The sequence below is a fragment of the Microcoleus sp. PH2017_08_TRC_O_A genome (assembly GCF_020738665.1).
In the GTDB taxonomy this organism is placed as follows: Bacteria; Cyanobacteriota; Cyanobacteriia; order Cyanobacteriales; family Microcoleaceae; genus Microcoleus.
In genome coordinates, this window is the sequence record NZ_JAEQCE010000004.1 from 115,344 (window position 1) to 173,014 (window position 57,671).

General features: G+C 44.9%; 46 protein-coding genes, 1 tRNA gene and 3 pseudogenes (2 of these 50 cut by a window edge). 28 read left to right on the plus strand and 22 right to left on the minus strand.

Features of this window, described 5'->3' with window-relative positions; translation table 11 throughout:
* Together JGK22_RS02185 and JGK22_RS02190 are read right to left on the minus strand one after the other, a co-directional pair.
* A protein-coding gene (locus tag JGK22_RS02185; RefSeq protein ID WP_293181715.1) for a hypothetical protein crosses the window boundary here: on the minus strand, positions 1-325 show its 5' portion. 176 nt of this gene lie to the left of the window's left edge; only the first 325 of its 501 coding nucleotides appear in the window; its start codon is at positions 323-325; its stop codon lies beyond the left edge, outside the window.
* 251 nt (positions 326-576) lie between these two features.
* The gene (locus tag JGK22_RS02190) at positions 577-1,395 is read right to left on the minus strand and encodes a hypothetical protein (protein ID WP_293190862.1); all 819 of its coding nucleotides are present in this window, start codon (positions 1,393-1,395) and stop codon (positions 577-579) included.
* Positions 1,396-1,686: 291 nt separating this feature from the next.
* Here JGK22_RS02190 and JGK22_RS02195 point away from each other — a divergent pair, with 291 nt between their 5' ends.
* A complete protein-coding gene (locus tag JGK22_RS02195; protein WP_293218793.1) occupies positions 1,687-5,343 on the plus strand; it encodes an AAA-like domain-containing protein in 3,657 nt (1,218 codons plus the stop codon).
* A 161-nt stretch (positions 5,344-5,504) separates the two neighbouring features.
* Here the strand turns inward: JGK22_RS02195 and JGK22_RS02200 are convergent, their stop codons facing one another.
* Positions 5,505-11,009 carry an ATP-binding sensor histidine kinase gene (locus tag JGK22_RS02200; RefSeq protein WP_293204329.1) on the minus strand — a complete coding sequence of 1,835 codons (5,505 nt, stop codon included), beginning with the start codon at positions 11,007-11,009 and terminating at the stop codon, positions 5,505-5,507.
* 226 nt (positions 11,010-11,235) lie between these two features.
* Complete coding sequence (locus JGK22_RS02205; RefSeq protein ID WP_293181719.1) at positions 11,236-13,629, minus strand: GAF domain-containing protein; 2,394 nt, start codon at positions 13,627-13,629, stop codon at positions 11,236-11,238.
* A gap of 707 nt (positions 13,630-14,336) precedes the next feature.
* Between JGK22_RS02205 and JGK22_RS02210 the strand changes: the two genes are divergently transcribed.
* The 3 genes from JGK22_RS02210 (at position 14,337) to JGK22_RS02220 (ending at position 17,595) form a co-directional block, all read left to right on the plus strand.
* Positions 14,337-15,116 carry a calcium-binding protein gene (locus JGK22_RS02210; RefSeq protein WP_293181720.1) on the plus strand — a complete coding sequence of 260 codons (780 nt, stop codon included), beginning with the start codon at positions 14,337-14,339 and terminating at the stop codon, positions 15,114-15,116.
* A gap of 215 nt (positions 15,117-15,331) precedes the next feature.
* Complete coding sequence (locus JGK22_RS02215; protein ID WP_293181721.1) at positions 15,332-15,937, plus strand: Uma2 family endonuclease; 606 nt, start codon at positions 15,332-15,334, stop codon at positions 15,935-15,937.
* Between the two features lie 164 nt (positions 15,938-16,101).
* Positions 16,102-17,595, plus strand: coding sequence for a tetratricopeptide repeat-containing serine protease family protein (locus JGK22_RS02220; protein ID WP_293312240.1), 1,494 nt, complete (start codon positions 16,102-16,104; stop codon positions 17,593-17,595).
* Positions 17,596-17,634: 39 nt separating this feature from the next.
* Here JGK22_RS02220 and JGK22_RS02225 read toward each other — a convergent pair whose 3' ends face one another.
* The 4 genes from JGK22_RS02225 to JGK22_RS02240 form a co-directional block, all read right to left on the minus strand.
* A complete protein-coding gene (locus tag JGK22_RS02225) occupies positions 17,635-18,063 on the minus strand; it encodes a hypothetical protein (protein WP_293181725.1) in 429 nt (142 codons plus the stop codon).
* A 15-nt stretch (positions 18,064-18,078) separates the two neighbouring features.
* The gene (locus JGK22_RS02230; RefSeq protein WP_293181727.1) at positions 18,079-18,387 is read right to left on the minus strand and encodes a hypothetical protein; all 309 of its coding nucleotides are present in this window, start codon (positions 18,385-18,387) and stop codon (positions 18,079-18,081) included.
* A gap of 83 nt (positions 18,388-18,470) precedes the next feature.
* Positions 18,471-19,250, minus strand: coding sequence for a Tat pathway signal protein (locus JGK22_RS02235; protein WP_293312242.1), 780 nt, complete (start codon positions 19,248-19,250; stop codon positions 18,471-18,473).
* Positions 19,251-19,253: 3 nt separating this feature from the next.
* Positions 19,254-19,763 (minus strand): hypothetical protein, encoded by a 510-nt coding sequence (locus tag JGK22_RS02240; RefSeq protein WP_293181731.1) that lies wholly within the window; start codon positions 19,761-19,763, stop codon positions 19,254-19,256.
* A 155-nt stretch (positions 19,764-19,918) separates the two neighbouring features.
* Here JGK22_RS02240 and JGK22_RS02245 point away from each other — a divergent pair, with 155 nt between their 5' ends.
* A complete protein-coding gene (locus JGK22_RS02245; RefSeq protein ID WP_293312244.1) occupies positions 19,919-21,337 on the plus strand; it encodes an NB-ARC domain-containing protein in 1,419 nt (472 codons plus the stop codon).
* Positions 21,338-21,579: 242 nt separating this feature from the next.
* On the opposite strand, the gene JGK22_RS02250 is transcribed toward JGK22_RS02245, so the two are convergent.
* Together JGK22_RS02250 and JGK22_RS02255 are read right to left on the minus strand one after the other, a co-directional pair.
* Positions 21,580-21,807 carry a type II toxin-antitoxin system HicB family antitoxin gene (locus JGK22_RS02250; RefSeq protein ID WP_293181735.1) on the minus strand — a complete coding sequence of 76 codons (228 nt, stop codon included), beginning with the start codon at positions 21,805-21,807 and terminating at the stop codon, positions 21,580-21,582.
* A complete protein-coding gene (locus JGK22_RS02255) occupies positions 21,804-22,028 on the minus strand; it encodes a type II toxin-antitoxin system HicA family toxin (RefSeq protein ID WP_293181737.1) in 225 nt (74 codons plus the stop codon). Before JGK22_RS02255 ends, JGK22_RS02250 begins: the two co-directional genes overlap by 4 nt.
* 225 nt (positions 22,029-22,253) lie before the next feature.
* Between JGK22_RS02255 and ffh the strand changes: the two genes are divergently transcribed.
* The 5 genes and pseudogenes from ffh to JGK22_RS02280 all read left to right on the plus strand — a co-directional run bounded on the left by ffh (position 22,254) and on the right by JGK22_RS02280 (position 27,226).
* On the plus strand, positions 22,254-23,675 hold the full coding sequence (ffh, locus tag JGK22_RS02260; RefSeq protein ID WP_293181739.1) for a signal recognition particle protein: 1,422 nt from the start codon (positions 22,254-22,256) through the stop codon (positions 23,673-23,675).
* A gap of 190 nt (positions 23,676-23,865) precedes the next feature.
* Positions 23,866-24,443 (plus strand): annotated as a pseudogene (locus JGK22_RS02265) (Uma2 family endonuclease).
* Between the two features lie 18 nt (positions 24,444-24,461).
* A pseudogene (locus tag JGK22_RS02270) lies at positions 24,462-25,027 on the plus strand (Uma2 family endonuclease).
* Between the two features lie 282 nt (positions 25,028-25,309).
* Positions 25,310-26,293 carry a porphobilinogen synthase gene (gene hemB, locus JGK22_RS02275; RefSeq protein WP_293181743.1) on the plus strand — a complete coding sequence of 328 codons (984 nt, stop codon included), beginning with the start codon at positions 25,310-25,312 and terminating at the stop codon, positions 26,291-26,293.
* Between the two features lie 444 nt (positions 26,294-26,737).
* A complete protein-coding gene (locus JGK22_RS02280) occupies positions 26,738-27,226 on the plus strand; it encodes a GNAT family N-acetyltransferase (protein WP_293181745.1) in 489 nt (162 codons plus the stop codon).
* Between the two features lie 295 nt (positions 27,227-27,521).
* On the opposite strand, the gene JGK22_RS02285 is transcribed toward JGK22_RS02280, so the two are convergent.
* The 3 genes from JGK22_RS02285 to JGK22_RS02295 all read right to left on the minus strand — a co-directional run bounded on the left by JGK22_RS02285 (position 27,522) and on the right by JGK22_RS02295 (position 30,243).
* The gene (locus tag JGK22_RS02285) at positions 27,522-28,457 is read right to left on the minus strand and encodes a HAMP domain-containing sensor histidine kinase (RefSeq protein WP_293181746.1); all 936 of its coding nucleotides are present in this window, start codon (positions 28,455-28,457) and stop codon (positions 27,522-27,524) included.
* Positions 28,458-28,482: 25 nt separating this feature from the next.
* Positions 28,483-29,085: an L-threonylcarbamoyladenylate synthase gene (locus JGK22_RS02290; RefSeq protein WP_293276949.1), complete on the minus strand. Its 603-nt coding sequence runs from the start codon at positions 29,083-29,085 to the stop codon at positions 28,483-28,485.
* Between the two features lie 177 nt (positions 29,086-29,262).
* Positions 29,263-30,243, minus strand: coding sequence for a HemK/PrmC family methyltransferase (locus JGK22_RS02295; protein WP_293312246.1), 981 nt, complete (start codon positions 30,241-30,243; stop codon positions 29,263-29,265).
* Positions 30,244-30,271: 28 nt separating this feature from the next.
* Here JGK22_RS02295 and JGK22_RS02300 point away from each other — a divergent pair, with 28 nt between their 5' ends.
* Positions 30,272-30,412 carry a hypothetical protein gene (locus JGK22_RS02300; protein ID WP_293190884.1) on the plus strand — a complete coding sequence of 47 codons (141 nt, stop codon included), beginning with the start codon at positions 30,272-30,274 and terminating at the stop codon, positions 30,410-30,412.
* A gap of 275 nt (positions 30,413-30,687) precedes the next feature.
* Here the strand turns inward: JGK22_RS02300 and JGK22_RS02305 are convergent, their stop codons facing one another.
* The 3 genes from JGK22_RS02305 to JGK22_RS02315 form a co-directional block, all read right to left on the minus strand.
* A complete protein-coding gene (locus tag JGK22_RS02305; RefSeq protein WP_293196949.1) occupies positions 30,688-31,521 on the minus strand; it encodes a Tic22 family protein in 834 nt (277 codons plus the stop codon).
* 153 nt (positions 31,522-31,674) lie between these two features.
* Positions 31,675-31,748, minus strand: a tRNA-Pro gene (locus JGK22_RS02310).
* A 232-nt stretch (positions 31,749-31,980) separates the two neighbouring features.
* Positions 31,981-32,532 (minus strand): GNAT family N-acetyltransferase, encoded by a 552-nt coding sequence (locus JGK22_RS02315; protein WP_293152075.1) that lies wholly within the window; start codon positions 32,530-32,532, stop codon positions 31,981-31,983.
* 247 nt (positions 32,533-32,779) lie between these two features.
* On the opposite strand from JGK22_RS02315, the gene JGK22_RS02320 reads away from it, so the two are divergent.
* The 11 genes and pseudogenes from JGK22_RS02320 to JGK22_RS02370 all read left to right on the plus strand — a co-directional run bounded on the left by JGK22_RS02320 (position 32,780) and on the right by JGK22_RS02370 (position 44,413).
* Positions 32,780-32,956, plus strand: a complete 177-nt coding sequence (locus JGK22_RS02320) for a hypothetical protein (protein WP_293179970.1) — start codon at positions 32,780-32,782, stop codon at positions 32,954-32,956.
* Between the two features lie 120 nt (positions 32,957-33,076).
* A pseudogene (locus JGK22_RS02325) lies at positions 33,077-33,457 on the plus strand (hypothetical protein).
* The gene (locus JGK22_RS02330; protein ID WP_293190945.1) at positions 33,357-34,532 is read left to right on the plus strand and encodes a transposase; all 1,176 of its coding nucleotides are present in this window, start codon (positions 33,357-33,359) and stop codon (positions 34,530-34,532) included. Before JGK22_RS02325 ends, JGK22_RS02330 begins: the two are co-directional and overlap by 101 nt.
* A 47-nt stretch (positions 34,533-34,579) precedes the next feature.
* On the plus strand, positions 34,580-35,305 hold the full coding sequence (locus JGK22_RS02335; protein WP_006631881.1) for a hypothetical protein: 726 nt from the start codon (positions 34,580-34,582) through the stop codon (positions 35,303-35,305).
* A gap of 265 nt (positions 35,306-35,570) precedes the next feature.
* Positions 35,571-36,437: an alpha/beta hydrolase gene (locus JGK22_RS02340; RefSeq protein ID WP_293179967.1), complete on the plus strand. Its 867-nt coding sequence runs from the start codon at positions 35,571-35,573 to the stop codon at positions 36,435-36,437.
* Between the two features lie 265 nt (positions 36,438-36,702).
* Positions 36,703-37,800, plus strand: coding sequence for a heat-inducible transcriptional repressor HrcA (gene hrcA / locus JGK22_RS02345; RefSeq protein ID WP_293179964.1), 1,098 nt, complete (start codon positions 36,703-36,705; stop codon positions 37,798-37,800).
* Between the two features lie 760 nt (positions 37,801-38,560).
* Positions 38,561-40,168, plus strand: coding sequence for a methionine--tRNA ligase (gene metG / locus JGK22_RS02350; RefSeq protein WP_293179961.1), 1,608 nt, complete (start codon positions 38,561-38,563; stop codon positions 40,166-40,168).
* 91 nt (positions 40,169-40,259) lie between these two features.
* Positions 40,260-40,865 carry an NYN domain-containing protein gene (locus JGK22_RS02355; RefSeq protein ID WP_096831201.1) on the plus strand — a complete coding sequence of 202 codons (606 nt, stop codon included), beginning with the start codon at positions 40,260-40,262 and terminating at the stop codon, positions 40,863-40,865.
* Positions 40,866-41,124: 259 nt separating this feature from the next.
* Positions 41,125-42,345, plus strand: coding sequence for an LPS export ABC transporter periplasmic protein LptC (lptC, locus tag JGK22_RS02360; RefSeq protein ID WP_293179958.1), 1,221 nt, complete (start codon positions 41,125-41,127; stop codon positions 42,343-42,345).
* A gap of 190 nt (positions 42,346-42,535) precedes the next feature.
* Positions 42,536-43,522, plus strand: a complete 987-nt coding sequence (locus JGK22_RS02365) for a DUF1517 domain-containing protein (RefSeq protein WP_293179955.1) — start codon at positions 42,536-42,538, stop codon at positions 43,520-43,522.
* Between the two features lie 336 nt (positions 43,523-43,858).
* Complete coding sequence (locus JGK22_RS02370) at positions 43,859-44,413, plus strand: cyclic nucleotide-binding domain-containing protein (protein ID WP_293179952.1); 555 nt, start codon at positions 43,859-43,861, stop codon at positions 44,411-44,413.
* Between the two features lie 488 nt (positions 44,414-44,901).
* Here JGK22_RS02370 and JGK22_RS02375 read toward each other — a convergent pair whose 3' ends face one another.
* From JGK22_RS02375 to JGK22_RS02385, 3 genes are all read right to left on the minus strand, one after another.
* Positions 44,902-45,318, minus strand: coding sequence for a hypothetical protein (locus JGK22_RS02375; RefSeq protein WP_293152017.1), 417 nt, complete (start codon positions 45,316-45,318; stop codon positions 44,902-44,904).
* 367 nt (positions 45,319-45,685) lie between these two features.
* Positions 45,686-46,456, minus strand: a complete 771-nt coding sequence (locus JGK22_RS02380; RefSeq protein ID WP_293179946.1) for a hypothetical protein — start codon at positions 46,454-46,456, stop codon at positions 45,686-45,688.
* A 697-nt stretch (positions 46,457-47,153) separates the two neighbouring features.
* Complete coding sequence (locus tag JGK22_RS02385; protein WP_293179943.1) at positions 47,154-47,309, minus strand: hypothetical protein; 156 nt, start codon at positions 47,307-47,309, stop codon at positions 47,154-47,156.
* Positions 47,310-47,351: 42 nt separating this feature from the next.
* Here JGK22_RS02385 and JGK22_RS02390 point away from each other — a divergent pair, with 42 nt between their 5' ends.
* From JGK22_RS02390 to JGK22_RS02400, 3 genes are all read left to right on the plus strand, one after another.
* Positions 47,352-48,050 carry a class I SAM-dependent methyltransferase gene (locus JGK22_RS02390; protein ID WP_293204347.1) on the plus strand — a complete coding sequence of 233 codons (699 nt, stop codon included), beginning with the start codon at positions 47,352-47,354 and terminating at the stop codon, positions 48,048-48,050.
* A gap of 195 nt (positions 48,051-48,245) precedes the next feature.
* Positions 48,246-48,878, plus strand: a complete 633-nt coding sequence (locus JGK22_RS02395) for a 7-carboxy-7-deazaguanine synthase QueE (RefSeq protein ID WP_293179937.1) — start codon at positions 48,246-48,248, stop codon at positions 48,876-48,878.
* A gap of 515 nt (positions 48,879-49,393) precedes the next feature.
* On the plus strand, positions 49,394-49,813 hold the full coding sequence (locus JGK22_RS02400; RefSeq protein ID WP_293179934.1) for a hypothetical protein: 420 nt from the start codon (positions 49,394-49,396) through the stop codon (positions 49,811-49,813).
* Between the two features lie 240 nt (positions 49,814-50,053).
* Here the strand turns inward: JGK22_RS02400 and JGK22_RS02405 are convergent, their stop codons facing one another.
* The gene (locus JGK22_RS02405) at positions 50,054-50,491 is read right to left on the minus strand and encodes a DCC1-like thiol-disulfide oxidoreductase family protein (RefSeq protein WP_293312248.1); all 438 of its coding nucleotides are present in this window, start codon (positions 50,489-50,491) and stop codon (positions 50,054-50,056) included.
* A gap of 194 nt (positions 50,492-50,685) precedes the next feature.
* Positions 50,686-53,736, minus strand: coding sequence for a PAS domain S-box protein (locus JGK22_RS02410; RefSeq protein ID WP_293312250.1), 3,051 nt, complete (start codon positions 53,734-53,736; stop codon positions 50,686-50,688).
* A gap of 344 nt (positions 53,737-54,080) precedes the next feature.
* Between JGK22_RS02410 and JGK22_RS02415 the strand changes: the two genes are divergently transcribed.
* From JGK22_RS02415 to JGK22_RS02425, 3 genes are all read left to right on the plus strand, one after another.
* Positions 54,081-55,274, plus strand: coding sequence for an NAD(P)/FAD-dependent oxidoreductase (locus JGK22_RS02415; protein ID WP_293219385.1), 1,194 nt, complete (start codon positions 54,081-54,083; stop codon positions 55,272-55,274).
* 432 nt (positions 55,275-55,706) lie between these two features.
* A complete protein-coding gene (locus JGK22_RS02420; RefSeq protein WP_293204357.1) occupies positions 55,707-56,426 on the plus strand; it encodes an HAD-IA family hydrolase in 720 nt (239 codons plus the stop codon).
* A gap of 181 nt (positions 56,427-56,607) precedes the next feature.
* Positions 56,608-57,384, plus strand: coding sequence for an ABC transporter permease (locus JGK22_RS02425; RefSeq protein WP_293190902.1), 777 nt, complete (start codon positions 56,608-56,610; stop codon positions 57,382-57,384).
* A gap of 133 nt (positions 57,385-57,517) precedes the next feature.
* Here JGK22_RS02425 and JGK22_RS02430 read toward each other — a convergent pair whose 3' ends face one another.
* Positions 57,518-57,671 carry the end of a methyltransferase gene (locus tag JGK22_RS02430; protein ID WP_293204359.1) on the minus strand. 890 nt of this gene lie beyond the right edge of the window, so 154 of the gene's 1,044 nt are visible here — the last part of the coding sequence; its start codon lies beyond the right edge, outside the window; it ends in the stop codon at positions 57,518-57,520.

Consider the following 57,671-nt stretch of genomic DNA (forward strand, 5'->3'; position numbering starts at 1 on the left):
GAGTATTATTTTCTCCTATAAATTTCCATGTTCCTTGCTGGTTTGCTCCCTGTTTGATAACCATTTCAACAGAAGTTACTACATCATCACCTTGAGAATAAAGACTCCCTTTCCAGTTACCGACAATCGAAGATGGGGAAGTAATTACTTCATTGATTTGAAGGTGATTAACCTGTTGTGATTTTAAGGGGTTAGCCAAAACTTGAGAAGTCTTACCTAAAATTGCCATTGCGGACGAAAAAGATACTGCCATCAAGGTGGCAAGGATTATGGATGTTACAGGTCGTACAACTGAGAGGCTTTGGTTTTTAATGTTCTTATCCATGATGATTCTCCAAGTAATGTTGTTGGGTAATAAAATTAGGTATTAGAGCGTATTAGATGCGGAGATAAACACCTGATTTAGGTTAAGTTTGGTAATATTTTGATCTTGCATAACACCAATCAAATCACCCTTGTAGAAGATTGCCGTGTCTTGGACATTGCTACCTTATTTTCCCGATCGCTCTTCGAGGCAGAGACTCTGGATATCGGTTCCCAGACAGAACCTGCGAACCAGTTACCCTACAGATAAAATTAGACGAAGGAGAGGGTTAAATCCGCAGCCATGTTATCTGAAACCACGGCAATCATGTCACCTTGATAAAAGATTTTCGTGTCTTTGGTTGACTGATTTCCATAACCGTAGTTGCCAGACGTAAATTCGTAATCTTGCTTTTTACCCAGCATCAAAATTGCATCTCCATCTGCTTTCTTAAAGTCCCAAATAATCGCATAAGCAGTCTCGCCCAGACCATCTAAGTAAGGAAGTTTAGGGTCTGGCCCCCCGTTCATAACTAGCGAGAATTGATCGGCTCCCGAACCACCAATTAAGGTATCGACTTCATAAGAATCATATTTTCCTTGATCGTTGGTGTGACCAACGAGAATGTCATTCCCACTATTGCCTTCCAACCAATCGGAACCGCGACCGCCATAAAGCTGATCTTTACCACTACCGCCAAACAGGAAGTCGTCACCATCAAGACCTTTGAGTGTATCTGCACCGCGACCACCAAAGATGGCATCACTAACCTGATTGTCATCATTTCCTACTAGGTAATCATTTCCTGGTGTTCCATTTATGTTGTCATTGGGTAAGCCACCTATTTTATCGATGCTACCAAACAAGCTGTTAGTAAAGTGACGGTCAGAGGCGATTACTTCACGTGTTTCTAGCATTAAATTATCATCGGGGTCTGTCCGAGGAACATCGGTCAAGTCTTCAATAAAACGGGGTTTGTTAGGCTTAGGTTCGCCATCGGGGTCTGTCCAGGGAACATCGGTCAAGTCTTCAATTAAACCGAATGTAGCGGTAGAAATGTTAGCATCGGCGATCGTTCTAAGTGCTGTCATGGGAGTAGTTCCTATTTTTGACTATTGTTTAAGTTTGCGGAAGCAATCGGCGTTTGTATTTTGTTTGCTGCACCTTTTGCTTCCTGTTATCAGTTTGTTGCTAAAAATCATGAACCGCAATGGTGATATAATCAGGTGTTATAGGAACTGACAAATAGCTTTCGGTTGTGAATTTATAGGAAAAAATCAGGTACAGCCCGATCGCAAATCAGTAAAAGTCAGGTTTTTTGCTAAATCTCTACATAGTCAAGTTTGCGATCGTACAATCAAAGCTAGATTTGGGTACAAGCAATGACCAGAGAATTTCCAGTTAGTTATGAATATCAGATTGGCGGTAGTCTCCCAGCAGATGCGTCGTGTTACGTCACGCGCCAAGCAGACTTGGACTTTTACGAATGCTTGAAAGTTGGTGAGTTTTGTTATGTTTTGAACTCGCGCCAGATGGGTAAATCTAGTTTGCGGGTGCGGGCGATGCGAAGGCTGCAAGCGGTCGGTACTGTTTGTGCTTTTATCGATTTAACTGGGATTGGTAAGGAAGATGTAACTCCCGAAAAATGGTATGCGGGAATGATCAATTCTTTGGTCAGTAGCTGTCAGTTAGGTGATAAAATTAATTGGCGAAATTGGTGGCGAGAACGCCGGGATTTGTTATCGCCACTCCAGCGGTTTAGTTTGTTTATTGAAGAAGTGGTTTTACTTGAGATAGAACAAAATATAGTTATTTTCATTGACGAGATCGATCGAGTGTTAAGCATGAATTTTTCGGCAGATGAGTTTTTTGCTCTGATCCGCTGGTTTTACAATCAAAGAGTTGACAATCCTCTATACAGTAGGTTGACTTTTGCGCTGTTGGGAGTGGCGACTCCTTCGGATTTGATTGCGGATAAAACTCAAACTCCTTTTAATATTGGTAAGGCGATAAATTTGGGCGGTTTTAAAATTGATGAAGTGCAGCCTTTGATTGATGGTTGGCGGGGGCGGGTTGTAAATTCTGAAAGCGTTATTGCTGAGATATTAAATTGGACGGGCGGACAACCTTTTCTGACGCAAAAGCTGTGTAAGTTGGTGTTGGAGGAATCAGCATTGGGTAATTCGCGATCGGTTGAACAGGTGGTGCAGTTGCGGATTGTGGATAATTGGGAATCCCAGGATGAACCCGAACATTTGAAGACAATTCGCGATCGCATTCTGAGAAATCAGCAAAAAGCCGGACAGTTATTGGGGCTTTACCAGCAAGTTTTGGAATCGGCTAACCCCCCCCAACCCCCCCTTGCTAAGGGGGGGCTAAATACCGCTATATCTCCCCTAGGAATGGGTGAGCTAAATTCTGTTCTTGCTCCCCCCCTTACCAAGGGGGGGCTGGGGGGGGTTATTACTGATGGTAGCCCCGAACAAACCGAATTGCGGCTATCAGGTTTAGTCGTGCAACATCAAGGCAAATTAAAAGTTTACAACCAAATTTATGCCGAAGTTTTCAATCTGGAATGGGTGGAAAAACAGTTAGGCAAGCTGCGGCCTTATGCGGAAAGTTTTAATGCTTGGGCTGCTGCTAATTTTGAGGATAATTCGCGGCTGCTGCGGGGAAATGCGCTGCAAGAGGCTCTGGAATGGTCGATCGATAAAAATTTGAGCTATCTCGATTACCGCTTTTTAGCAACATCTCAAGATTTGGAAAAACGAGAATTTAAATTAGCTTTAGCCATTCAAGAAGAAGAAGGTCAGATATTAGCAAAGGCGAATGATACTTTAGTTTCAGCTCAACAACAAGCAAAAGTAAAATTAACTCAAGCCCAGCGGAGGGCTACCCGGATTATGGCTATCGGTTCTATAGTTCTGGCAGTTTCTATCATCACAGCAATCTCGATCCAATTACAAGTAAAAAAAGCCCAACAGGAACTAGCAGAACAACAAGTAGTGCTACAAACTTCATTCTCTAAAGTAGCTTTAGTTTCCGATCCTTTTGCAGCACTGCTGACAGCATTACAAGCAGCACAAAAGATGAAAAAATTAGAACCATCAGCTACCAAAGATACACAGATGCAGGTAATGAGAACCCTGCAACAAGCAATATATCATGTCAGAGAACGCGATCGCGCGATCGGTCATCGTGGCGCTATCAGAAGCGTAACTTTCAGTCCCGATAGCAAAATTTTTGCTTCTGCTAGCGAGGATGGTACGGTAAAACTGTGGAATGCCAAACCAGCGACATTGATATCAACCCTGACAGGACATACTGGTAGAGTTACGAGTGTGAGTTTTCATCCTAATGGCAAGATTTTGGCTTCTGGCAGTGAAGATGGTACGGTAAAGTTGTGGGATGTAACGCGCAGCACTTTAATTAAAACTATTAAGGCTCATCATAGCTGGGTAAGAACTGTTAGTTTTAGTCCTGATGGTCAAATTCTTGCTTCCTGTAGTTCCGCTGGTTTTATTAATTTGTGGAAAACAGCCGACGCTACATTATTAAAAACTCTGAAAGGACATACCAATATCGTTACTCATATTAGTTTTAGTCCCGATGGTAAAACTCTCGCTTCTGCAAGTTTCGATACAACCGTGAGGCTGTGGAATATTGGCGATGGAACTATCATAAATACTCTGAAAGATCATAAAAGTAATACCAGAAGTGTCAGTTTTAGTCCCGATGGTAAAACCTTAGCTTCTACCGATCAAGAAGGCCTAGTCAAACTGTGGAATGTATCCGATGGAACTTTGCTACAAAACCTCCCAACTCATCGCAGGGCTGTCTGGAGTGCGATTTTTAGTCCTGATGGCAAAACTCTAGCTACTATTAGTTCCGATAGTACCGTAAAGTTGTGGAATTTAGACGATATAAACGACAATAGAATTGAACCGCAACTTCTCAAAGGACATCGCGGGAGAATTGAGAGTATCGGTTTTAGTCCAGATGGCAAAACTCTGGTTTCTGGAAGTTTTGATAGTGCAATCAAGCTGTGGAATTTAGAGGTTAGGGAACCGCAAACTATTAAAGGAAATAGCACTAATGTTCAAGCTGTAAGTTTTAGTCCCGATGGTAATACGTTGGCTTCCGGTAGCGACGATTTTAAAATAAAGCTGTGGAATAGCAAAAATGGTACTTTACTCAAAACTCTTAACGGTCATCAAGGTCGGGTGTTAAGTGTTAGTTTTAGTCCCAATGGTAATATGTTAGCTTCCGGCGGTGATGACAAAACAGTAAAGTTGTGGAATGTGCAAGATGGTAGATTGCTAAAAACTCTCAACGGCCATCGTGCTTGGGTAAGGAGAGTTCGCTTTAGTCCAGATGGGAATACCGTTGTTTCTGGTAGTTCTGATAGTACGATAAAACTTTGGAATATAGCAGATGGTAGTTTGCTGCAAACTTTTAAACAACCTCGCAGTATTGTCACCGATTTAAGTTTTAGTCCAGATGGAAAAGCTCTAGCTGTGGCTTGTTCTGACGGTGATATAATGCTATTAAATTTAAAAACAGCTACTTTGATGCAGGCTTTTCCAGCCCATAGTGGTTGGGCAAATACCATTAGTTTTAGTCCCAATGGTAAAATTTTAGCTTCTGCTGGTTCGGACAGTATCGTCAAACTATGGAATGCCGAAAATGGCAGCTTATTGTTCACTCTCAAAGGACATTTATCGGGTGTAACTAATATCAGTTTCAGTCCTGATGGCAAGATTTTAGCTTCATCTAGTGAGGAGGGTACTGTGAGGCTGTGGAATATAGAAAATGGTATGGAAATTTCCACGTTAGAAGGGCATCTCGGTAGCGTTAATAGCGTTATGTTTAGTCTCGATGGTAAAACACTGGCTTCTGCTGGGCTTGACAATACTATCAAGTTGTGGAACTTAGAACTTGATTTAGATCGTTCTATTAGTCAAGGTTGCTTGTGGTTGGAAGATTACTTTGCTTCCTATCCTGAAGAGGCGATAAAATTTAGCCAAATCTGTAAATAAATAATTTATGGCTGAGCGATTATATTGCCAATTATCCTGAAGAAAGGGCGATCGCAGATTTGTGCTGTTCAAAAAATGCCATAAATTATCACATAATTCAGGGCTTGTAGATACTGTCTTGACCTTGTATCTTAAAAGAGTGAGGGCGATCGCACCGACAATCAGTCGATCGGCACTTCGATCGCAAATTCCGTACCTGCGCCCAACACAGATTCGCAAGTCAGCTTACCACCGTGGGTTTCCTCCACAATTTGGCGGCTGATAGACAGCCCCAAACCCGTACCCTTCCCGACTCCCTTCGTAGTAAACAAATGGTCAAATATTTTCGCCCTCACATCCGGCGACATCCCTCCCCCGTTATCTTTGATGCGAATCACCACGCTGTTGTTATCCGGCGAGACATGGGTGATAATGGCGATCGTATTAGGTACAGCCTCAACAGAAGCATAACTGCGACCCCGATTGAATTCGTCAAAACAGTCGATCGCATTTGCCAACAAATTCATAAACACCTGATTCAACTGTCCCAAATAACACTTAACTTTCGGAATATTTCCATACTCCTTAACCACTTGAATCAGCGGGCGGCCTGGATTAGCTTTCAAGCGATGCTGTAAAATCATTAAAGTGCTGTCAATTCCTTCATGGATATCCGCCGACACTTTTTGGCGGGTGTCCCCACGGGAGAACGTGCGGAGAGATGTGCTAATATTGCGAATGCGATCGCACCCAACTTTCATCGACCCCAACATTTTCGGCAAATCTTCTATAAGATACTCCAAATCAATATCCTCAGCATCCTGTGCAATTTTTGAGCTAGGATCGAGAACTTCTTCCTGATACAGTCGCAAGTGGCTAATTAAATCGCCCACAGCCGCAGTAGCTTCGGTAATATTCCCCGAAATAAAACCGACTGGATTGTTAATTTCGTGAGCGACACCAGCAACTAAATTGCCCAAAGAAGACATTTTTTCACCTTGAATTAATTGCAATTGCGCTTGTTGCAGTTCCGCAAAAGACTTTTCTAACTGTTGGGATTTTTCTTGCTCGCGCGCGTACAAACGAGCATTCTCGATCGCAATAGCGACTTGACTAACTAAAACCTTTAAAACTTCCACCCTGTCTGCGGTAAAAGCTGCTGCCGCTAACTTATTTTCCAGATAAATAATCCCTTGCAACTGGGATTGATAAATAACGGGCAAACACAGGATTGATTTAATTTCAAATTCTCGAATGTACGCATCCGCATTAAAAGGTGCAGTAACAGTCGCATCATCCAATACCAGAGGCTTTTGAGTGCGAAAAACATAGTTTATAGCAGAAACAGGCAAATCTTGACTATTTTCAAATGGTATAGATCGTAAAACTGTAGCCTGGGTATCAGTAGAATTTCCTACAGCTTCGATGTAGAGTTTATTATCTTTTAGCAGCAGCAGCGCAACTTTTTGAGCCGCCGCATTTTCTAAAATGATTGTGATTAATTTTGTCAGCAAGTTGTCCAGGACAATTTCACTGTTAATGGCTTGCGAAGACTTAATAAAAGTAGCCACGTCTAAAAAATCGCCTAAACTGTTGCTGGTAGTGCTTCCAGTATTAGTGCGCGTGACATCGATGGGTCGAGTTTCTGTTGCGCGCGTTTGTGCTACTAAGAAAGGATGTCTTGATTCCAAGTGTTTAACTTTCGCTAGAGCTCCCCAGCGGATATAGCCGTAATAAGCCTTAGTCAGATATGCTTGAGAAATTATCTGTTTTCCCAGAAATTGATAGAATTCTCCGGCTAATTCATAGGCTAATGCTTCCTCTTGAATATAACCATTTTTGGCAGCTCCAGCAATTGCGCGATCGTACAAATCCATTGCTTGCGTATCATACCCCAATACCCGCGCTTTCTCCGCTGCTACCAAGTCATATTTGTGTTGATAATTCATTGGAGCATCAACAGCCCATTTTTTCATTTTATTTTGGTTTTGTACCAATTTATTTAAATATTGCTTTTGCCCCTCTTTGTCAGATTGGGAATACAAAGCTAGGAGACTGAGAGAGTAGTAAAAATTATTCAAGGAAACTAGATAAAATCCAGAAACTGATTCTTCATATTTCTCAAATAACCTTGAATTTTCTGAAGCTTGTGCATAATTGCCGAAGAAGAAATTAATCATAGATTTGGCATTACAAATAAAACAAACTAAAAAAAAGTTTTTAGTTTCAATTGCAGCCGTAACAATTTGGTCTTCATTAAACTTCTTATCTACCAAGTTACATGATTCTACAGATTGACCACGCAAAATTATGGCTGTATATCTCAATATACTAATACATTGTGAAGAGCCTTCTTGTTTAAGTTTCTGCATTAATTTTAGATACTTACTTATTTCCTCTTCAACCAGTTCGAGAGGCTCTCCCATCCACAGTTTATAAGTACAATATCCATTGACAGAATAACCAACATACGGTAAATCTCCAGTTTCGATTGCAGCCTTAAACCCTTCCATCATATAACTCAAGGCTAACTTGATATCTACTTTACGGTGTTGAATTGAACAAGTAAGTATTAGATAAACTCTACTTTTGATAGAATCAGATGGAAATCTATCTAAAAGCCTAATTGCCAATTGACCAAATTGGTATCCTAAACTAATGTCTCCTATTCCACACAAAATTGCACCATAAAAAACGTAAGCGACACTAGCATAAGGCGAATTTCCATATTTAATGGACAGCTTAACCATCATAAATACTAACAATGGTAATAGTCTGGGCTTGACCGCCATCGCGGTACCCAGAATCCCTGATAAAATTCGCATGGTTGCTTGTTTTTTAGAATCTGTCATTTCTGGCAAATTAGCTAAATCCTCAATTCCTTTCAACCCCAATCTCAGTTTTGTATTAATCAATTCCACCAAGATATTCAATAATTTGGGATTTTGAGGAAAATAAATCCCTAACAATTTTAGGACTTCCAGCCCTGTATTTACTGCTTCACTAACTCTATTTTGAACAGTATAAGACTGAATTTGCAGCTCATAAACATTGAGTTTGTCCAGTAAAGTTTTAGCCCGACTTAGAATAACATCAACTAATTCTTTTGAGATTGAATAGTTCGTATTTAAGTATTCAGCTCCCGCTGTTGATTCATAAATTGCTAACGTTAATTGATACTGACTGTCCCAACTATCCTCTGGCAATAATCCCATCGCCACCCGCAAATACCTCACAGCAGCTTCATAAGCATTCGCTGATTTTGCTTTGCGTCCCGCAGTTAAATTTAATTCGGCTAACTGCGTCTTTTCTGCTGGCTGGCTAATTGTGTCAATTCCCACATTCAACTGATTGACAATATCAAAGATGTTTTCTTCTAGCTTTTCGGGTGGAGTATTCTGTAACAGTAATTCGCCAATTTTTAAATGGGTGGATTGCTTTTGATTTTCGGGAATGAGAGAATAGGCGGCTTGCTGGACGCGATCGTGCAAAAATTTGTAACTAACCCGCGAAGTATCTAATTTGAGGTCGATCGATTCAGCGCGATCGAAAACCAAAGGAATGCGATAAGCATCGCTCAACGGCAGAATCAACCCTGCTTGCAAAGCTGAATAAAGTTCAGTAGCTGTAACATTCACTGACTCTTCGCTGACAAGTGACAGTACATCTAGAGCAAATTTATCGCCCACGCAAGCTGCTAATTTTAACACTTCTTGCGTGGCTGCGGGCAACTTTTCAATGCGAGAAGCTACGAGTTCTACGACACTTTTATCGGTGATTCCAATCGCTTGAATTTCATCAATACTCCAATCCCAGCCTCCTTTACCTGCTAGATAATCGAACTCGAATTTTAAAAAGTTTTCTTGATAAAGTGCTTGTAACAGTTGCGTTAAAAAAAAAGGATTTCCTCCCGTTTTATTGCAGATTAATTCGGCTAAATCGTTGGTTTTTTCTGTGAAATTGCTAAGGGTTTCAAAGACTAATTCCGTTACATTTTCTAACTCTAGCGGTTGCAATACAATATTGTTGACAACCGTACCCGTTTTTTCAATCTCTTCTACTGTCTGAATTAACGGGTGAGTCGGACTAACTTCATTGTCTCGATAAGCACCGATTAGCAACAAATATTGCTGGTCGGGGTCAGTTATCAGTGTTTGCATTAACTTTAATGTAGCTGAATCTGACCACTGCAAATCGTCTAAAAAGATAACTAGCGGGTGTTCTTTTTGGGCGAAGACGCGAATAAATTCTTTGAATACGCGATTGAAGCGATTCTGCGATTCTACAGGGGAGAGTTCTGCTACTTCTGGCTGTTTACCGATAATCAATTCAACTTCCGGAATTACATCGGAAATTACTTTGCCGTTAGTTTCCAAAGCTGTTAAAATTTTAGTGCGCCATGTTTCTATAGCAGCAGTGCTTTCTGTGAGCAATTGGCGCAGCAGCGAGTTGAATGCTTGAATTAATGATGCGTAGGGAATGTTACGTTTGAATTGGTCGAATTTGCCGCTGATGAAGTAACCTTTTGAGCGAGTTATTGGTTTGCTAACTTCGTTGACGACTGCTGATTTGCCGATGCCAGAATAACCGGATACTAGCATTAGTTCGCTTTGGGAACGGGCGGGTTTTTCTGTATTTTGGTTGGGTGGTAAAGATTGGGGCGAAAGGGTTTCGGCGTTGGGGGGGGCGGGTTTTTCTGTATTTTGGTTGGGTGGCAAAGATTCGGGCGAACCCGCCCCTACACGTTCAAAGGCTGCTAATAGTTCGTTGACTTGGTTTTCTCTACCGTATAATTTTTGGGGTATCAACAATTGGCTGAGAATATCTAAGCGTCCGGGGATAAAATCGATTATTTCTCCTGTTGCTTCTAACTGATGCAAACAATTTTCTAAGTCTGCCAATAATCCGGCTGCACTTTGATATCTATCTTCGGCATTTTTTGACATCAATTTCATCACTATTCCTGAGATTGATGTGGGAATTTCCGAATTGATTTGAGCGGCCGAAATTGCTTGAGTTGCGATGTGGCTGTAAACTATTTCTAAAGGGTCTTTACTCGGAAATGGCAGTTCACCTGTCAGCATTTCATACAAGGTAATTCCGAGTGAATAAAAGTCGGTGCGGTAGTCGAGGGTGCGGTTCATTCTCCCGGTTTGTTCGGGAGACATATAAGCTAATGTGCCTTCGACGGAGTTGGGATTGTTAAATTGTGGGTTTTCTTTGTTTAGTTTTGTCGCAATCCCGAAGTCGGTGAGTTTAACTTGTTTTGTTTGGGAGTTGATAATGATGTTGCTGGGTTTGATGTCTTTGTGAATAATCTGATTTTGGTGCAGGTATTCTAAGGCTTTGACGATTTGGATGGCGATGTTTAAAGTTGCTAGCAAACTCAGCCTTGCTTTTTCGAGTAGTTGTCCGAGAGACTCGCCGCCAAAGTCCTCTAAAACTATGCCTAATCGGTGGTTAAAGGTTTTGAGACTGATGGCTTTGACGATTTGTTTGCTATCTAAATTTTGGCGGATTTGATATTCGTGTTTGAGGCGGGTAATGGCTTCGAGTGTGGGATATTCGGCTTTGAGAACTTTAAGAATTGTTGCGGACTCGTCGCTCGCTCTCTGTCCGCGATAAATAATTGTTTCGGCACCTTCGTGCAGAGTAGAATGTATTTGGTATTCTGAAAAAATTTGCATAGGTTTATTTTAAAAATTTATGGCATCTAATTTAGCCTAGACTAGCGCTAATTTAGGGAAAATTTATGTGATGCCGATCGCACTTTTTGACGCTACAAATCACAAGCAACGTACAAAAGCTTGATGAAAACCTTGCTGGGTCAGGCTTGCACTCATCAATAGACATTTTGTAGGGTGCGCCGCAGCGCACCTTACTCGTAGTAATTGCTGTTTAAATTAGCGATTTTCAATCTTGTACGACCGTAACTTCACTGATATGAACAATTGATTCGGGTTCCGGTAAAATACGGACGCGGGCAAATTTTAAACCGCTGACTCCTTGCAGTGATTCTACCATCCCTGTCTGCACTTTTGCTTCTACCCAACCTTCGCGAGACAAGTAGCGCAGGTATTGTTGGTACTCTTCCCATTCGTCTTCGGTTGAATAAACTACGGTTAGCATTCCTGATTGGGTAATTCGCTCTTGTGCGTCTTTGTCAACGGCTTTTTCGATGCGCTTTTTGACGAGTTCGTAGCGGATGTCGCGGGTGCCTTTGACATCAAACATTTTTTCGGTATTTTCATTATGAAAAATGTCGATGGTGGTATTTTGTACTAAGACTAAATGGGCTAGTTCCATGTTAATTTGAGACTCGGCTTGCAGGCGAAAAACTGTGCGACCGCAGTCGCAAATTGCTCGCAGTTGTTCGTACCGCAAACTGTGCAAATGAAATTGGCTGAATTTGGGATCGATCGCCTTTCCGACATATATCATGTGATCCATGCCGTCGGTGCATTCGATGTCGCAGTAGTGGGGGAGGATTTGCTGCATTTTTTCTTGCCAGCGAGTCCAGGTTTCTTGGAGTTTGGTGCTGATTAGGTTTAACATTTGATCGTAGCGGTTACGATCGCCATAAACGCAGTTGTGTTCGTTATCGCAGGCGGCTTGGTAAGCTTCAACTGCTGCCTGAACCGTGGGGCTACACTGCACAAAGTAGTCAAAATACACTTCTAAACGCTCGTTTAAATATTCGGCTGCTCGCACCTCCATATCGACTGTGACTTTTTCTTTTAAATGCTCGATGTAGTCGAGCAAGTCGAGCCGCAGTTGCTCGCCGAGGTGGGTAGTTTGTGTTTTACAAACGGCATCGGCTATGGCTAAACCCAAGCGGAATTGTTCGAGCAAATCTGTTTGAATGGCTCGGTTTCTTTCGTCGCTGGAACCGCGGATGTCGGAAATTCCGTAGAGGGGATGAACGTCTGCAAATACGATCGTCTCTTGGGGCAGTCCCCAACTGCGCCTTTCTGCTTCTTGGGCGAAGCGCCACTCGACTGCGGGATGAATGTTGTGAATGTGGGTAAACCGCTGCTGGATGGCTTGCCGCAGGGCTGCAATGAAGGCGGGAATGAGTTCTTGGGCGTGTTGGGCGTCAATGTTGTTGAAGTGGTTGGGGCGATCGCACAACAGCCCCACAACGCCCAAAATCCGCAGCCCGCAGCCCTCGCGGGTGACTGATTTGACTACCAGGGGCACCAGCAGCATCGATTGAGCGCCCATTTTCCGCAAAGTTCGCTCGCACTCGGTGCGGCACTCCCGGCGCAAGTCTGGGACGTTCCAAACTTGATTTGCTGCGGTAGCCTTGAAAAAGTGAGAAGTTTCTAGGGACTCCATTGAATAAGCAACCGGCTGCAAATGATGGCCGTCTTTAGCAACTAATAGCTGTACCTGTTCGCCGTCGGGGCGCAAAAGCAAAGTGCCGTCAGCATTAAAGAGCGATCGCAAATAGCGATCGATTCTCTCAAATTTGTCAGGGCGCAGCATGGAATCGCGATCGATCAATAACTGAGTCAGGCGGCGAATTTGCTCCTGTACCGTGACATCAAAACCTTCTAGCAGCAGCAAACCTTCGATGCGGTAATTATCTAAATTTAGTCGATCGGCTAAACTTCCCAATTGATTAGGCTGCATCAGCCAAGCTTCCCGTTCTGCAACAGGCATTAAATTTAAGGGAAGATCTGCAAATTCATCTTTTTTTGAATTAATCTGAGTAATTTTCAACTGTTCCGAACCCAGCCAAAATTCAATAAATCTAGATTCATCCTGTTGCGAATTTTTAATGCTCACCGTGACAGGTTCATCTAGCACCCGCAAACCATCGAGGCTTATTTCATAAAATTGCTTAAATACCCAGTGTAAAAGGTGGCGGCGGTACAATTGTTCTACTATTTTTGCATCACAATCCTCGAACAGTTCTAGCAAACAGATCCCAGTTTCTGTAAACCAACCGTTATGAGATTGAGTTACCAAAGGCGTTCCCTCCCAGCCCGCCAAGCGACAAAATGCCGCGTTAGCGTAACGCAGAGCAAAAGTTCCCGGTTCCATCACTGCGATTAAAACGCGGCGATCGCCCAGAAATTGAAACAGTCGCTCTAAATCTTGTTTCCAAGTTTTCAAGCGTTCAATTTCAGCAGATTGAGTCGGTACTTGAGCCGTCAAAGCTTCGAGTAGCTGTTCCACATCTGGTTCGTTGGGCAGATTCTCACTGTCTTGCTCTGTCGCAATGATATCTGGATCTGCCGTTGGCAGTGATTTTACGGAGTTGTTATTGTTTTGAGAGGAAGATGATTTAGGAGTAGGCATGAGGAAAACACCTGAAAGCAGTAGATTTTGTTAAACAATGTGAGCGATCGGCGATTTATGGATTTGTCAAGAACTTAGAGCCTGTTTGTAAAGTTTCTGTGTATGTATCCGAAACTAAGTATTTTCTCGGACGATATGTTCCTAAATTTTTACTTTTCTTCACAAACAAGCTCTGAGTCTTGACGTTATAAGTGATATTAACGTGTTTGCGACCTGGCTGGTAACACCCATTATAAGTGGTGTGCCGTAGTGGATAGTGTCAGCGACTAATGCTATAGCGGTTCTCAGAAATATCAGGTACGTTGTTGGGCTTGGGCCCTCTTTTATGTGGTTATAGAAGCCGTCAGCCATACCTCATCTTTTTGAGAAAGGCTATATTTGACTCACAGGCGAGATATATGGCAGCTTTCGGTTGAATGAAGAACAGGCCCGGTAATTGGAATTGGGCATTGATAATTGAATTGGTAATTTGTAATTGGCAAGTGGCAAGCAGGTTGCGAGCCACTAATTTAGCCAATCAAACGGGAGCATCTCAGTTTTGTAAAAAGCATTTTTTTTTATAGTGCGAGCACTTCAAGAGCTCGCGTATTCTACAAATCGCGAGCGGGGACAGCACTATTAAAAGCAAAACCAATAAAGTTGCTATTGGGCAATGGAATAATTAAAATATATAATACAGGTAGGAACACTTTTGAAAGGACATATCTATGGCTTTAACGCTTAACAATCTCATCGGCGATTTCACCGGATTTCCTGTATTTTCTGGCGGCGGGCCGCGTCTTTTGGGATTCGCTACATCAGATGACATTGACGTAGAGAATGGAAATTTGTCGTCTTTTCCCTGGGGAGTTTGGGGACTAGACGGCAACGATACGATCGCAGGTTCGTCGGATTCCAACGAGCGCCTATTAGGGAATAATGGGGACGATATTATCGGTGGTGGCGGCGGAAATGACATCATTTACGGCGGGAAAGGTAACGATGGTGTGGATGGAAATGATGGCAACGACGTAGTTAGGGGCGACAGCGGCAACGACCTAATCTTTGGGGGGGCCGGGAACGATATCCTGCGGGGAGGGCAAGGAGACGACGATTTAGAGGGCAATGACGGCAACGATTTCTTGGCGGGCGATCGGGGAATTGACGTACTCACGGGAGGCCTTGGTGCTGACATATTTATCCTCAGAAGCAACGAACAGCCTGGAGTCAATGGAGCCGATGTCATTACCGATTTTAACTTTGACGAGGGCGATCGCATTGGTTTGACTGACGGTTTAACAGAATTAGACCTCATCTTCACTGACGACAATTTGATTGCTTACGACAATGACGGAATTATCAACGACATGGTGATTGAAAACGCAATAAATGGACAGATTGTGGGGATAGTTTTAAACACGAATAACTTTGAACTTATCGGTGCATTTGAACCGGCGAGTCCGTTTGCTCTGGCAGTTAACGGTTCTCAATTTCAGTTTTTGGCTTAGCTATTGATAATTCCAGGTAGGGAAACGGCACTGCCGTGTCCTAGTTCCAGGTAGGGAAACGGCACTGCCGTGTCCTAGTTTTGGGTAGGGAAACGGCACTGCCGTGTCCCTACAGATATCGCGGATTTGGCAAGATTGATATTAAAACAGTTCTCCATTTAGATAGTTTTTAAGCTAATCTAGAAGTAGGAAACTCAAACTCGGGGAAAGTATAAATGACCGCTACAATTCACCCCCCATTGACTGCACTCCCAGAACAGCGGTTGATTTTGCCGCTATCAATGACTTGGGAGCAGTTCAAAGCTCTCGATTCCTTGCTAGAGTACACTCGCAGTGTTCGCTTGTCTTACCTCGACGGATATGTAGAAATTATGACACTTTCGCCGGAACACGAAACCATTAAATGCCTGCTGGCATTGCTGCTAGGTCAATTCTTTTTAGAAAAAGATATGAGTTTTAGACCGACGGGTAGCGCTACACTCCAAGGGGAAACAAAAGGCAGCAGCAAGGAACCAGATTTATCTTACTACTTTGGCGAAGACCGGCGGAGGCGAGAAACACCCGATTTGGCGATCGAAGTTACTTTTACTAGCGGAACAATCAACAAACTGGAATACTACCGCAGATTTAACGTAGCGGAAGTTTGGTTTTGGGAAGACGGAGTGTTTTCGATTTATCAACTGAACTCGGAGGGTTACGAGCTAGTTTCTCGGAGTATGCTGTTGCCAGATTTGGATCTAGAATTGCTGGGGAAATGTCTGCAAATGTCGGAAGAAAAAGAAGCTTTGAAAGTGTTTCGGGACGCAGTGCGAGGCTGCTAACCTAGAATATCCACAAGTAAAATATGGCAAAATTACGAAATGTACGAAATGTCATAAAAATCGCGATCGCCTAAAAATTCCCTCCAGGCTTTCTGGTTTTAAAATATTAGATTTTCATCTATACTATTCGGAGTATAAAAAATCTTAGTCTTCAGCAATCATCTATGAATAGGGATTATTCGCGGTTTGATTCCCTCGCCAGCATCCTAGCAGGAACGGCAACAGTAGCAGGAATAGTCGTCTTTGCAGCAGCACCAGTTTTCGCAAAAACTCCCCAAGAAATTGCAAAATTCGCTGAATCTGTCAGCGTTCAAATTAACGGAACAACTGGTAGCGGGACTGGATTTATTATTTCCAGACAAGGCACGACTTACACTGTGCTGACCTCTAATCATGTTGTTGCTAACATAAGGGATAACTATACGATTCGCACTTCTACCAAAAAAGATTATCAAGTAACACGTAGTGTACTATTGGAGAAAGGTCAGAATGCTCCAGATTTAGCAGTAGTAACATTTAAAAGTACAGAATCTTATCCAGTTGTAACTTTAGGCGATTCCGAACAAGCGACAGTTGCTACACCAATTTTTGTGTTTGGATATCCAGGGAATCATTTAGAAGAAAAGTACGGAAATAAACGCTTTTTTGAATTTTCATCGGGGTTTGTTACCAGTCGTCGCCCGACTCATCCACGCGGTTATACTTTGCGCTACAGTGCTATTACCAAAGGGGGCATGAGTGGAGGGCCTGTATTTGATACAGAAGGCCGTGTAATTGGGATTCACGGACAAGGAGACCTCGATTTTATAACGGATAACGAAGGAAAAATCACAGATAAATTCACTGATAAGACAGGATTTAATGCTGCAATTCCTATCAACACTTTTATAGCTAAACTGTCGGAAGCTGGGTTAAATCGATCGGCTCTTTTGATAAATACCTCTCCAACTGCTACTGCACCTCTGAAACTGAACAATCCGCAAGATGCTAAGACTTATTACGTTCGCGGTTTAACTCGGTTTGACAAGGGAGATTTGTCAGGTGCTGTTGCCGATTTTAACCAAGCGATTCAAACTCAATCGGATTATGTAGAAGCTTATTTTTATCGAGCACTGGCTTATTTTGATTTGAGACAAATGCCCAAGAGTATCGCTGATTATAGCAAAGCGATCGCCCTAAATGCCAGTTATGTCGATGCTTACTACAATCGGGGGCTGGTGTTGTCGGCATTGGGAGATAAACCGGGGGCGATCGCCGATTATACTCAAGTCATCCGCTTGGATCGAAACTTTGCAGCCGCCTACAACAACCGAGGATTGGCGCTTTCGGACTTGGGCGATCAAAAAGGGGCGATCGACGATTTCAATCAAGCGCTGCAAATCAATCCCGGTCGCGCTAACACTTATTTTAACAGAGGATTGGCGCTGTTTCGCATCAATAACGATCGCTCTGCCTTAGCTGATTATACTCAAGCAATTCAACTCAATCCCAGTTATGCAAAGGCTTTTGCTAACCGAGGAATTACGTTAGTGAGAATGGGAGATAGACAAGGGGCGATCGCCGATTTGCAGCAAGCGGCTCGTTTATTTAGGGCTCAAGGAATGAATGCAGATGCTCAAAAAGCATTAGATTTGATTGGGCAACTGCAAAGACAATAAACGTTACGATCTAATCATCGTACTTTAAGCAGAATGCTGCTAATTTGGTTGAATTTTGGCAATAACAAAAGGAGATTCTAGGTCGATCGACCAGTTTTCATCAATAACTTTGAGATTGGTATCTAAAATTAGAGTGAGTTCGCCAATTTCATCATCTTCCTCATCGTTAACTAAGTCCTTTTTGCTGGCAGATAGATCTGCTTTGAGTAAAATTTTCAGTTTAATCCAGTCAGAATTCGGGTGGTTGTTGGTGAGATTTGTGCCTATCGATCGACCGATTAGATCCGCACAGATTGGATGAATTAAAGCAATTTCTTCGTAAAATTTGTTATTGCTATCCCAGTAACCTCTTATTGTGTAATTGCAGGCTTCTAAATGTTGGGTGGCGATGCGATCTATATTAATAGGTGCTAAGAGTTTAGCAAGTTCATCCCAAATTTGGCGATCGGTCAAAGTTACTGCACTCATCAGCTTAATTCTCCGTTAATGACTTGTTTTGACACCAGGAAAGTGTAAAACTCCTTCAATAAACTTTCCATGATAGCGATAATCTCCACCCGATCCTAACACCTTAGATTTGAGATCGTATCCTTCTTGTTCCGAAGGAACAAGACCCATATTACCATCGGGCGGTACTCTACCATTTTGAATAGCTTTGAGATGTTTATTGGTTCCATCGTATCTTTGGCCGAGGCGGATTTGCTTTTTGCTAAAAGATACTAGCATATCAGCCAGCGTTTGATATACGATGTCAGGCTGAATGTCCGCCCAGTTATTGGGTAGAGATTCCATTCGGTTGTGTGCGATCGGGATTATTTTATTATACTAGACAGCGATAGGGGATATTTAACCCGGATCTAGTATTACCTTTTCCCCTAAAACCTCACCGTCACCAAAATCACCCGCCGAGGCTGATTTTCCGCTTCAATAGTATACTCAACCCGCCCAAAACCTTTCGGCCCCGGTTCAACTAAATCATAGCGAGATGTCACCGTACCGGCGGCTGTATCGTATTGAGCAAAAACAGCACCAGGATTTCTCCCAGCAGACGCATCGGCATCCCCTCCCCAAGAGCCCCAATCATCCAATCGCGATCGAGTTGGCAAGACAGAAGCGGCGATTTCTGGAGGTGTTAATCTTTGATCGGCTAAGACTCTTTGAGCGTTATGAATAGCGCACATTGTCGGCCCAGAAATTTTGGCATCGCTATATTGATCTTCCCATTTTTGTACGAAGCCAAAACCAACATTCGGGCCGACTTTATCCTGTCTTTGCCGCCCCCACAGCCGACTGGTATCTGATGCAAAATTAGAACCGCTGCCAGTTACGGCTAATTCGGTTCTTTTGCTGGTAAAATTGCGGTTTACAAATTCTTTATCTGCGGTGCGAATAGCGTTGGCGGCCGCTGGTTCTATTTTACTGCTAACATTACTATTGCCTTGTACGATCGGTGATAGAACGCCGGGGATGGGTTGTGCTCCACAATATTTTTGAATACCGTTGAAAACGCGATCGGCTGATAAAGCACTAATCGGAAATTCTAGGGAATAAGCTTCGGCGGGTTTGGGGAAAAAGATGCCGGATGTGGCGGAAGCAGCAAAAGAAGCGCCACCCCAGATGATGATACGATTAAATTGACGGCGGCTAATACTCATAATTTATCTTCTCCCTGGAGAGCTTGCCCCCGGCTCAATTTGAGCTTTCATAAAGTAGTAGGGAGTAAAACTCTGACAATTTGTGGCTCTAGCACAAAATACTTCTACTGCTAGACTTTTGCCATTGCTAATATCTACTAGCATTGTATTTACTTGACCTCCATCACCAGTGCGAGAAGCTACTTGATTTCCGTCTACATAAACATCTATTCGTGCTGGTGGGGAGTTTTCGGTGTCAGGAATCGCAAACTCCAGTCGGAGAGAAGCGGGGCCACCAGCAAGCCTACAAGTTATAGCAGTACCATTTTGAATATATAAAACAGTGGTGTAAATTTGTCTGCCTACAGAAATATCTCGTTGGTCACTCTTCCAGTAACCAGATCGCTTAACACATGGCAGGTCAGCCAAAGGAATAGGCCGCTGGGCCTGGGCCACTTGTGCCCCAACAGTCGCTAAACTAAAAGACAATACCCCAGCCGAGAACAAACCGCTGAGCCAACGAACTCGCTTCATATAAAATATCCTGCTAACACCTTAACGAACTAATATAAAGGATGAGCTGTGTAGGAAAAATCCTGACTTTAGATAGATGACAAAATCAAAAATGTCACGATTGTACGAAATGTCAGGTATAATAAATAGCGTAAACTCCAGCTTTTCCCGAATCTATGGATATTGCAGAAGTCTTAACACTGGCAGATCAGCTAATTTTTGCTAAGACGGGAAAGCATTTAGATTATGTGCAAGATGCTATTCTGCGGGGGACATTAGAAGACGCAACTTACACGCAAATTGCTCAAGAACTTTACTCAAGTCCAAGTCATGTTAGAAATGTCGGATCGAACCTTTGGAAAACACTTTCTAAAGGGTTGAAAAAAAATATTACTAAAAACAATTTTAGGGCTGTATTAGAAAAGGCAAATTTTTATAATTATCAATTAGCTATTGTTGAAAATGTAACAGCCGAGAATATAACAGTTAATCATAACGTTAATATTTGTTCTGAAAAAGTGCGATCGCCCAAAACACCCCAAAACCCAGAGCCAACAGCCAAACATCCCCGCATCGACTTAGGCGACGCACCGGAAATCTCGACATTTTTCGATCGCAAATCCGAACTCACAACCCTCGAAAACTGGATTTTAAGCCGCACCCGCCTCATCACCATCCTCGGCTTATCCGGTATTGGCAAAACCGCCCTGACACTCCAACTAATCCCACAAATTCAACACGAATTCGATTGCATCATCTGGCGAAGCCTCCACAACGCGCCACCCCTCCAAACACTCCAAACCGACATAATTCAATCCTGTAGGGGCGGTGCCCCCGTGCCCGCCCTCTCCGTGCCCGAAGAAGGGGCAACCACGGGGGGATTGCCTCAGAAAGAAAGGGCAACCACGGGGGGATTGCCCCTACAATATTTACGATCGCACCGCTGTCTCATCATCCTCGATGATGTGCAAACAATCTTCAGCAGCCAACAACTAGCAGGAAACTACCAACCAGGATATGAAAACTACGGCACTTTCTTCAAACAGATCGTAGAATCATGCCACAACAGTTGCTTAATCTTGATTAGTTGGGAAAAACCCCGAGAAATTGCAGCCTTAGAAAACCAGCAGAAAAATTGTCAAACATTGCAACTCAACGGTTTAGGCGAAGCCACGCGAGAAATATTTATAGAAAAAGGTTTACTTCAATCAGAAAAATGGTCAGAATTGATCGACCTTTACCAAGGCAATCCCTTGTGGTTAAATACAGTAGCTGCTACAATTCAAGACTTATTTAACGGCAATATTTCTGATTTCTTATCCTATGATAGCCTAGTTTTAGGAGACTTAGAATATTTATTGCACCAACATTTTCAGCGCTTGTCTGACACCGAAAAACAAGTCATGTCCTGGTTGGCAAATCAAAACAAACCAGTCGAAATCTCCAAAAAGCCAGCCCTGCTCGAATTATCTCCTTCAGAATTCCTAAAAGCCGTTGAATCCTTGAGACGGCGGTTGTTAATCGAAAAAGTCCAAAAGGGCGATCGCACCCTGTTCACGCTCCAACGGGCGATCGCAGAATACTTAAACAGTTGACAGTTGACAGTTGACAGTTGACAGTTGACCATTCGGCTACGCTCAGGGCAGGCAGTTGATAGTTGACAGTTGACAGCAAACAGTTGATAGCGAGGTTATAACTGTAAAACATCCAAACACATCAGCGTTAATCTGCGTTCATCAGCGGTTAAAAAATAAAAAAATCAATAACAACGATCGCCCTTCTACATAAAAGAGCGATCGCCTATTTTTGGGGAATGGCGATCTCTTCAAATCTATATTCAAGCAAACAGCAAATTTTCTACTAAAGTTTTAGGTTCTGGGAGAGATTTACCATCTACCTGATATTCTTCAACTAAAAGCTCTAATACCTCTACTGCATTCTGCAAAGCGGCTTCGTAGGTATCTCCATGAGTGTGGAACTGCTGAGATGGAAAATCAGGTAAGTGAACTAGATAGCAGTTATCTTCATCCGACCATTGAATAACAATTATATAAGGTAATTTCATGATTCAGGTTCCTCTTCTTCAATTGCTTTCAATATTCCAAGTTTTCGATTAACTTCTCTCTCTAAATACAGTTTCGCATCATCGCCATCATTGCCAGCAATGGTAATTGGTTCAGTAGGTAGTAAAGGATGAACCCATCTTGTATGGCTGCCTTTTGCCGAACGATAAGTAAACCCAGCTTTTAGCAGCAGGCTTTTGAGTTCTCGAATCTTTTTGGGCATAAACAGACATTAAAATTGTGGCTAGGCGACGAAAATACTTTAATCATATTCCAGAAAGTAGGGTTTGGACAAACGTACCCTACTACATGAATTTGAAGTAGTTTCAGCGTTAATCCGCGTTCATCAGCGGTTAAAAAATAAAAAATCTAACTTTTAGCAAAACATTAATCCAAAAAGCCCCATTTAGCCCTAAAATGAAAAAGACTGACTAGCCAACAATGCCCTATGTTTGAAGCCCTTGCCGATCGACTCGAATCCACCTGGAAAAAACTGCGCGGACAAAATAAAATCTCCGAGAGCAACATCCAAGACGCCATCAAAGAAGTCCGCCGCGCCCTCCTGGAAGCCGATGTCAACCTCCAAGTCGTCAAAAACTTCGTCGGAGAGGTAACAGCCAAAGCACAAGGCGCAGAAGTCGTTTCAGGCGTCCGTCCCGACCAACAATTCATCAAAATCGTCCACGACGAACTCGTCCGCGTCATGGGGGAAACCAACGTACCCCTCGCCACCGCCGAATCCGGGCCCACAGTCATCCTGATGGCCGGTTTGCAAGGAACCGGGAAAACCACAGCTACCGCCAAACTAGCGCTGCACCTCCGCAAGCAAAATCGTACCGCACTGCTAGTCGCAACTGACATTTATCGACCAGCCGCGATCGACCAATTGCTGACTCTCGGCAAACAAATCGACGTACCAGTATTTGAACTAGGCACCGATACTGACCCCGTAGAAATTGCCCGCCAAGGCATCGAACATGGCAAACAACTAGGCGTCGATACAATCATCGTCGATACAGCAGGCCGCCTGCAAATCGACCAAGACATGATGGCCGAATTGCTTCGCATCAAACAAACAGTACAACCCCACGAAACGCTGTTAGTTGTTGATGCCATGACCGGCCAAGAAGCAGCGAATTTAACCCGCACTTTTCACGACCAAATCGGCATTACCGGCGCCATCTTAACCAAATTAGACGGCGACAGTCGCGGCGGTGCAGCGCTATCAGTGCGGCAAATATCCGGCGCGCCAATTAAATTTGTCGGCGTTGGTGAAAAAGTGGAAGCATTGCAACCATTTTATCCCGATCGCATGGCATCGAGAATCCTCGGCATGGGCGATGTCTTGACGCTAGTCGAAAAAGCGCAAGAAGAATTCGACATCGCCGATGCCGAGAAAATGCAAGAGAAAATGCTCACGGCAAAGTTCGACTTTACCGACTTTCTCAAACAAACTAGATTGCTCAAAAACATGGGTTCCCTCGGCGGCATCATGAAAATGATTCCCGGGATGAACAAACTCTCCGACGAACAAATGCGGCAGGGAGAAGTGCAATTAAAACGCACCGAAGCCATGATTAATTCGATGACAACTGAAGAACGTCGCAACCCCGAACTTTTAGCAAGTTCTCCATCCCGCCGCCGTCGCATCGGAAAAGGCGCAGGCTACGCAGAAAACGACGTAACAAAACTCGTTAGCGACTTCCAGAAAATGCGTACCATGATGCAGCAAATGAGTCAAGGTAACTTTACAGGAATGGGAGGATTGCCGGGAATGCCGGGAATGCCAGGAATGCAGGGAATGCAGGGAATGGGCGGCCAGAAGAAAAAGAAAAAAAACAAGCCTAAAAAAGGTTTTGGTCAGTTGTAAAAAATGGTTCGTAGTTAGGACTTCAGTCCTCTCTTTGATGCGGACTGAAGTCCTCACTACAAACCTATGGAAACCGTAGGGTGCGTCGCTATTGATAATTTGCACATCAGCTTGAAAAGCTCATAGCGACGCACCCTACACAATAGTTTTTTTGTTACCAATTTTTACCCAAAAAAGGCTGCAATTGAATATGGTACAAACATTTACTCAACCAGAAACCATATCTCTAGAAGTGCCGAATTCGATCGCCCTGCTTGTAAGTTGCGAGCAATTCGAGGCCCTAGCATTGGCAAATCCCGACTTAAGATTAGAAAGAACCACAGAAGGAGAATTAATAGTGAATCCACCCACCGGCGGAGAATCCAGCGAAAGGAATTTCAACATTACCGGGCAACTTGCTCGCTGGTGCGATGACAACGAGGATTTAGGATCGGGTTTTGACTCTTCGGGAGGATTCATCCTTCCTAACGGTGCTAACCGTTCTCCCGACGCTTCCTGGGTGAGTCGAGAACGCCTCGAAGCCTTGACACCCAAACAGCGAAAAGGCTTCGTTCCCCTATGTCCGGACTTTGTAGTAGAATTGCGATCGGCATCTGACAGTCTCTCCACCCTCCAAACAAAGATGCGAGAATATATTGACAATGGTGCGAGATTGGGCTGGTTAACCGACAACAAGCAGAAGTAGAAATATTAATTAATCCAACCGAGTTGTCGGGAGAGGATGTATTGCCAGGATTTGTGTTGAATTTAAGGCGAGTTTGGGGTTAAATTTACGGAGAAGTTGCTATGGTACAAACATTTACTCAACTAGAAACCATATCTCTAGAAGTGCCGAATTCGATCGCCCTAACCGTCACCGGCGACCAATTCGAGGCCTTAGTATTCGCAAATCCCGACTTGAGATTAGAAAGAACCGCACAAGGAGAATTAATAGTGAATCCACCCACAGGAGGCGAATCCAGTAGCCGCAACCTCAGCATCAGCGGGCAACTCGGCAACTGGTGCGAAACACACGAAGATTTAGGAGAAGGCTTTGACTCTTCGGGAGGATTCATCCTTCCTAACGGTGCAACCCGTTCTCCCGATGCTTCTTGGGTGAGTCGAGCTCGCTGGGAAGCACTAACTGCAAAAGAACGAAAAGGCTTCGTTCCCCTATGTCCCGACTTTGTAGTAGAATTGCGATCGGCATCTGACAGTCTCTCCACCCTCCAAACAAAGATGCGAGAATATATTGACAATGGTGCGAGATTGGGCTGGTTACAGAAGTAGAAATATTGGCCAATCCAACCGAGTTATCGGGTGAAGACGTATTGCCGGGATTTGTGTTGAATTTAAGACGAGTTTGGCGTTAAATTTCCTGTACGCCCCCATACCAGAAGATGGCGCCCGAGTTCTGGCCCAGAGAGATATTTGGCTTTGTCAGGCCACGATAGATTTAGCTGTTACCTTACAGCTTTTGATGCGATGATTTTTAATGCCATTGGCCTCAAGTCCTAACTGCGAACCACGGACATCACGAGTTTTACAGAACTTTACGTAGCTTGAGAGCGATCGACCAACAATAAGCTTTAGACTTTTAAACAAATGTCGCTAATTCCAGAAATCCGGACTTTAATCTACCGTAAAAAAACATTATGTTTCCAACTCACCGCCCCCGCCGCCTCCGCAACCATCCCCAACTCCGCCGGATGGTACGCGAAAATATCTTGACAACCAGCGACTTAATTTACCCCCTATTTGCCGTACCAGGGGAAGCTTTTGCCAAAGAAGTCAGATCGATGCCCGGAGTTTACCAGCTATCGGTAGACAAAATCGTAGAAGAAGCAAAAGAAGTTTACGATCTCGGTATTCCCGCGATTATTTTATTCGGCATTCCCGCAGACAAAGATACAGACGCGACAGGTGCTTGGCACGATTGTGGCATCGTCCAAAAAGCGACGGCAGCAGTTAAAGCAGCCGTACCAGATTTAATTGTTATGGTCGATACTTGTCTGTGCGAATATACGAGTCACGGTCACTGTGGCTATTTGGAAGTCGGAGATTTAAGCGGCCGAGTTTTGAACGATCCGACGCTAGAATTGCTGAAAAAAACAGCCGTTGCTCAAGCTCAAGCTGGTGCAGATATTATTGCACCTTCGGGAATGATGGATGGTTTTGTGGGAGCAATTCGCGAAGGATTGGACTCGGCTGGATTTGAAGATCTTCCCATCATGTCCTACGCGGCAAAATATGCCTCAGCTTATTATGGCCCGTTCCGGGATGCGGCGGATTCGGCTCCGCAATTTGGCGATCGGCGCACCTATCAAATGGATCCAGGAAATGGCCGCGAAGCTCTCAAAGAAATTGCTCTGGACATTGCTGAAGGTGCGGATATGCTAATGGTTAAACCAGCTTTAGCGTACATGGACATTATCTGGCGCGTCAAGGAAGCCACTAATTTGCCAGTTGCTGCTTACAACGTTTCTGGAGAATACGCGATGGTGAAAGCCGCCGCCCTCAACGGTTGGATTGATGAAGAAAGAGTGGTGATGGAAACCTTGACAGGATTCAAGCGTGCTGGTACCGATTTGATTTTGACTTATCACGCTAAAGATGCCGCCCGCTGGCTGCAAAACTGAGACATTCGTGATGCCCGAATACCTTTGAACTCGGAATACCGGGCGGTTGAAACCGCGTCTATACAAACAAAACCCGCCTCCGCGGGTTGAAGACAAGGAGGTAAAAATTACGCGATCTTCTTTAGGAATACTGGGCGGTTGAAACCGCGTCTATACACACAAAACCCACCTCCGCGGGTTGAAGACAAGGAGGTACAAATTACGCGATCTTCTTTAGTCCGCGGAGGCGGACTTCACTTGTCTAGAAGCGGTTTCAACCGCCGTCTAATCTTTATACAAAAAAGTATTAATAATTACGGAAATTAGTTGCGTTTTGTGTATAAATAAAAATAGTTTTGTAAATCGGGAATTCAATCATCGATCGTTCCCAAGCAAAATTAACTTTCACTCCTGCAAGACAGTAAAAGTAACACAGTTTAGATAAAACTTACAGGCACATTGAGCATGACATCAACGACTAGGGATTCCAGTCAGATTCAATTTTGCACAAGTCGCGATCGCGTTGACATAGTACAAATCCAAGAACTATTTAAAGCCGCCGCCTTTTGGGCGAGGGCGCGCAAGATAGAAGATTGGGAAATTGCGATCGCCAACAGCGAACCAGTTGTGACAGTTTGGGATGGCCCGCAGGCGATCGGCTTTGCCAGAGCCACCTCAGACGGCATCTATCGAGCCACCATCTGGGATGTCGCCATTCATCCAGATTACCAAGGTGCAGGACTCGGCCGCAAATTAGTGCAAACTGTCTTGAGTCACCCTCGGATGTGCCGAGTAGAGCGAGTTTACCTGATGACAACTTACAAACAAAGCTTCTACGAGCGCATCGGTTTTCAGCATAACGCCAGCACTACAATGGTACTTGAAAATCAGCTTTTAGAAGAGAATATCGAATTAGAAATTAGCAAAGGCGAATTGCTAACTGCTATTTGCTAAACCAGCACAAAAGTCCCACCCAAATCTATAAAATGTAGGTGCGCCGCAGCGCACCTTACTACTTATTAATTATTATCCACAATCAGCCACAAGACAGTCGTTTTCCTACAATTAATTGAGCGATAGTTATCTCAAATCCGTTAGGATCGGAATGATATAAACGGAGGACACGGCAGTGTCGTTTCCCTACCATCGATCGCGGTAGGGACACGGCACTGCCGTGTCCTCTATATTATTTCGGCAAAGCCGGAATGGATATTAATCAGTTACAAAGTCAGTTGCCGAACTTCCTCGATCACAAAGTTGCCAAAGGAATAGAACATTGAGTGCGGTTAAAATTGGACTCTTCCGACTCAGAAGGCACAGCCAAAACTTCCAACTTTCCCTTCATCAAAGTTAAAAGTGTCTGATTCATCAACAACCTCATGCCAGAAGAGACGTGAGAATTATCGCTGCTCTTAGTAGCATCCGACTCCAAATCATGCTTCAGCAAATCCCAAGATTCGCTCCAAGCACTAACCGAGCGCTGATCGTCCACCCAAATATGAACGCATCCAGATTCCGGCGAAGAATGTGCAGAAACAGAAATACTTCCCTCCTCCATCTGAGCAATAGCAGTATCTATCAAATTGACTAAAACTTGCCTAAACCTCGGCAAATCTGCCAATACATAAATGCCCGGATCGGGTGGCAATATCTCCAGACGAATGCTGCGATTAGCAGCTTGTAAGTAAGTTAAATCATCAATTTCATCAAAAACCTTAGCTAACTGAATCGGCTCAATATCCATCGTGTCAGTGCCGTGTTCAGTTTTAGCAACAGAGATAATTTCATCTATCAATTTCACCAGCTTGAGTGCTGCAACGTGAGCTTGTTCGACAAACTCTCGCTCCTCAGCAGGATCGTCGCACAAATCCGACAGAATTAATTGGAGCGTACCAATCATAGTGCTCAGGGGCGATCGCAACTCGTGAGAAGTTCGAGCCAAAAAGCCCGCCTTAAATAGACTCATCTCCGATGCCATCTGATAAGCCAATTGAGTTTGCTTCAGTTGATCGGAAAGGGCATCAAACTTCTCTAAATCATTTTCTTGAGGAGTTGGAGGCACATAGGGAGCAGGTTCTGGCTGTTGCGAGCTTTTTTGCTGCCTGCGCCAAATCAAACTGCTTCCGAAACCCAGTCCGAGTCCCATACCTAAATATATCAAGTCGCTCCAGCCGATCGGCGCCATATTACTTTGCCTAGGAGTTTAGCTTTTAGCATTCTAGCTCGATCGCGCCTTGTCGCAATATTTCCCAACCGCCACCAGTCCATTTAGCCACAGTCGAAGGCAAACTCGAAGCCGTCGGTGCGGTTGGCGCTGTTGCTAATTCAGCAGTCACTAATGTCAAGACTTCGGGAAACTGGGCCTCAATTTCTGCCACCGACTCTAGAGGCGCTTGGCCGGATAAATTAGCACTGGTAGTCGCCAAAGGGCCTGTCTGCCCTAAAATCTGGAGTGCAAGGGGAAAATTAGGCACTCGTACTCCGATCGTAGTGCGATCGATCGCATTCATAGCAGCCGGCACAAGTGGCGAAGCCGGCAGCACCAAAGTTAACGCCCCAGGCCAATAGGATGCGGCCATTTGCTGCCACAAATTCAACTCTCCTGGACTCCCCTGCACGTAAGGCCACAAAGCCTCAGCCGATGCAGCCATCAAAATCAGCGGTTTGTCTTGACGGCGCCCTTTAGCTGCAAAAATCAACTCCGCGCGATCGGGCCGCGTCGCCAAAGCGGGTACAGTATCGGTAGGAAAGCTGACAATATAATCTCCTGAAATTGCCCCTTGAATCAAGGAGGCGATCGAAACTTGAGTCATCCGATTTTAGATTGTAGATTTTAGGTTTTAGATTTTAGATTTTGCATAAATCTTTGATTGATAAGTTAACCACAGATGTCAAGCAGATCAACACAGATCGACGCAGATAATTTCAAGATCGGAGAGCGAATAAATCCCATGCAAGTCTATTTTAGAATTGCAGCATATTTTTGGAATCTAAAGACGATAGGCTAAAGCAAAGCGATCGATTCCTGCCAAATCCGCAAATATCTGAACTTCACCGTAACTCCCGTGACTTTGTAGCATATCAGCCACCGCCGTTTCTTGTCCCGCCATCATCTCAACCAACCAAACTCCCCCAGATTCTAAATAATCGGGAGCCGTTTCTACCAAATGCCGGATGCAATCTAACCCGTCTAAACCGCCATCTAAAGCCAGGTGAGGTTCGTGCTTCAAAACTTCCGGTTGCAGAGTCAGCACCGTGCTGCTGGGAATGTAAGGCGGGTTAGACACCATGCCACTAACTTTACCCTTGAGAAATTCTAGCGGTTGCCACCACAAACCTTGATAAAAATTAATTCGCGATCCAAAGCCTAAATTTTCAGCATTCAGTCGAGCAACTGCCAAAGCTTCCGAACTGCAATCTACTGCATGAATCGTAGTATTTTTCAACGCACAAGCCAAGCCGATCGCGATCGCCCCACTGCCGGTTCCCAAATCCACCCAATCCGATTTGGCAAATTCTCCCCCCCCAAGCTGGGATACGTTTAAATCTTCTCCCCCCCTTGATAAGGGGGGGTTGGGGGGGGTAGATTTTTGATTGATATTTTCTGCTTCTAAACGGCTTTTCATAGCATCCACAGCCAAATCGATCAGCAATTCCGTTTCAGGACGAGGAATTAGCACCGCCGGCGTTACTTTCAGCGAAAAATCCCGCCAATGTGCAACTCCCGTTAAATACTGCACCGGCACCCGTTCCTGCAACCGTCGCTGCCAAAGTCGATCGAGTTCTGATACAGACAACTTTAATTCAATTTTTGGCAAATCTTTAAACGACTCCAAACGCAGAGCCAACTTATCCAAACCTGCCAGCTCTTGCAGCAGCCAGTCGAGTTCTACTTGGGGAATCTCAGAGGCGATCGCATCAATCTTAGCTTGATTCACCCACTGCCAAAGCTCTAAACCGGAAACAAACATAAGACTTTTTGGGAATGGGGAATGGGGAATGGGGAATGGGGAATGGGGAATTGGTAATTGGGAATTGGGAATTGGGAATTGGGAATTGGGAATTGGGAATTGGGAATTGGGAATTGGGAATTGGGAATTGGGAATTGGTAATTGGGAATTGGTAATTGGTAATTGGTAATTGGTAATTGGTAATTGGTAATTGGTAATTGGTAATTGGTAATTGGTAATTGATAAATAGTAGGTTGAGTCGAGAAATGCAACAATCCAACCTACCAACTTAGTCCCGAACGCAAAACCTAATTATGTAGCACATGAAACCAATTTTTGAGTATATCTTGTCTGTAACTAATGACTAATGACCAATGACTAATGACCAATGACCAATGACCAATGACTAATGACCAATGACCAATGACTAATGACCAATGACCAATGACTAATGACTAATGACTATTAGCGAGCCGGTCGAGCTGGAGCTGGAGATGGAGCCGATCGAGCTGGAGATGGAGCAGCCTGTGGATTTTGGCCAGCACCAGCCGGTTGGCGCGATCGCAGATATTCTAATGATTCCCGCGACGGAATTAAAATCATTTGGCTCAAAGACGGGTCATTTTCAGTACCCAAAGCCTCCAAAATCCTCTCCAAGTTCGCCACCTCAATCTTGATTGTGGCAGTCACGTTCGGCTGCTGCTGCTTAAAACGTTCGACCATTTCCTGCAAGTCCTCCTTATTAAAAAACAGAGGAAGCTCTTCTTTACCGCCCCGTTGAATCGTCAGATAACCATTTTCCGGGCCACCTCTCGCCAAAAACAGAGGTACACCGTTTAACTCGTTAACTTGTTGCCCAGTCTGCTGAAGAATAGTTTTCGCCGACTGTACCTGCTGCGCTGCTGGAATAAAAGCAAACAGCACCTGATCCGGCTTGCCTTTATTTTCTTGAGCCAGCCGATAAATTTCCCCCAGTGACACCGGTGTCACGCGCGCCGAAGCCGCCAACTGAGGATTTCCCGTTTTCAGTTGATCGACAAAAGCTTGAGCATCTTTCTGGCTGATGAAAATTCTGGCTACCGAAGCATTACCAGTTTGACCCTGACCTTGCTTGGGAACAGTAGTGATGAAGAACGCATTCTGACCGTCTGTAATCGTAAATACCGGCACCGGGCTTAACTTTTCTACAACTTGTGGCACTGGCAATGCGAGTGCAGACATCTTGGCAATGGGCGAGGGGCCGAGCAGAGTGCAGCCCACAATCCCCAATATTGCGCCTAAACGAACTAATGATTTCATGTTTTTCCACTCCCGAGCGATCCTGAAACACATTAACGCAAAGACTGGCTCCTTGACACGATCGGCAAAAACTACCTCAATCGGTTGGCATTTTCAACAAATGTAAACCTCAGCCGCAGTTTGTGCTTGAATCTATTATTTAAAATTGTGCGATCGGGATGACAGGATTTGAACCTGCGACATCCTGCTCCCAAAGCAGGCGCGCTACCAAGCTGCGCTACATCCCGGTGTATTGGCTATCTCTTAACCATTAACGCAGAAAACCACCTGCTTGTCAAGCTTTTTTTTAATTTTAGCTTTCGATGCAGCTACGTCGAAGTTTTTTTAAGGTTGTGGGGCTTGACAAGCTGCGGGGATACATAAAAGCGTAACTGACCGCAGCCCACAGGCTTGTGAGGTGTTTGACAGCTTGAATATTGGATTTATTCAACAAATCAATGCTGACCTCCACCGGACGAGCTAATCTGGATACCAAAACATACCTTTAATGCCCTCTGGATCGGACATAAAGCCCAAATTTCGGTAAAAATCCACCACCTGAGGGTCAGCAAATAAGGTAATGTTGCTGATGTCTTCACTGCGGAGTTTTTTAATGATGTATTTCATCAGTGCCTTGCCCATGCCTTTACCCTGGTAATCAGGATGAACTACCACATCCCAAAGCGTGGCATTAAAAGCATGGTCTGAAGTCGCTCTGGCGAAACCGACCAGCCGTCGCTGGCTGCCCCGTATCTCCCACATAGAGACGACTAGGAAGCTGTGCACAATAGCTTTTTTGACTTTACGCAGGGGACGGCGGGACCAACCCACTGCATTACAAAGTTCTTCGAGTTCGTAGAGGTCAATGTCCCGATCGCAACTAAAAAAGATGCGAGCGTTGCCGCTGGCGGGTTTGCGAAACATTGGGGAAAGCGGATCGCCTAACCCAAGAGCCACATCTTCCTCAAATTCCGCTGTTTGGGGTACAGAGGCAGACTCAGAACTACTAAATAAGTTTTTCCAAAAACCCATGCAGGCGCGGTTAAGGTAGTAGAAGTTGGACGACGTGAAAGAGAGCCCGATAGATAAACCCACTCCGATCGGCGTGGGATGAACTGCGGGTAGCCTCTTGAGGAACAGTTTACGGTACACTCATCTTACGCCGAAAACAGGGATTTGTCGTCCAACATTGACTCTGTGCTTTTTTGCTTCTCGTCAAGTTTGGTAGAACTGTTCTCCTAGCCTGTGCCAGGACAACCCAGTGTTAAGGTAAAATTTGTTGCCCAACCAGGACAGAGGCATTTTAGGAATTGCTTCTTTTGAGTACCGCCGATCGCGTCGGAACTCATATACTTGGTGGAAAATGCTAATGGAATGGCACAACCGTGACATTCTAGTTAGATATTCCCAGACAGATTTGATTTTTGTTTTTAGTGAGGAGACGGGCGAAATTTAAGTCGAATCGTCAAATCGAAAATCCCATTGCCATAAGGCATGGGAGGACTAACTAAATAACAAATTTGCCGGACATTACGGGACAATCTGATACAATCAAACAAGAGTTGAGGAAAAAACTATTGTCAAGTACGTCCCACTCTCACCATCATTCATCCTTGGAGTCAACGAAAGAAATCTCCGATGTTGGGAACAAAGCCAGTGAAAAATCCAAAAGCTTCTTCCCCTATTGGAACGAATTTTCTCATGAGATGTCCGAATGGTTGTCGTTGCCCACAAAAACCGATTGGCAAGAAGAGGCTTTGACCAATGCCAATGGAACAGCGAGCAAAACTGGTGTAAACTCCTGGTACCGGGTAAAACAAACCTTAGTCCAGAACAAAAAATGCTTGAAGACGTGCTTGCAGTCCTCCACCGATCGAGTAGTAGATTGTACGGACGGCGACAGTATAAAACTCAAATCTCACAAGCTCAGGATTTATCCCAGTCAGGAATTAAATAAAGTCTGGCGTAAATGGCTAGCAGCCTGTCGTTATTGTTTCAACCAAGCAATAGCAATGCAGCGCAAAAAGCCCTTAAGTAAGTTGCAGTTGCGTAACGAAGTTATGCGAGGCGATTTACCAGAATGGGTAAAAGAAACGCCTTGTCATATCAGACAGAATGCTATTTTTGATGCTCACCGAGCATTTAAGGCAAGTTCAGACGCCAAGTTCCGTAGCATCAGAGATTACTCTCAAACCATAAAGTTTAACGATTCAAACTTCAAAAAAGGCACTTGGTATCCTTCCTTAACCAAAGGATTAACCTATCATACTTCTGAGATAATTCCTGAGTGCGATCGAGGTACTCAGTTGGTATACTGCAAGGGTCGTTGGTTTGCAGTGTTTCCTCTGTCAGTTACCGCAGAGCCTACGGACGCAACAGGAATTATTGCATTAGATCCCGGCGTAAGAACATTTATGACCGGGTTTGATGGCAATAAATTCCTTGAGTTTGGAGGTGGTGACATGGGGCGAATAGCTCGTCTCTGTCAACACCTAGATAACCTAATGAGCCGAATGTCTCAAGCTACGAAACAGCGCCGAAAACGAATGAGACAAGCGGCTCACCGTATGAGAATACGCATTCGTAATTTAGTAGACGAATGCCAGAAACAAACCGCTTGCTATTTAACTAGCAACTATAGAGTCATATTTCTTCCGACTTTTGAGTCTTCCCAAATGGTCGCCAAAGCACGAAGAAAGATTCGTTCAAAAACTGCTAGAGCCATGTTGACATGGGCGCATTACAGATTCAAACAAACCATCAAACATCAGGCAAATGTTAGAAATGTCAATGTGATTGATGTCACTGAAGAATACACGTCTAAAACTTGTACCCATTGCGGTCACGTACATCAAAAGCTAGGTGGTTCTAAAGTGTTTACTTGTCCTGAATGTGGCTGTTCAATCCCACGAGATTACAATGGCGCTTTTGGTATATTACTGAAAGCTTTGCGGGATACCGCCTCTATCTCCTATGAGGGTGATAGTGCTCTCGTTACTTTGTCCGGTAATAGCCGGGCAAGTGTCGCGTAAATGTATCAGTCAATACCTAGTATATCTCCCGCACCTTCCCCTCAATTATGGCTTCGGGTTTAAAACCATCTACACTAGAACTTCTCAAGCGCTTTAACCGAGCGTTTCCACAGTTTTACGAGCAATTTGTCAGCAGCGAAATCCAACTGCAAAACCTCAAATTAGCTTACCAACTTTACAAAACTCGGCAAGCCGTCATCGAAATAAGAGCCGAAGGTAACAAAAGTGCCCTGCATTTTGCTTACCGGAACCAGTCTTTCCTACTGAGCGACATTTTCGGTGTGCTGGCTGCCTACGGGCTGACGATTCACAGTCTCAGTCTCTACGGTCAAATTTACCCGCCGATGCTGGTATTTATCAAATTGGTGGTATCTCGCGGTGGCAAGGTACTGGCAGATAAAACAGCCGAAAACGTCTGTAGGGCGGTTCGAGAGGCCTTGGCGGGGCATTTTGAGGTGGAAGAGATGTTGGCTGTGGAATTTAATTTAGACGCGGGTTTGGAGGATGTGGCTACTGAATTTTACGTCGATCCGGTTTTCCACTTGCCGGCTTTGCTGATTGAAGCAGATAACCAGCCTGGACTTTTTTACAAAGTTATGTATGCCATCTGGCAAGAGGATTTGTTGGTGGTAAATGCAAATTTATTGGTTTGGCGGGGGCGAACTCGCTTGATTCTCTACTTGTTGGGCCCCAATGAAAGTTTGATTCCTGAGTATCTGGGGCAGAAAATCGCTGAGGGGGTGCGACAAAGATTGTTGGGCGAGCGGTTTTAGGAATAGCGCCTGACGCTGGTGAAAGCCGGTTTATCACAACAACGTTTCGGAGCTATCAGATCGAGCTTAAGGACGTTCTTAATTCCTGAAACCCTTGATTTTATTACTTCTTTGTGATTTCTACTTCCGACTTCCATTTCTCTTGCGTTCAGAAACTGGGTTTTTGCTCAAAACCTGATATTCATCGAGAGAAAGTTAAACTGAGCCGATCGCCCGGAGTGTAACTGCCGATCCCTCTGTCTTGATTTCGCGATAGGATAAAATTATGGCAACCATCGACATCCTAGGGGTTCGGCACGCTTGCGATTTGACGGCTCCCACTCCAACTTCCCCGGTTCTGGTATTTGTCCACGGCTGGCTGTTAAGCCGCCGCTACTGGCAACCTCTGACCGATCGCTTGGCACCCAGCTATCAGTGCCTGACTTACGATTTGCGAGGGTTTGGCGATTCTCAATCCGACGGCGATGATAGTCGCGAGCGAGGAGAATCGCTAAGTTCCTACACTCCCGCAGCCTACGCTCGCGATTTGGAAATTTTACTCAAAAAACTGGATATTTCTAGTGCTTGGCTGGTGGGACACTCTCTCGGCGGTACGATCGCTCTTTGGGGAGCCAGCCAATTGTGCGATCGTATTAAAGGTGTTCTCTGTATTAATGCAGGCGGCGGCATCTATCTAAAGGAAGAATTCGAGCGATTTCGAGCCGTCGGCACACAGCTAGTAAAAATGCGTCCCCGCTGGCTGCCTCATTTGCCACTAGCAGATTTGGTGTTTGCCCGCGATTCTGTCGATCGCTCGATCGGGCGATCGTGGGGACGGCAGCGCTTGAGAGATTTCGTGGCAGCCCATCCAGATGCAGCTTTGGGGGCTTTGTTGGACTCCACCACAGAAGCCGAGATTCACCTGTTGCCGCAAATAGTGTCCCGACTCAAGCAGCCTGTGTATTTTATTGCCGGCACTAAAGACAAAATTATGGAACCAAAATACGTGCTGCATTTGGCTAGCTTTCACTGGATGTTCCAAGGTTGTGGCGAAAATGTGCTTCAGCTTCCCGATTGCGGCCATTTGGCAATGGTGGAACAGCCAGATGCAGTGGCTAGTTACCTACAAAATATTCTGAAAGAACACACTTAAAGGGCATGGGGCATGGGGCATGGGGCATGGGCCTTCCCAGGGCATGGGGCATGGGGCATTAGAACTTACCAATAACCAATAACCAATAACCAATAACCAATAACCAATAACCAATAACCAATAACCAATAACCAGTAACAACTGACTTCTTCCTTAACCTAAAATCTGTTATGTTTAAGTAGATAAGTCTGTCCGATCGCCCTTTTCGGACAGAGCTTTTCAATGGCTTTCAACTCTAAAATCTTACTCTGCTTAAATATTATTTGTGCGCGTTAACCTCACCGATCGGCAACAACACATCCTTTGGGCAACGGTTCGCCACTACATAGCAACAGCGGAACCCGTTGGCTCAAAAGCTTTGGTTGACGAATACAACCTCAGCGTCAGCCCAGCTACCATTCGCAATGCGATGGGGACTCTTGAAAAAGCTGGACTGCTATATCAGCCCCACACTTCTGCCGGACGAGTCCCCTCTGACTCCGGCTACAGAATTTACGTAGACCAGTTGATTCAGCCATCTGATACGCTGGCCCGTAAGGTGGAACAGGTACTGGATCAACTCAATTGGTCGGATGGGCGCATGGATGGGGCACTCCGCGGCGCTGCTAAAATTCTGGCAACGATCAGCGGTTATATTGCCATGATTACCATACCGCAAACCAATATGGCTTGCTTGCGACACTTGCAACTGGTGCAGCTAGAGGCGGGTAAGGTGATGCTGATCGTGGTGACGGATGCCTACGAAACTCATTCGGTGTTAGTACAGTTGCCGAAGGGCGCAGAAGGTAATTGGCCTGATGTTGAAATTGTCGATCGCGAATTGCAGATTTTGTCAAATTTTTTGAACAGCAAGTTACGCGGGCGATCGCTCTCGGAACTCTCCGCTGTAGACTGGAGCGAGTTAGACCGGGACTTTGAACTGTACGCGGAGTGGATGGAAACCATGCTGGCTGCATTGAGCAGCCGTCAAAGCAATCCAACCTACACGCGGATTCTGATCGGCGGTTTGGCAGAAGCGCTGCGCTTGCCAGAGTTTTCGCAGTTGCAGCAAGTTCAAACCCTGGTGCAACTGCTCGAACAAGAACAGGAACTGCTTTGGCCTTTGATTTTTGAATCGCCTGATTTGGACTCGCCTGGGAAACGGGTAACGGTGCGTATTGGTTCAGAAAATTCGTTAGAACCAATTCGCGGCTGTACTCTGATTTCTTCGACTTACCGCCGGGGATCAATGCCAGTGGGTAGTGTTGGGGTTTTGGGACCGACGCGGATGGTTTACGAAAATGCGATCGCGGTGGTGGAAGCTGCGGCGGATTATTTGTCCGAAGCTATTGGCGGAAATCGAGTGAATTTTCCCGAAGGATAACATATTGTTATATTTACCATAATTTAGATAGCCCCAAGCCTAACTGGCTTGGGGTTTAATTGTGTTTCCCGGATGTAGTGGCAACATTAAAAAAACCATTTTTTTGTCAATAAACATTTGCTTGGGTGCAGCGACCTGTGCAAGGCAAATATGTTTGTAGGGGCGAAGCATGACCGCAGTGAATATAAGATTATAACTAATAACTTATATGCGGTCATGCTTCGCCCTCTTCAAAAACCAGATTGGGGCAAGAAACCAAAGCATCGTTCAATAGAGATTTTCGCAAACAACCCGGTTGCTGCTTCTACGAGTAACTCGGAAACTGGCAGGAGTTGCGGGCGATCGGGTTTGACACAGCCAGTGAACCCCGATCGCCCATTTACAGGAAGCGCTGGCGGAGCGCCAGTCGCTCGGTTGCTTTCAGCAAGCTAAGCAAGGAGTTTTGTCGGCACTATCCAGTTGGCGATCCCGCGCACTCCAGGATAGTGCCTGCGAGAAATGAATTGAAGACCCGGGATCTGCACTTCTATGGGCCCCCAAGGCAGCAAAATATCAAAATCTTAAGACATTTTAGAGAGTTCGTCAAAAAGATCTAAAAAAGATTAGTCTTGAGAGGAAAGCTATATTTCTTTTGGGAATAGCCCGGGTTAAACAATTGCCCACAAGTTGCAGCAATTTTGGCTTGAATGCCACTCCAGAAAAGATTGAAGCGCTGAGTTAAGATCGAAATTAAATTTAGGGAATTTTCTTTTACCATTCAATGAAATCGACCGATATAACTAAGAATACCTTTGCCATAACAACGCCTCTGTATTATGTCAATGATTTGCCTCACGTTGGCAGCGCTTACACGACTATGGCAGCCGATGCCCTAGCCAGATTTGAGCGGCTGCGGGGCAAATCAGTGTTGTTGGTTACCGGAACCGACGAACACGGGCAGAAAATTCAGCGCACGGCAAGCAGTTTGGGACGATCGCCCCAAGCTCACTGCGATTTAGTAGTTCCCGGGTTTGAGGCGCTGTGGGAGCAACTCTCTATCCATTACGATCGCTTTATCCGCACAACTTCGCGACGCCACGAGTACATTGTCAAAGAATTTTTCCAGCGCGTCTGGAACTCCGGCGATATCTACTTGAACCAGCAACAAGGCTGGTACTGCGTCTCCTGCGAAGAATTCAAAGATGAACGCGATTTGCTCCCCGGAAATCGCTGTTCCGTCCACACCAGCAAAGAAGTGGAGTGGCGCGACGAAGAAAATTACTTTTTCCGCCTGTCGCGCTATCAAGACCAACTGCTGGCATTGTACGCAGAACGTCCCGACTTTATCGCGCCGGAAAGTCGGCGTAACGAAGTGCTCAGCTTCGTCAACTCCGGACTCCAAGACTTTTCGATTTCTCGGGTGAATCTGGAATGGGGCCTGCCAATACCAGTTGATCCGGGCCACACCATTTACGTCTGGTTTGACGCTTTGCTGGGATACATCACGGCTCTGCTCGATCCGGACAGCGACCCATTGTTAGAGAATGCTTTATCTAAATGGTGGCCGATTGACCTGCACTTGATCGGCAAAGATATTCTCCGCTTCCACGCAGTTTATTGGCCGGCAATGCTGATGTCCGCGGGTATGTCCGTACCTGGCCGCGTCTTCGCTCACGGTTTTTTGACCAAAGACGGCAAAAAAATGGGAAAAACGGAGGGAAATACTTTAAACCCAGTCGAATTGGTGAATAAATACGGCGCTGATGCAGTTCGTTACTATTTCCTCAAAGAAATTGAATTTGGAGAGGACGGCGATTTTAACGAAACTCGGTTTATCAATATATTGAATGCTGAGCTAGCAAATGATTTGGGAAATTTGCTTAACCGCACCTTAAACATGGCTCGCAAATATTGCGGTGGCTGCGTGCCAAATGTGTCTGGGGAAAGTATTTCCGGCGACAACCTTCTCAAGGGTATGAGCCTGGATTTGGGCGATCGAGTGGCGGGTTTTTACGAAGAGTTAGCTTTTAGCAAGGCTTGCGAAGCTGTGCTTGCATTAGTTCGAGCCGGTAACAAGTTTATTGACGTACAAGCACCTTGGAGTTTGTACAAGCAAGGACAGCTCGAAAGTGTTCAACAAGTGCTATATTCTGTTCTGGAATCTGTTAGACTAGCATCTTACCTTTTATCGCCGATTATTCCCAATATCAGCAGTGCTATCTATCAGCAGCTAGGTTTTTCAATTGACTTTAACGATCGGGTTGCAGTTAACAGTTTAGCGACTTTTGCAGTTCATGCTGCCTGGGGCGCTTTGCCTGCAAACCAAACTCTGGGGGAACCCCAACCAGTGTTTAAGCGGCTGGAACTGCTGGAAACAGTAGCGTCATAGTCGGCAGCCTGCGATCGGGGTGCTATGACAGATTATGAATTAGCACTTAATTTCCTTACCAATCTTTCATAAAATTTGAGGCATAACAATCATGTTGAATAGAATAGAAAGCAACGACCTTTTTACGCCGGAACAGGTTCTGGAAAATCGCGGTCGAGTGGCAATTTTTATTGACGGATCTAATCTTTTTTACGCGGCTTTGCAATTGGGAATTGAGATTGATTACACTAAGCTATTGTGTCGTTTAACTGCGGGATCGCGGCTGTTGCGCTCTTTTTTCTACACGGGTGTCGATCGCACGAACGAAAAACAGCAGGGGTTTTTGCTGTGGATGCGCCGCAACGGCTATCGCGTGATTTCTAAGGATTTGGTGCAGTTACCCGACGGTTCTAAGAAGGCGAATTTGGATGTAGAAATCGCTGTGGACATGATGGCGTTGGTGGGATCCTACGACACGGCTGTTTTGGTGAGCGGCGACGGCGATTTGGCCTATGCTGTGGATGCTGTGAGCTATCGCGGCGTGCGGGTGGAGGTGGTGAGTTTGCGATCGATGACCAGTGACAGTTTGATTAATGTAGCCGATCGCTATATCGATTTGGAAATGATTAAGGACGACATCCAAAAAACTTCGCGTCCTAATTATGCCTACCGCCCGTTGTCGGGTTTGAGCTTGATGGACGAACACGACGACAGATAGGGAATGGGGAATGGGGAATGGGGAATGGGGAATGGGGAATGGGGAATGGGGAATGGGGAATGGGGAATGGGGAATGGGTAATAGGGAATGGGGTAATAGCTGATGGGTTGAATAATTGAAAATTAGAAGTTAAAAATTTAGCTCAAGTATGACAGATTTTTGATTAGTGTTTTTAATTAGCCAATTACCAATTATCAATGCCCTGTTTGGCCAATTACCAATTATCAATGCCCTGTTTGGCCAATGCCCTGTTTGCCCAATGCCCAATTATCGATTACCAATGATTAATCTCAAATCCCAAATTACCAATTTCCAATCCCCAAAATCAATGTCGCTATTGTTAGCAGCAATGATTTTGGGGATTAATGCTTGTGCGGCTCCCCAAGAGACTCAAAAGAACAAATTAGCTGAGGATATCAAAACAGCTCAGCAGTCAAATAGCACTTTAACTTTGAACAAAGTAACCCTAGAACAAGCAAACGAAAAGGGTGAGACGTTCTGGAAAGTAAAATCGAAAAATGCGGTTTACAGCAAAGACCAAAAAATAGTTAACGTTCAGAAACCTGTGGGCAAATTGTTTCAGGACGGCAAAGAAATTTATGATATTCAGGGAGAAACCGGGCAGGTATTTCAGGAAGGAAATCAGGTTTTTCTCAAAGGTAACATAGTCGCTACCGATCTCAAAAATGGCGTGGTATTGCGAGGAAATGAGTTAGAGTGGCGCCCGAAGGAAGATGTTTTAGTTGTTCGCAATAATTTGACTGGACAGAACAAACAGGTGACTGTTTCAGCGAAGGAAGCGCGGATTTTCAGCAGGGCTAAGAGGATGGAGTTATTCGGATCTGTGGTGGCGAATGTTAAAGATCCAATTTTGCAATTGCGAACCGAACATTTAGTTTGGTTTGTGGAGCAACAAAAGGTACACAGCGACCAACCGACTCAACTTGACAGATATAAAGATAAAAAAGTAACAGACAGCGGTTTTGCCGACAAGGTAGATGTAGACTTAAAAACCAAAATTGCCACGCTAACCCAAAACGCTCAATTGATGCCATCAGACCCGCCGCTGCAAATAGAAAGCAGTTTGATGAGTTGGAATTTTCCGGCTCAATATGTGATATCGCCCGGGCATGTGAAGATTTTTCACCGCGTGGAAAAGGTGACGATGACCGGGGATACTGGGCGGGGAGATTTAGATAAAAAGATTTTTTATTTGACGGGAAATGTGGTAGGAATCGGGGAAAAACGTGAATCTCAATTAAATACCGATCGCGTAACGTGGTATTTAAGTAACCAGACCTTCGACGCCGAAGGAAATGTGGTTTACAAGCAATTAAATCCGGTGTTTAATTTGACTGGGCCGAGGGCGGCGGGAGAGTTAAAAAATCAAACTGTGATTGTCAAAGGTGACGGTGCCGGCGGCCAAGTGGTGACGGAATTTGTGCCGGATGAGAATAAGGGAATTTTGGACAGTAGATAGGATTGTTTTGACAATTAATTATGGGTCATCTGAGGTGGCAGGCGGTAGCTTTGGACTCTAGCCTTTCTGCTTCTCTCGGGGTGCTGGGATCGGTTGGTACGGATATCTCGCACGCTGCACACCTGCAACCGGGCTGCCCATAAGCGAGGATAGACTGTAAATTAAAAGTGTATCGAATAGTAACGGTCTTATGTACAAGCAACTAATTTCAAAGATCAAACCGCTTTTGAAATCACTATTTGCGATCGGTCTGGTACTGACGCTAGCCCTCGGTAACGCTGACGGAGCTCTGGCTGCTCGCAGCGGAGGACGGATGGGGGGCGGATCTTTTAGAGCTCCGGCGCGCAGTTACTCGTCTCCGACTAGCACTTACGCGCCGTCTGGTGGGTACGGTGGTGGCTATCGCGGCGGTTTTGGTGGCGGTTTCGGTTTCCCATTCTTGCTGCCGTTTTTTGGCTTTGGGGGCGGATTTGGCGGCCTGTTTTCGATTTTGATTTTTATTTCGATCGCCAATTTCCTCGTGCAAAGCTTCCGCCGCGCTGGGGATTCAACTGACGAACTCGGCAACAGCGCGCCTACTACCACGGTATCTGTGGCACGCTTGCAAGTTGGTTTGCTAGCAGAAGCCCGCGGTTTGCAAGCCGAACTCGACGCGCTAGCGCGCAAAGCGAATACCGATACAGCGATCGGCCGCGCTCAAGTGCTGCAAGAATCTACTCTGGCGATGCTGCGGCATCCTGAATACTGGGTTTACGCGGGCGCTGACTCTGTGCAAACTCGCTTGGAAGCAGCCGAAGCTAAATTTAACCAGTTTTCTTTGGCAGAACGCAGTAAGTTTACTGAAGAAACGCTCTCGAATTATAACAACCAGCTCCGGCAAGCAGGGAGCAGCAATAACCTGCCAGTTGTGCAGGAAAACGGCGCCCTAGTTGGTTCTGATTTGAATTCAGAGCCCGGTGAATTTATTGTGGTAACGGTGATTGTCGGTACTCAGGGCAAGTTGCAATTGCCAGCAGTGAAAAACTCTGAAGATTTGCGCCAAGCTTTGCGCCAAATTGGGGGAGTATCGAGCGAGCAGTTGCTGGCGGTTGAGGTGCTGTGGACTCCTCAAGCTAACGGCGACACTCTGACTGCTGATGATATGTTGGCTGGCTATCCTGATTTGCGATCGATTTAGCGATACAGCAGATGGGGCGCGGAGCACTGTCTCCCGCGCCCCCTGCCGCACCCATGCTGTGGGGGAGAACCGGGTTGGTTTTAAGACGGAGATGAAGCAGGATTTTTTGGAATGCCGATCGATTTAAAAAAGATTGTTCAACGAATGCTAGTATTGAGAGATTATGATTCAGCCTGGTTCATCTGTGAATATTGGGAATGTCTGCCCTAATAGGATTTTGCCAAGCAGTTAGGCAGGATAAAAAAACTGTATTCAGCGAGGAGTGACTGCTTAGGAAGAAGTTGCGACCGCGCGCCCTCTAAATTTAATATAAATAAGCGATCGGGAGCTAAAGTTATGGCCGACAGCAGTAGAAAAAAAGCGCTTTTTATTTTGAGCCAGTTAAATAATGACGATATCGACTGGATCGTTCAAAAAGGGAAAAAAGAAATTCTCGAACCGGGCGAGATTTTGATCCATGAAGGGAGACAGCACGATGCCCTCTACATTGTTTTGAAGGGGAGTATGAGCGTTTGGATCGAGGCTGAGCAGAGCAAAGAACTCGCTAAAATAGGTAGCGGAGAACTTGTGGGAGAAGTTTCTTTCATTGACGCACGCCCTCCTTTGGCCACGGTGATGGCGATCGAAGAAACTCACTTGTTGGTAATTCCCCGAAGGCAGCTAGTCGTCAAACTTCAACATGATATGGGTTTTGCTTCCAGATTTTATTATGGAATTTCGCTGTGTCTGGCAGACCGGATGCGCGGTACGATCCGACATATAGAATACGGTCGCAATATAGAATTGGAGCAGCAAGAATTAGATCGGGAGGATATTAATCCGAACGTCCTGGAAAATTTGGCGCTAGCTCAAGCAAAGTTTAATTGGCTGAGGGAGAATGTGAGGGCTTGATTAATTTTAATGCGATCGGCATTGAGGTAAATTTTCAACTCTCAAAACAGAAGCACTCCTGCTCAAGAAACCGGGTTTTTTAACCACCCGTGCGTAATATCATCTCCGAATACAATATTGGTTTGTAGTGAGGGCTTCAGCCCTCATCCATGACGCTTGACTGAAGCGATCGCGCTCGAGCTGTTTTTATTGGAGGTAATTGACGGAGGATAATATTAAGTCCTAAATTAGACCTGAATTGCAAAAGTCCTTTTAATGAAATTTTACGACGGGCGGGACGCCCATCCCACAAGAAAAAAAGTTGTGGGATGGGCGTCCCGCCCGTCGTAGGTATTTTTGCAAGAGGTATATTATCAAAACATCAGTCGAAAGCAAAATAGAGGCTGGTTTTACCGAAAAGATCGACAATTCCCGTATCTAGAAAAACCTGCCCCTTGGCTTTGCAGTTGCAGCCTCGCGCGCCAAAGCGCAACTACCAAGCAGACAACCTAGATCATTCCTGGGCCTTTGCCGCGGGTGTCTTCATCCATTGTCAGTTTTCCTTCCTCACCTTTTTTATCTTTGATTTCTGCGAGAATTTGAGCGCGTTCTGCGGCTTCGGCTTCCTCTTTTGCTCTCAAATCGCCCGGTTCGTTGATGTACATTTCGGGTTCGATCGCGTAATTGTTAACCAGACCTTCCTTGTCTACTGTATAACCATCTGTAGTGTGAATGCTTTCGTCATCGGTTTGGTCGTCGGTTTTGGCGCTTTGCTGCTTCGCTTCAGTGGTTGTGTGCATGAAGTTAGAGCCTTCGCGTTCTTGCCGCGCTGCTGTCTCAGCAGGAGTAATGCCCCTATCGTAGTGGGGGGCTTCCATATTAGCTTCGATTTGTTCGTCGGTCGGTGTTGATTTGCTAGTTGTCATGATTTATTCCTGAGTTATCTTTTCAAAAAGGTCTTTGGCTTATGTTTAAATATTAAGCCTAAGCTAACTCATTCACTAACTATCTTTGGTTATAGTTTCCTGAAACTTGCTGTAATGTAAAATACATTTATTGAGTCTTCCTCAAGACTGATAAAGTTCTCTTTTAATTAAAAGTTTCACAGTCTGCGAGGCTCTGACATCTATCTAAAGGTTGGGAATTGGGAATTGGGAATTGGGAATTGGGAATTGGGAATTGGGAATTGGGAATTGGGAATTGGGAATTGGGAATTGGGAATTGGGAATTGGGCATGGCAACTAACTAATGACTAATGACTAATGACTAATGACTACTGACTACTGACTACTTTTACGATTCTTTGAAGAAGCGGATGATTTCGCGGACGTGGTTGAGAAATTGTCCGTCATCGGTGAGTTGGGCGATCGCACTTTCGGCATCTCTTGCCAGTTTAGTGTGTTCTGCCTGATTTGTCGATCGCAAATTTTCTAGAGATGCGGCTAAATTAGTTAATTCTCTTCTAGTGGCCCGTTGTTCCCGCTGTTGGAGAGTCGCCCACGAATTAGGATCGTCTGAATTTAATTGATCGGCCAAATTTTTGACTGTAGATTCTAATTCTGCAAAGCGGTTGCGGAGTTCGAGAATATCTTCGCGGGGGTGGAAAAATTCGCTGCGGATGGTTGTCAGCCGCTGGGCTAAATACTGATAACCTCGGATAGCTGGACGCAGTATAGTTAAAAGCAGTGCTGCACCGGAACTGAGATAGCCAACAGCACTAATGCCGGTGGCGGATAGGGCATAAAGTGCGATCGCGCTAACCAGGTGAAGGGCGATCGCCACCCAGAGCGATCGGCTAGCTAATACAGTAACGTATTTGAGTTGTTCGGAATCGACAGCAATATTTTTTTTAGTAGATTCTGCGCCTTGGGCTAACACTTCCTTAGCTTCAAAATGGATATTCCAAGGAACTGTAACTATCAGCAACAGCCATTCAAAAATAGCAATGGCAATTACCCAATCTATAAAACTGCCGGCGGGGACGTGCAGCCATTGTAAAATAGCAAAAATTAACAGTAACAATAGGCCAGTACCAGCACCGAAACCTGCAAAAGTATAATACATAGCGATTGCCTTTGCGAAATGTTATTTTGATTGTGGGTAAGTTGTTTATGTGTCGAGCAATCAACTGTGACAGTTAAGAAATTGTCAGAGTGTTCCCGGTTCGTTAGTGGTTAGTAACAGTCCAGGGCAAAGGCTGCCCAAAACCGGGTTTTGTCACCAAAATACTTGTTCTGCTTCAACAGGAGAATGTTGTTTTTATTGTGGGTAGGTGGTTTAGGTGTGGATAAATATACTGTGACACTTAAAAAATTGTCCCGGTCTAGCCGACTTGTTAGTTATTAGTAATCCTCCCGGATAGAAGGATTGCCATGCGCCTGTTTGATTCCTGAAAAATACACAGGCTATAAGCCATCAACAAGACTCAAATTAAACTTTATTTGTGTGAGTTGTGGGCAAATTATAAATAATTATTTATTGGCGATTAGTTGTCAAAATTAAGTTATATTCTCCCCAGATCGTACCATTTGACATTTGAGATCATTCGACTTCATGAAAGGCTACGCTCAGAGCAAGGCGCGCTCCTACAAGTTGGAGAGTTAAGATGAGGAATGACTAATTGTATATCGGTTGGCAACTTGCCGACTGTTAGATTATTTTGTTAAGCTGGCATTACTCACAGTGTTACGCAGCGCGAGGAATGCAGCAATCTCAAAACCATCCTTTTGTTCTCTTTTCTTTTCCAGGGCGACTAAATCACCTATAGCTGAGATAAACTGATTGGGAGGTCGATCGCCCGTGAGAGCAAGTTACCAGATTCTTGCAAGCGAGACGGCGATACTCTTACCCTGAGAGAAACGACAGCAAAATAGGTGCCAAAATTCACTCTACCGTCTGCAATTTCCAATAACTGCACGTCTACCACGTAAAATCAAAAGTCAGCAGCAAGGACAAACCGATGGCGAACTCAACTCTTGGCCTAGAAAATCAACTTTACGATTATCTGTTATCTATTTCTTTGCGGGAACCAGATATTCTCGCTTCACTGCGGAAAGAAACTGCTAAGCATCCTATGGGTATGATGCAAATAGCTCCCGAACAAGGGCAGTTTATGGAGATGCTCGTGCAGCTTATGGGAGCGACAAAAACCTTAGAAATTGGAGTTTTTACTGGTTATAGCTCGCTATGTGTAGCTTTAGCACTGCCTTCTAACGGTAAAATTATTGCTTGCGATGTCAGCGAGGAATATACTTCGATCGCGCGACGGTATTGGGAAGCTGCGGGTGTGGCTAACAAAATTTCTTTGCATTTGGGCCCAGCACTAAATACTCTCGACAAACTCATAGCCGAGGGACAAGCCGGAACCTTTGATTTTGCCTTCATCGACGCGGATAAAGAAAATTATGAGGCTTATTTTGAGCGATCGCTCCAACTGGTGCGGAATGGCGGTTTAATTGTAATTGACAACGTTCTGTGGTCTGGACGAGTTGCCGATCCTGAAGTACAAGACACAAGTACCCTCGCCCTTCGTAGTTTCAACGACAAGTTGCGTAACGATCCGAGAATAACACTCAGTGTTGTCCCCATTGGTGACGGGTTGAGTTTGGCCCTGAAACGCCGCTGGGCTACGATGATGGAACCTGAAGAACAGAATTAAATAGTTCAAGTGGCTGGGAACTTCATTAAGACTCCTCGAAACCGGGTGGTTATCTGTATTAAAGGCTGCGATACAGTATTTGCATAAAAAACCCGGTTTCTGCCTACCGGTGCATCCAGGACTATATCAATTACCGATGACAAATTACAATTACTAAAAGTAATAACAAGTATTATTAATTACTTTGAGGTAAAAATGCAGGGATCGAATTTACAAATAAAATTACCGATTCATGAAACTTTTCAGTGTACGGTTCAAGGTGAAGGTTATTGGACGGGGACTTTAGTTGATTTTATCAGATTAGCTGGTTGTCCTGTGCGGTGTGCTTGGTGCGATACAGGCTACGGAAATGGTGGCAAAGGTTTGCCATCGGTGCCACAGTCGATCGCACAATTGCTAGATCAATTGCAGTCTTCGAGGGTTGTCATTAGTGGTGGCGAACCTTTTATTCACCAGAATTTGCCGGAGTTAGTGCGAGCTTTGTTAGCAACTGACAAACAGGTGAATATTGAAACTTCTGGCGCTTACTGGCAGGATATTTCGCCGCTGGCTTGGATTACTCTTTCTCCTAAAGAACACGTCAATCCTCAATATCCGGTGCAAGACCGTTTCTGGACGAGAGCTAATGAAATTAAGTTGGTGGTTAGCAGTGGCGAAGAAGTTGATTTTTACACAAAATATTTGGCTGACAATGTGAATATTCCTGTATATTTGCAGCCGGAGTGGGAAAAGCGCGATCGGGCAATTCCGATGATTTTGGAGTTATTGAAACAGCATCCGAGTTACAGGTTGTCTTTGCAAACTCACAAGTTTATTGGTGTTCAATAAACATCCCAAAATGCTGTAGTTCCTGTCTTGAAAAGTCAAGGGGTAGCGAGCAAATAAGTTGGATCGAAAGGTTTTTGGGATTTTAAAATCCCAAAAGGCAAATGTACCCATTTCCGCATGACTCGCACCAATCACCTGCATTTTCACGCCAGCCACGAGCCAATAATCGCACAGCGAGTCGCTTTCAACAAAGGATTGTGACGCATCGCCACTACATAGGGCATATCTGTGTTGGGCCCAGGTACGGAATTTGCGATCGAAGTGCCGATCGACTAAAATTCATTCAACCTGGGAAAATGTAGCAGATTGGACGCATCAATACCAAAGAAACCGGGTTTTTACTTGCATTGTCGGCTGTAACACGTTTTTTCGTAAAAAAACCCGGTTTCTGGCCACCCGTGCAATCGCGAACTGTAATCTATCAAATAGTCCACAGTTTACCGTTTAAAGCAGGCAATATGCAGTTACATTGTTAACTAAATGTGTAATAACTGTATTTGATAGGAGTATTTCGAGTGAACGCTGCCGAACAAGCCAGAAATATAGAATTAGCTAGCAAAATTGCTGCGGTTGTTAATTTATTTAAGTCAGATTTTCCGGATGTGAAAGTCGATTTGAAACCTTGGATGAATGACCAGGATACCAGAGAACTTGTCGATCCTGAGTCGATCGATATTGGCTTCCATTTTCCCGGTAGAAGTCGGTTGTTGCAAAGCCGCAGTATCTTAATCCAAATCCGATTTTACCAAGATCCGGTCGAAGGATCTCGGCGGGCGATCGGGGTTGAGGCGGCAGGTTACGATCATACTGGTCAACAGTGGCGCTTTTCTACCGTGGAAAATTGGGGTTTTGTGGGTGAAACTGAGCCCGCTGCGGAATCAGCCGAAAAGCTCAAACAATTTTGCCGCGAGATATTAGGTTTGTTTAATTGCTGAGAATAATTCCCGGTTAATGACTCATCATAAATCAGGTTTGTAGTGAGGACTTTAATCCTTCTTGAACTAAATTCTCCACAGATGGAGAGGACTGAAGTCCAGGTTTGTAGTGAGGACTTTAGTCCTTCTTGAATTAAATTCTCCACAGATGGAGAGGACTGAAGTCCTTACTACGAACCACAGATGGAGAGGACTGAAGTCCTCACTACGAACCACAGATGGAGAGGACTGAAGTCCTCACTACGAACCTGATTTTAAGTCTTGATTATCGCAATTGTCGATCGACCTACAGCCCACTGGATAAGCCGATTTGTAAGTTGTCGATCGCTTGCCAAACAAAGTATAGCGGTTATCGCGCACTTGTTCGTACACGCGATCGCCCATCCACTTCATCCCCGGCATTGCCCGGTAAGCTGCCACAAACACCTCGCCAGCAGGCAATATCCGCCCGATTTCCTCGGCTGCATCGCTACCTTGCCAGCGTTTTGCGGGATTATTCTTATCTATCAAAATCATCCCCATTTCGCAATCCTCAGCAGTTATCTCAAACTCCTTTAATCCCTCTAAATCTTGCATGGAAATATATTCAAAGTTCTCGCCTCGATCTAGATTTTCTAGTAACTGCACCAAGGTGACGCAGAGATTGCAATTGCCGTCGTAAATTACGTTGTAATTCATAAGTCAATAACCTAGAAAACTGGGCGGTTGAAACCGCTTCTATACAAGCAAAACCCGCCTCCGCGGGTTGAAGGCAATGCGGTTAAAATACATTATCTTCTTCAGTCCGCGGAGGCGGACATTGTTTGTATAGACGCGGTTTCAACCGCCGTCTGCATCTATGGAATTATAACTCATAATTTCCAATTTTACCGCTAACTTCTAGCGACAGGAATCTCGATCGCAAATTCCGTACCTTGACCCGGTGCAGAATTGCACTTCAGCCGCCCGCCGTGCTTTTCCACCACAATTTGATAACTGATAGACAGCCCCAAGCCAGTACCTTTCCCCGGTTCTTTCGTAGTAAAAAACGGATCGAACAGCCTTTCATGAACATCTATCGGAATCCCCGGCCCGTTGTCAGCAATCCGAATCACAATATGAGAAGGACGGCGAATAGAATCAGCACAAACAGCAGCCTGTTCATATTTTACCTCAGTACAAATCCGCAGCGTCGGCGAAGGACAAGAAGGAATAGGCGCCTGTTCCCCGTCGCCCCACTGTCCGGTTTCCATTGCCTCTTCCAAAGCATCAATTGCATTGCCAATAATATTCATAAATACCTGATTCAACTGTCCTGCATAACACTGTAAGCGGGGCAAATTGCCGAACTCTTTAACCAGCGTAATTTTCGGATGTCCTGCCGTTTCTTTCAGCCTGTGCTGCAAAATCAACAAAGTGCTGTCAATTCCTTCGTGAATGTCCACCTGTTTTTGTTCTGCTTCATCCAATCGCGAGAAATTCTTCAGTGACAGCACAATCTGGCGAATTCGCTCGGCTCCCATTTTCATTGAACTTAATAGCTTTGGCAAATCTTTGAGCAGAAATTTCAAATCTATATCATCTATTTCTTCTCGAATTGCCTCTGTTGGTTCCGGGTATTCGCGCTGGTAAAGTTGCAGCATTTTTAGCAAGTCTTGAAAGTAATCGTCAGCGTGCATGACGTTGCCGTAAATGAAGCTAACTGGATTGTTTATTTCGTGAGCGACGCCAGCTACTAATTGCCCCAAACTTACCATTTTTTCATTTTGAACCATCATGCTTTGAGTTTTATGCACGTCCCGCAGGGCTTTCGCTAATTCTTCATTTTTAGTCCTCAATTGACTTTCGGAAAGCCGCACAGCTTCTTCTGCTTGTTTGCGATCGGTAATATCTTTGCGAATTGCTACATATTGATGGGGTTCTCCCCGAGAATTTAAGAAAGGTACAATCGTAGTATCCAACCAGAATAATCTGCCGTCTTTAGCTTGATTTTTCATTTCTCCCCGCCAAACATTTCCCTGGCGGATTGTTGACCAAAGCTGCTTGAAAAAATCAGTTGGGTGATAGCCGGAATTTACAAGTTTGTGGGTTTTGCCGTTCAATTCTTCCCGAGAATATTTAAACAGTTCGCAGAATTGCTCGTTGACGTAGGTAATAACGCCGAATTCGTTGGTATTTGAGACAATTGCCGATTGATCTAAGGCAAATTTTTCAAATTCTAATTCTTGGAGAGTTTGGCGCAATTCTGCTTCGGCTTGTTTGCGATCGCTAATATCGGTAATCATCCGCAAAACCCCCGCAAATTCGCCGTCAGCGTCGAACATTGGTGTCGCTGAGACGATCGCCCACAAGTGAGAGCCATCTTTGCGGGTAAACTGAAAATCGTGGCGTTCGCGAATGCCTTGCCGCCTGCGCTGCACATAACTTTCGGCTATTTCCCGAGCCTCGTCATCGATAAACTCAAATAGCGATCGCCCCAGCATTTCCTCCACAGTATACCCCAGCATTTCGGCCATCCGACAGTTCGCAAAAGTCGTGCTGCTGTCGGCGTCAAACATCCAAACGCCCTCCGAAGCAGTTTCGACGATGCAGCGGTAATAACTCTCGCTTTCCCTGACAGATTCAGTAGCTTGTTTGCGATCGGTAATATCAGTTTCCACCGCAATAAAACCTTCAAGTTCCCCGGTTTCTCGATAAATCGGGGCGATCGAAAGCGCCACCCAATAACCCTTTCCATCCTTCCTGTAATTGTAAATTTCCTGATTAAACGGCTCGCCTTTATCCAAAGCCGATCGCAATTGGGCAATAGTTAATGGATCTGTTTGAGGGCCTTGCAGCACATCACCCGGTTTTTTTCCCAGCATTTCTTCTAACACGTAACCGCTAATCCGAGTAAATGCTTCATTCACCCATTCAATGCAGCCTTGAGCATCAGTAATAATCACACCATTTTGCGTTTTTTGAGCCACGATGGCCAAGCGCGACAATTCTGTTTCAGTTTTTTTGCTTTCGGTAATATCTTGAGAAATACCCAGAATGTACTTAGGCGCGCCATCAGCGTCAAACAAAGGAACTTTTTTTGTGTGCAAAATCCGTTTTCCCCGGTGCGGAAGTTGGATAATTTCTTCTGGTATATCAACCTCTTTTCCCGTGGCAAATACTTCTAAATCTTGTGCTTGCAAGTAATTTGCCTGATCTGCTTCCAACAAGTCAGCAGCATTATTTCCCAGCACTTCGTCCCTCGAATAGCCAAACAATTCTTCGCTAGCAGCATTCCAATAAATAAATCTTTGTTCCACGGCATCTTTAATAAAGACGCTAACCGGCAGATTTTGCAGTACCGCATTCAGAAAATCTTGAGTCTTTCGCAGCTTTTCCTCAGCGCGCTTGCGCTCAGTAATATCCAAAATCACTCCGTCGAGATAGACAACCTGACACAGAGAATTTGCGATCGGCGAAACCGACGAAACTACACCCGACAAAAATTCCTCTATTTCCCCTTGTCCCTCTTTTCTTTCTCTAGCCTCATCCCCCTCGCAGCAGACAGCTTGACCTTTTTCGTAAACCCAGCTAATTTCGCCGTCAGCCCGGAGAATGCGGTATTCCAGGATATACGGAGTTCTAGTTGCTACACTTTTTATGAGAGCCTCCTCCATATTTTTGCGGTCTTGAGGATGGATGATGCTCGCAAAAGAACGGACGCGATCGTTGATAAAATCAGATGATGGATAGCCAGATATTTCTTGAACAGCCTCGCTCAAAAACGCCATTGTCCGTATTAATTCGCCGTCGGGCCCCGTCCAGTCGCAGTTGCAGCGGTATACAGCACCGGGAATATTAGCTACTAAATTTTTATATCGTTCTTCGCTGCTTAACAAAGATGAGCTGTCTTCGTTATGGCGATCGCCATTCTTAACTTTAGAAGAATTCGAGGAAATTTGCATGATTTTTTCACTTGTGACTGCGGGGGCAAGTGTTAGAGTAGATGGCTGTATAAAAAGTGAATTTAATTGGCGAAATAATACGCTATCAACTAATATAGTACAAAATTACTTGTCCGAACATTCAAAAAATTTGAGGGTGGATAATAGCAAGAAGGAAGAGGGAAGAAGGAAGAGGGAAGAAGGAAGTCGGAAGAAGGAAGATTTTGCGACTCTCCCCATCTCCCCATCTCCCCATCTCCCCCTCTCCCCCTCTCCCCCTCTCCCCATCTCCCGCTCCCCCAATCCTCCACTCTCGTTACAATAAGATAAGTTGCCTTGCTACCGATCGCCCTCAAACAAAAACCATGACTCAACAACAACCCCGGATTTGCATTCTCGGCGGAGGCTTCGGCGGACTCCACACAGCCCTCCGCTTGAGTCAGTTACCCTTCTCCAAAACCGAAAAACCCGAAATAGTCCTAGTTGACCGTCGCGATCGCTTCCTGTTCGTTCCCCTACTGTACGAGCTCCTCACCGGCGAACTCCAAACCTGGGAAATCGCGCCGCCCTTTGCGGAACTCTTGCAAAACACAGGCGTGCGCTTTTGTCAAGGCACTGTCTCCGGCATCGATGTGGAGTCCAAGCGAGTGCAGTTGCACGACGGGCCAGAAATTCCGTGCGATCGCCTAGTATTAGCTTTAGGTGGCGAAACACCCCTAGATATGGTCAAAGGAGCCGTTGAATACGCTTATTCCTTCCGCAGCCTCGACGACGCCTACCGCTTGGAAGAAAGACTGCGGTTTCTCGAAGCTAGCAACCCCGACAAAATTCGGATTGCGATCGTCGGCGCCGGTTATTCGGGAGTAGAATTAGCTTGTAAATTAGCCGATCGACTCGGAGACAAAGGTCGCGTCCGATTAATCGAGCAAGGCGACACGATTTTGCGGACATCACCCGAGTTCAACCGCGAAGCCGCCAACAAAGCATTAGAAAAACGCAAAGTCTGGATCGACTTAGAAACAGCAGTAGAGGCGATCGAATCCGACACCATATCCTTACTCTACAAAGGACAATTAGATGTTCTTCCCGTAGACATAGTATTGTGGACAGTAGGAACCCAAGTTAGTCAAGCAGTGCGATCGCTCCCCCTCAAACAAAACCACCGCGGTCAACTAATAGTTAACTCCCAGATGCAAATCATCGACCATCCAGACATATTTGCCTTGGGAGACTTAGCCGAATGTCACGACGCAACAGGTCAAAAAGTCCCCGGAACAGCCCAAACAGCATTCCAGCAAGCTGACTACACGGCATGGAACATATGGGCATCCCTGAGCGATCGACCATTACTACCTTTCCGGTATCAGCCGCTAGGAGAAATGATGACATTAGGAATAGACGAAGCCACCCTGACAGGTTTAGGAATCAAACTCGACGGACAACTAGCACACATTGCACGCCGCCTAGCCTATCTCTATCGAATGCCAACATTTGACCACCAACTAAAAGTTGGTTTCAACTGGATTAGCAAGCCGATTCAGGAGTTGCTGAAAAAGTAATATAGCGGTTATCAGAAAGATTCGCGGACGTTGTTGGGCTTGGGCCCTCTTGGTTTAAACGGTTATGTAAGCTGTCAGTTATACCTCATCTTTTTGAGATAAGACGTACGAATAGAATTCGCGTCTACACAAACGATGTCCGCCTCCGCGGACTGAAAAAAATAACTTAATGACCTTCGCCCGGTATTATTCTGATTCTTGAACCTGCGGAGGCACGTGAGTGTTTGTGTAGACGCGAATGACCTTCGCCCGGTATTATTCTGATTCTTCAACCTGCGGAGGCAGGTGAGTGTTTGTGTAGACGCGAATGACCTTCGCACGGTATTATTCTGATTCTGATTCTTGAACCTGCGGAGGCACGTGAGTGTTTGTGTAGACGCGAATGACCTTCGCCCGGTATTATATTACTCGTTTTCAAATTCATTCTAACCAATGACAAAAACTATCTTTTTAGATGCAGCAGGCACACTATTTTACGTTCGCGGTAGCGTCGGCGAAGTCTACGCAAAACTAGCCAAAAACTTCGGAGTAACAGTTAATAGTAAAGACTTAAATACAGCATTTTACCAAAGCTTCGCCTCAGCAAATCCGATGACATTTCCAGGAATCGAAGCAGCAAAAATTCCCCAACTAGAATTTGAGTGGTGGCTAGCAGTTTCGGCAAAAGCTTTTCAAATAGCAGGCGTTTTCAATCAATTTTCAGACTTTCCCAAATTTTTTGCCGAACTCTACGCTCATTTTGCCACCCCCGAACCTTGGTTCGTCTATCCCGACGTATTCCCAGCCTTAAATAAATGGCAGCAACAAGGAATCGAATTAGCAGTAGTCTCGAATTTCGACTCGCGACTTTATCCAGTATTAAAAGCACTCAATTTAGCAGAATATTTCACATCAGTGACAATTTCCACCGAAGTAGGTGCAGCAAAACCCCAGCCGGAAATTTTCACCGCAGCTTTGCAAAAGCACAACTGCACAGCCGAGAATGTCTGGCATATCGGCGACAGCTTCAAAGCCGATTATTGCGGCGCCAAATCCGCAGGCTTAAAAGCAATTTGGTTGAACCGAGAACAGGAAAAAGTAGCAGCAGACAAATTGCCTGTAACTGAAACTAAATTAGAACAGTGCAGCAGCCTTGATTATTTAACCTTTTAACCGGATAATGAGCAAGATGTAAAATCATGTCCGGTCAATTACCCGCCATCCAAAAGGTTTGTAGTGAGGACTTTAGTCCTTTTTGATGCGGACTAAAGTCCTCACTACAAACCAATTTTACTACGGTCATTAGTCCCGTTAATTAACAGAACTTGATATCTATTATGCAAATCACCTCGCCATGAAACAAAACTCAATTCAAACTATACTAACAGACACAATGACCGTGTTTTGGGGAGAATGGCTAGATTTGCGAGTCCGAATCCTGCCAATTGCCGCCGCTGGTTTAACATCCCCATTAATTTACATTCTAGCTTTTGGTTTCGGGTTGGGCAGTTCCATGCCTAAACCGGCAATTGGTGGCAATTATCTAGAATTCATGCTGCCGGGAATGGTTGCACTTTCATCGATGACAGTAAGTTTTACAGGCGCAGTATTTTCTATTTGTGGCGAACGCCTTTTTAGTAAAACATTTGAGGAATTGCTACTGCTGCCGGTACACCCCCTAGCTTTGCACGCAGGCAAAATGCTAGCCGGAATACTGCGGGGACTGCTAACTTCGGTTTCCGTGATTTTAGTAGCAGTTGTGTTTACTCAAAAGCTAGTATTTTTGCATCCGCTATTTTTGTTAGTGATAATTCTCAACTCCGCTGTATTTGCGGGCCTGGGAGTGATAGTGGGTTTAAACGTAAAATCTCTCGAATCAGTCGGATTGTACAACAATTTTCTGATAACTCCGATGTCATTTTTGGGCGCGACATTTTTCGACCCCGCGTCGCTACCAGTAGCCCTGAAAGGGATAGTTTATCTGTTACCGCTGACTTATGCCAGCATTGGATTGAGGGCTGCTGCTTACGATATCGCCAAGTTTCCTTGGTACAGCATACCTGTTTTGTTGGTGGCTGCGATCGCCTTTTCTGCGATCGGCGCCCGCCAGTTTTCTACCCAACAAGACTGAAGGAAGTCCGCACTCATTAGTCCGCGTCGGCTGACTTCGCTGAGAGTATCTCAGTTTTGCTTTGTACAAAGTGAGATGCACCCATTTCATTTGTCCGCAAGCGGTCTCAACCGCTCAATCATAACAGGAGTGGCTAACTAGGATTGGTTATTACCGCCTCGATCGCACTTGCAGGCCCTTTTGTGGCGATCGTATCAGTCACTTTAAAGCCAGCAGAGGAAAGCAAATGATAAAATTCATCTTCCCTCCGCATAAAAGTACCGCCTATCACAAACAAAGTTAGGCTA

Coding starts and splice junctions, on each gene's coding strand:
- JGK22_RS02190 (WP_293190862.1), bottom strand. CDS start 1,395: ATGACAGCACTTAGAACGATCGCCGATGCTAACATTTCTACCGCTACA.
- JGK22_RS02195 (WP_293218793.1), top strand. CDS start 1,687: ATGACCAGAGAATTTCCAGTTAGTTATGAATATCAGATTGGCGGTAGT.
- JGK22_RS02200 (WP_293204329.1), bottom strand. CDS start 11,009: ATGCAAATTTTTTCAGAATACCAAATACATTCTACTCTGCACGAAGGT.
- JGK22_RS02205 (WP_293181719.1), bottom strand. CDS start 13,629: ATGCCTACTCCTAAATCATCTTCCTCTCAAAACAATAACAACTCCGTA.
- JGK22_RS02210 (WP_293181720.1), top strand. CDS start 14,337: ATGGCTTTAACGCTTAACAATCTCATCGGCGATTTCACCGGATTTCCT.
- JGK22_RS02215 (WP_293181721.1), top strand. CDS start 15,332: ATGACCGCTACAATTCACCCCCCATTGACTGCACTCCCAGAACAGCGG.
- JGK22_RS02220 (WP_293312240.1), top strand. CDS start 16,102: ATGAATAGGGATTATTCGCGGTTTGATTCCCTCGCCAGCATCCTAGCA.
- JGK22_RS02225 (WP_293181725.1), bottom strand. CDS start 18,063: ATGAGTGCAGTAACTTTGACCGATCGCCAAATTTGGGATGAACTTGCT.
- JGK22_RS02230 (WP_293181727.1), bottom strand. CDS start 18,387: ATGGAATCTCTACCCAATAACTGGGCGGACATTCAGCCTGACATCGTA.
- JGK22_RS02235 (WP_293312242.1), bottom strand. CDS start 19,250: ATGAGTATTAGCCGCCGTCAATTTAATCGTATCATCATCTGGGGTGGC.
- JGK22_RS02240 (WP_293181731.1), bottom strand. CDS start 19,763: ATGAAGCGAGTTCGTTGGCTCAGCGGTTTGTTCTCGGCTGGGGTATTG.
- JGK22_RS02245 (WP_293312244.1), top strand. CDS start 19,919: ATGGATATTGCAGAAGTCTTAACACTGGCAGATCAGCTAATTTTTGCT.
- JGK22_RS02250 (WP_293181735.1), bottom strand. CDS start 21,807: ATGAAATTACCTTATATAATTGTTATTCAATGGTCGGATGAAGATAAC.
- JGK22_RS02255 (WP_293181737.1), bottom strand. CDS start 22,028: ATGCCCAAAAAGATTCGAGAACTCAAAAGCCTGCTGCTAAAAGCTGGG.
- ffh (WP_293181739.1), top strand. CDS start 22,254: ATGTTTGAAGCCCTTGCCGATCGACTCGAATCCACCTGGAAAAAACTG.
- hemB (WP_293181743.1), top strand. CDS start 25,310: ATGTTTCCAACTCACCGCCCCCGCCGCCTCCGCAACCATCCCCAACTC.
- JGK22_RS02280 (WP_293181745.1), top strand. CDS start 26,738: ATGACATCAACGACTAGGGATTCCAGTCAGATTCAATTTTGCACAAGT.
- JGK22_RS02285 (WP_293181746.1), bottom strand. CDS start 28,457: ATGGCGCCGATCGGCTGGAGCGACTTGATATATTTAGGTATGGGACTC.
- JGK22_RS02290 (WP_293276949.1), bottom strand. CDS start 29,085: ATGACTCAAGTTTCGATCGCCTCCTTGATTCAAGGGGCAATTTCAGGA.
- JGK22_RS02295 (WP_293312246.1), bottom strand. CDS start 30,243: ATGTTTGTTTCCGGTTTAGAGCTTTGGCAGTGGGTGAATCAAGCTAAG.
- JGK22_RS02300 (WP_293190884.1), top strand. CDS start 30,272: ATGGGGAATGGGGAATGGGGAATTGGTAATTGGGAATTGGGAATTGGG.
- JGK22_RS02305 (WP_293196949.1), bottom strand. CDS start 31,521: ATGAAATCATTAGTTCGTTTAGGCGCAATATTGGGGATTGTGGGCTGC.
- JGK22_RS02315 (WP_293152075.1), bottom strand. CDS start 32,532: ATGGGTTTTTGGAAAAACTTATTTAGTAGTTCTGAGTCTGCCTCTGTA.
- JGK22_RS02335 (WP_006631881.1), top strand. CDS start 34,580: ATGGCTTCGGGTTTAAAACCATCTACACTAGAACTTCTCAAGCGCTTT.
- JGK22_RS02340 (WP_293179967.1), top strand. CDS start 35,571: ATGGCAACCATCGACATCCTAGGGGTTCGGCACGCTTGCGATTTGACG.
- metG (WP_293179961.1), top strand. CDS start 38,561: ATGAAATCGACCGATATAACTAAGAATACCTTTGCCATAACAACGCCT.
- JGK22_RS02355 (WP_096831201.1), top strand. CDS start 40,260: ATGTTGAATAGAATAGAAAGCAACGACCTTTTTACGCCGGAACAGGTT.
- lptC (WP_293179958.1), top strand. CDS start 41,125: ATGCCCAATTATCGATTACCAATGATTAATCTCAAATCCCAAATTACC.
- JGK22_RS02365 (WP_293179955.1), top strand. CDS start 42,536: ATGTACAAGCAACTAATTTCAAAGATCAAACCGCTTTTGAAATCACTA.
- JGK22_RS02370 (WP_293179952.1), top strand. CDS start 43,859: ATGGCCGACAGCAGTAGAAAAAAAGCGCTTTTTATTTTGAGCCAGTTA.
- JGK22_RS02375 (WP_293152017.1), bottom strand. CDS start 45,318: ATGACAACTAGCAAATCAACACCGACCGACGAACAAATCGAAGCTAAT.
- JGK22_RS02380 (WP_293179946.1), bottom strand. CDS start 46,456: ATGTATTATACTTTTGCAGGTTTCGGTGCTGGTACTGGCCTATTGTTA.
- JGK22_RS02390 (WP_293204347.1), top strand. CDS start 47,352: ATGGCGAACTCAACTCTTGGCCTAGAAAATCAACTTTACGATTATCTG.
- JGK22_RS02395 (WP_293179937.1), top strand. CDS start 48,246: ATGCAGGGATCGAATTTACAAATAAAATTACCGATTCATGAAACTTTT.
- JGK22_RS02405 (WP_293312248.1), bottom strand. CDS start 50,491: ATGAATTACAACGTAATTTACGACGGCAATTGCAATCTCTGCGTCACC.
- JGK22_RS02410 (WP_293312250.1), bottom strand. CDS start 53,736: ATGCAAATTTCCTCGAATTCTTCTAAAGTTAAGAATGGCGATCGCCAT.
- JGK22_RS02415 (WP_293219385.1), top strand. CDS start 54,081: ATGACTCAACAACAACCCCGGATTTGCATTCTCGGCGGAGGCTTCGGC.
- JGK22_RS02420 (WP_293204357.1), top strand. CDS start 55,707: ATGACAAAAACTATCTTTTTAGATGCAGCAGGCACACTATTTTACGTT.
- JGK22_RS02425 (WP_293190902.1), top strand. CDS start 56,608: ATGAAACAAAACTCAATTCAAACTATACTAACAGACACAATGACCGTG.